This is a genomic window from Streptomyces panaciradicis (assembly GCF_023516615.1).
GTDB lineage: Bacteria > Actinomycetota > Actinomycetes > Streptomycetales > Streptomycetaceae > Streptomyces > Streptomyces panaciradicis.
Window position 1 is genome coordinate 1 of record NZ_JAMGBF010000001.1, and the last position, 55,726, is coordinate 55,726.

The window sequence follows — 55,726 nt, forward strand, 5'->3', positions numbered from 1 at the left end:
GCCCGAGCCCGCACACCCCGGCGCGCCGCCCGAGGACGCCCCCGCCCCCGGCCCCTCCCGCCGTCTCTTCGTCTCCCGGGTCGTGGCCGGTGCCGCCGCCACGGCCGCCGTGGGCACCGTCGGCTACGGCACCTACGGGGTGCTGCGCGGGCCGCGCGTCAAGCGGGTCACCGTCCCGCTGGCCAAGCTGCCGCGCGCGGCGCACGGCTACCGCATCGCCGTCGTCAGCGACATCCACCTGGGGCCGGTGCTGGGCCGGGACTTCGCGCAGAAGGTCGTCGACACGATCAACTCCACGCAGCCCGACATCGTCGCGGTCGTCGGCGACCTCGTCGACGGCAGCGTCAAGAACCTGGGACCGGCCGCGGCCCCGCTGCGGCAACTGCGGGCGCCCTCCTACTTCGTCACCGGCAACCACGAGTACTTCTCGGGCGCCGAGCAGTGGGTCGAGGAGGTGCGGCGGCTCGGGCTGCACCCTCTGGAGAACGCCCGCACCGAGCTGCCGTACTTCGACCTGGCCGGTGTCAACGACATCGCGGGCGAGAGCGAGGGACAGGGCCCCGACTTCGGCAGGGCGCTCGGCGACCGGGACACCGCCCGCGCCTGCGTGCTCCTCGCCCACCAGCCCGTCCAGATCCACGAGGCCGTCAGGCACCACGTCGACCTCCAGCTGTCCGGCCACACCCACGGCGGCCAGCTCTGGCCCGGCAACCTCCTCGCGGCGGCCGCGAACCCCACCGTCGCGGGCCTGGAACGCTACGGCGACACCCAGCTCTACGTCAGCCGGGGAGCCGGCGCCTGGGGCCCGCCCACGCGCGTGGGCGCTCCGTCGGACATCACCGTGATCGAACTGGCCGCCACGCGCGCGTGAGCGCGCTCTCCGTGCCGGGCACGCCCGCGCCCCCCGTCCGCCGAAGCCCCTGTGCGGGCGCTGTGAAATACGGCCGAAACCCCTGGTAGTAACGTCTTTCCCAACTCCCCTGACGGCTCTTCCCGGAGCTCGAACCCGTGTGATTAGGTGAGCCCCGCCACTAGGGGGTGGCATATGTGTTTTTGGGGGGCCTTCGGGCCTTGGGGAGGGCCAACCGATGCGTTCGGTTCGCATGCGGGTACTCGCGACGCTGCTCGTTCTGGCGGGCGTGGGGATCGGCGGCTGGCAGCTGCTGCCGTCGCAGGACGACAACGGAAAGACGATCACGGTCGGCACGACGGACTCCGTCACGTCGCTCGACCCGGCGGGCGCCTACGACGCCGGGTCCTGGGCGTTGTTCAGCAACGTCTTCCAGTCGCTGCTGACCTTCGAGGCGGGCGGCGCCGCACCCGTCCCGGACGCGGCCCGGAGCTGCGCCTTCGTCGGCAGCGACCTGAAGACGTACCGCTGCACGCTGCGCAGGGGACTCACCTTCCCCAGCGGGCGCGCGATGACCGCCGAGGACGTCAAGTACTCCTTCGACCGCGTCAGGGCGATCAAGTCGGACGTCGGCCCGGCGTCCCTCCTGAGCACCCTCAGGTCGGTCGACGCGAGCGGCTCGACCGTCACCTTCCGGCTGTCCTCGCCCGACGCCACGTTCCCGTTCAAGGTGGCCACCGGAGCCGGCGCGATCGTCGACCGGGAGAAGTACCCGGCGAAGAGCCTGCGCACCGACGGCGGTGTCGACGGAACCGGCCCGTACAAGCTGACGGCGTACACGAAGGGCAAGAGGGCGGTCCTGTCGCCCAACAGCTCCTACAAGGGCGCCATCGGCAGGACCGGCCGCCCCGTCGAACTGCGCTACTACACCGACGCGGACGCCCTGAACACCGCGTGGAAGGCGAAGCAGGTCGACGTGGCCAGCCGTCAGCTGCCGCCCCAGGTGCTGTCCGGACTGTCGGCCAGCGACCCCCATCAGCGCCTCTCGGAGTCCGACAGCTCCGAGACCCGCAACCTCTACCTCAACACCCGCGCCGCCTCGCCCCTGCACGACGTCCGGGTCCGCCGGGCGATGGCCTGGCTGATCAACCGCGAGCAGCTCGCCGCCACCGTCTACAAGGGGACCGTCGACCCGCTGTACTCGCTCATCCCGACCGGCCTGACCGGCCACACCACGTCGTTCTTCGACGCCTACCCCACGCAGAACGCCCAGCGGGCCAGGGCCCTGCTCACCGAGGCCGGCGTGACGCTGCCGGTCCGCTTCACCTACGGCTACGGGAAGAACAGCGGCTCCGCGACGGCGGAGGCCGAGGACCTCAAGCGGCAGCTGGAGGCCGGCGGCCTGTTCAAGGTGACCCTCAAGGGCTACGAGTGGACCGCCTTCCAGAAGCAGTGGGCCACCGGCAAGCTCGACGCCTACGCCGTCGGATGGGTCGCCGACTACCCCGACGCGGACACCTTCGGCGCCACGCTCGTCGGCACCGGCGCCACCATGAACACCGGCTACAGCAGCAACGCCGTCGACCACCTCATCCGGACCAGCCAGCAGTACGCCGACCGCGGCGACGCCACCTCCGACCTGCGCGCGCTCCAGCAGGACATCGCCCACGACGTGCCGGTGATCCCGCTGTGGCAGGGCAAGGAGTACGTCCTGAGCAGCGAGGACGTCGGCGGCAGCCAGTACCTGGACGACGGCACCGGCGTCTACCGGCTGTGGAGCCTGAACTGGATCTGACCCGATGCCGCCCCGCGGACATCCACGGGGCCGACACCGGGTACTCACCCCACGCGGAACCATGTGACGGAGGTGTGCGTGGGGTGAGGAGCGGACGTGTCGAGACGCAACTCCTTCCGGCTGCCCCGGCATCCGGCCTCCGTCGGTCTCGCCCGGCGCCGGGTGCGGGACCACCTGACCGACTGGGGGCACGGGCCGGACGACCGGGCCCTGACGGACACCGTCCTGCCGGTGTCCGAACTGGCGACCAACGTGGTGCGCCACGGCCCGCTCCAGGAGCGGGAGTTCGAGGTCGCGGTGACCGCGCTCGCCGACGGCTCGTGCCTCATCGAGGTCTCCGACGAGGGGCAGGAGGAGCCCCGTTCACGCCTGGTGGGGGAGTCGGAGGAGTCCGGCCGCGGACTGCGCCTGGTGGAGAACCTCGCGGCGGCCTGGGGCGTGTGGAGCCGCGGCCACCACGGCAAGACCGTATGGGCGCTCGTCCTCGCGGCCGCCTGAACGCCGTACGACGTGGTCCTGCGGCTACGTCGGCGCGGCGGTGGCCCGCGCCGGCAGCGTGACCGTGACCGCGAGGCCCTCCCCGGGCGCCGTGCGCACCGCCACCTCACCGCCGTGGGCCTGAACGACCCCCTGCACGATGGCCAGCCCCAGGCCGCTGCCCGCGCCCCCGCCGGCCCGGAAGAACCGGTCGAAGACCCGCGCCGCGTCCTCGGCGCACAGCCCCGGACCCTCGTCCGCGACACACAGCCGTACGACGCCGTCCTCCCGCTCCACCCCCAGCCGCACCGGCACCTCGGCCGGTGTGTGCGTGCGGACGTTGCCCACCAGGTTGCCCAGCACCTGCCGGAGCCCCGACTCGTCGGCGCGCACCAGCAGGGAGCCGCCGGCGGTCACCTCGACCGGCCGGTCCGGCTGCTGCGCGCGCAGGTCCTGGGCGGCGTCCCGGACCAGACGGCTGACGTCGACGTTGCGGAAGCGCAGTTCGGGCTGCTGGTCCAGGCGGGCCAGCGTGAGCAGTTCGTCCACCAGGCGCCCCATGCGGTCGGTCTCGGCCAGCACCCGCTCCCAGGCCCGCTTGCGCTCGTCCGGATCGCTGAGCATCCCCTTGTCGTACAGCTGCAGATAGCCGCGTATCGCCGACAGCGGGGTGCGCAGTTCGTGCGAGGCGTCGGCGACGAAACGGCGCAGCTGGGCCGCGCTGTCCTCCCGGGTGCGGTACGCCGACTCCACCTGGTGCAGCATGGAGTTCAGGGCCAGGCGCAGCTGCTCGACCTCCTGGGTGGGGTGGTGGCTGGAGGGCACACGCCGGGTCAGGTCGCCCTCGGCGATGGCCGACGACGTCTCCACCATGTCCTCCAGCGGCCGCATCCGCCGCCGCACGCTGAACAGCGTCAGACAGGCCAGCAGGGCGAGCAGCAGCGTGCCGATGGTCAGATCGAGCTTGAGGGCCTTCAGCATGCCCCGGTGCAGGGCGTCGGTGGAGCTGGCCAGCAGGATGTAGGTGCCGTCGGGCAGCCGGGTGGCCGTGACGCGGTACAGCGCGCCGTGCACGCTGACGTCCTGCGGCCGGGTGTGCCGCATCAGGGCGTGCGGGTCGCCGACCGCCCGGCTCAGACCGCGCTGCGCCTCGGTGGGCTTGAAGCCTAGGAGGCTGGCGACGTGGCCGTCGGCGTCGACGGCGGCGTAGATCGTGTCCGGGGCCGCGCGCTCGTCGGTCTGCTGCGGGGCGAGCCGGTCGTGGACGAAGCCCAGCACGCTCAGCGAGTCGATCTGCCGCAGGGTCAGCTGCGAACCGCCCAGCGAGTCACGGGTCTTGGTCAGCTCGGTGTCGACCTGGTCGAGCAGGTAGTACCGCATGCCCATCAGGCTGACGGCGGTCGCCGCGACGATGCCGAGGGCGAGCAGCGCGACGGTGGTCAGCGTGAGCTTGGCGCGCAGCGAGTGCAGGCCGCGCTCGCAGTTCAGCCAGCGGCACCTCATGCCAGCCCGTATCCCACGCCACGCCGCGTGGTGATCACCGGCGGCCCCAGGGCGTCCAGTTTGCGGCGCAGATAGCTGATGTAGGTCTCCACCACGGTCGACTCGGGCGGAGTGTGCTCGTACTGCCAGACGTGCCGCAGCAGTTGCTCCTTGGGCACGATCCGGCCGCCGTTGCGCACCAGGAAGCGCAGCAGCGCGTACTCGGTGGGCGTGAGTTCGACGCTGCGGCCCGCGCGGTGGACGCTGTACGTCGTCTCGTCCAGCTCCAGGTCGCCGTAGCGCAGCGGGGGCCGCTGCGGGAGCACGTCGGCCGGCCGGGTGCGGCGCAGCACCGCCGTGATGCGGGCGACGACCTCGTCGATGTTGAACGGCTTGGTGATGTAGTCGTCGCCGAAGCCGAGGGCGCCGACGATCTCGGCCGGTGAGTCGCGCGCGGTGAGGAAGACCAGGGCCAGGTCCGGCTGCCGGTCGCGCAGTTCGCGGCCCAGCGCGCGCCCGTCGCCGTCCGGGAGCATGACGTCGAGCAGCGCCGCGTCCGGCCGGGTGCGCTCGGCGAGCGCGAGGGCCTCGCGGACGGTGCCCGCGACCATCACCTCGAAGCGGTGGTAGCGCAGGGCGATGGCGAGGACGTCCGCGATGCTCGGCTCGTCCTCCACCACCAGCACGGTGCCTGGAGCCGTCGTCATGCCCCCAGTATCGGGCGGGCCACTGACAGCCGGGCCCGAACCGACTTTGGAGTTCCTTGAGAGTCATGGCCGATTCCCCCCACGCGCGCGTGGGGGTCCCGATCCTGTTGCCCAGGACCTGGGGGACCGACCGACGACCGGATGACGACGAAGGAGCTTTGATCGTGGCGGCATTGGCACGGTGGTGCTACCGGCACCGGCTGGTGGTCCTGTTGCTGTGGGTGGGGGCGCTGTTCGGGCTGGGCTTCTCGGCCTCGACGGCGGGGACGAACTACGCGAACGTCTTCTCCCTCCCGGACACGGACTCCAAGAGCGCGTACGACCTGATGGAGAAGGCCTTCCCGAACACCTCGGGCGACACCGACACCGTGGTGTGGAAGGTCGACCGGGGCTCGGTCACGGACAAGGCGGTCCAGGACCGCGTCCGGCCCGCCCTCGACAAGATCGCGGGGATGCCCGGCGTCGGCGCGGTCACCAGCCCCTACGCCGGCCCCCGGGGCGCGGCCCAGATCAGCCGCGACGGCACCATCGCCTACGCGCAGCTGACCTTCGCCAAGCGGGCGAACGAGGTGCCCAAGGACCTCGTGCAGAACGTCCTCGACACCGCGCAGGCGGCGCGGACGGGCGGTCTGCACGTGGAGCTGGGCGGCCAGGCCATCCAGCGCGTCCAGGAGCCGCCCCAGGGCCTGTCGGAGATGGTCGGCATCGTCGCGGCGGCCGTCGTGCTGTTCCTGGCCTTCGGCTCGCTGTTCGCGATGCTGCTGCCCATCGCCATCGCCGTCTTCGGCGTCGGCATGGGCCTGTTCTCCACCCAGCTGCTCAGCCACAGCACCGACATCCCCGACATCGCCCCGCTGCTGGCCTCCCTGATCGGCCTCGGCGTCGGCATCGACTACGCGCTGTTCATCGTCACCCGGCACCGGCGCGGCATCCTGCGCGGCATGGACCCCGAGGAGTCGGCTGTCACCGCCCTCAACACCTCCGGACGTGCCGTGCTGTTCGCGGGCGGCACCGTCTGCATCGCGCTCGCCGGCATGCTCGTCACCCGGCTGCGCTTCCTGGACGGCGTGGTCATCGGCACCTCGCTGACGGTCGTGCTGAGCGTGCTGGCCGCCACGACCCTCCTGCCGGCCCTGCTCGGCTTCCTCGGCCCGCGCGTCCTCAGCCGCCGCCAGCGCCGCCGCCTCGCCGCCGAGGGGCCCGAGACGGAGCACGCGAGCGGTATCGCCGCCCGCTGGTCGGCGAACGTCCAGAAGCGGCCCCGCAGGATCGCCGCGCTCGCCCTGGTCGTCATGGCCGTCCTCGCCGTCCCCGTCCTCTCGCTCCGCCTGGGCGCCACCGACCAGGGCAACGACCAGGCGTCGACGACCACCAGGAAGGCCTACGACCTGCTGGCCGAGGGCTTCGGCCCCGGCTTCAACGGGCCGCTGCAGGTGGTCACCGTCGGCGGCGACGCGACCACGCTGGTCAAGGACATCCGGGCGACCCCCGGCGTGGCGCAGGCGGCCGCGCTGCCGCCCGCGAAGGGCGTGACCGTGATCCAGGTCGTGCCGACGACGTCCCCGCAGTCCAAGCAGACCGACGACCTCATCGACACCCTGCGCGACCAGGTGATCCCGCGGGCCGGGGCCGAGGCCCACGTGGGCGGTGTGACGGCCGTCTCGAAGGACTTCGCGGCCGTGACCGGCGACCGACTGCCGCTGTTCATCGCGACCATCATCGGCCTGGGCTTCCTGCTCCTGCTGGTCGCCTTCCGCTCCCTGGTCGTGCCGCTGACGGCGGCCCTGATGAACCTGATCGCCGCGGCGGCCTCCTTCGGCGTCCTGGTCGCGATCTTCCAGTGGGGCTGGGGCCTGGACCTGCTGAACCTCGGCAAGGAGGGCCCGATCAACGCCTTCCTGCCGGTCATCATGCTGTCCCTGCTCTTCGGCCTGTCCATGGACTACCAGGTGTTCCTGGTGAGCCGGATGCACGAGGAGTGGGTGCACACCAGGGACAACGCGCGCGCGGTGCGCGTGGGCCTGGCGGAGACCAGCCGCGTCATCAACTCCGCCGCCCTGATCATGGTCTGCGTGTTCCTCGCCTTCGTCCTGAGCGGCGACTCGGGCGCGGCGATGGCGGGCGTGGGCCTGGCGGCGGCGGTCGCCCTCGACGCCTTCGTCCTGCGGACGGCGCTGGTGCCGGCCGCGATGCACCTGCTGGGCAACTCCAACTGGTGGCTGCCGGCCTGGCTGGACAAGCGGCTGCCGCATCTGGCGGTCGAGCCGAAGGACGAGGCGGAGGCGGTGGGCCCGGACGGGCCGGCCTCGGCGGTCCACGGCTTCGTCCGCACCGCCGACGGCGAGCCGGTGGACGGCGCCTCCGTGACGCTGCTGTCGAAGGGCGGCCGCCAGCTGGACCGGGTGCGGTCGCTCGCGGACGGCTCCTACATCCTGTCCGTGCCGGGCCCGGCGACCTACCTGCTGACGGTCACGGCCGAGCCGTACGGCACGCGGGCGCGGCAGGTCGTGGTCGAGGGCGGGCCGCTGGTGTACGACGTGGAGCTCGCCGAGGGCGAGGTGGACGCGGTCAACTGACCGCGCTAGGAACCGGACTTGCCGGGGGTGGGCAGCACCTTGGTCATCCCCGGCAGGAAGTCCGTGAACAGCTCGTGCACCTCCCGCACCAGCGGGCGCAGCACCCGGAAGCGGGCCAGCGACACGCCCCGGGCCGTCAGCCGGGCCCCCCGTTCGGCGAGCCGGTAGCTGCGCTGCCGGCCCTCGGTCCGGTCGAAGATCCAGTACAGGACGAGTCCCATCTGGGACAGCCACATCAACTCGGGCAGGACGTCCCGCAGTTCCTCGGGGACCTTCGTCTTCGTCGCCCCCGCGAGCACCTCCCGGTGGACGGAGATCGCCTCCTCGCGCGCGTGCTCCGACTCCGGGGAGAACGGGCTGAGCGGGCTGTCCGGGTCGGCGGCGTTCTTGAAGAACTGGACGGCGAACTCGTGGTACGGCGTCGCGATGTCCAGCCACAGCTTCAGCACGCCCGCGAGCCGCGCCTCCAGTTCGGTCTCCCGGTCCAGGACCTCCCGGATCGCCAGCCGGTGCTCGGCGGCGAGGCGGTCGTAGAAGCCCTGGATCAGGTGTTCCTTGCCGGCGAAGTAGTAGTACGCGTTGCCCACGGAGACGCCGGCCTCCTGGGCGATCGCCCGCATCGTCGTCTTGTCGTAGCCGCGCTCCTGGAAGAGCCGCATGGCCGTCTCCAGGATCAGCGCGCGGGTCTGCTCGGACTTGGTGGTCGGTGCGGTGCCCTCGTCGGGGCTGTCGTTCTTCGCAGGCACGGACGAGAGCCTACGGGGTGGGGCAGGTGCCGTCGCCGCAGCCCGGGACGGTGTGGGTCCAGCCGTGCGCCGGGTCGTAGGACCAGCCGTCCATGCGCCCGTACGCCTGCCCGCCCCACCGCTCGGGGCTCTGCCCCCGCTGCGAGCCCCGCCACTTCGCCGCCGCCAGCGCCGCCCCCTTGGCGAACGGCGCGCCCGCCGGGGTGCTGAGCCGGTGCGCGAGCGGCCGGTGCTCGCGCAGCGCCCACAGGGTGACGATCCAGGCGGCGGCGCCCCGGTAGACCTGACCGGCGTCGCCCACGACGGTGATGTCGTCGAGGGTGGCCCGGTGGTCCAGGGTGGGAAAGCGCCGCCGGGCCCTGTCCGAGTTCGCGGGCACGAGCTCCAGCGGCACGAGCTGCGGCTGCCGGTTCAGCCAGTCCCGCAGGTACGTGCACAGCGAGCAGTCGGCGTCGTACAGGACGGTCAGCCGGCGGACCGGGACCCGGCCCGCCGAGGTGCCGCTCACGCCCCGGCCTGGGGGGCGACCCAGTCCTGCGGGCCGACCGGCGGCATCTGCTCGCGCTCCATGACCCCGCGCCGCCGGATCTTGTTGAGGACGTAGACGTTGCCCAGGTGCATCACGCCGAGCACCAGCAGCACCACGCCGAGCTTGGTCGACAGGGCCTCGAAGATCCCCCGGGTGTCCTCGATGGTCTGGTCGCTGCTGAGGTAGAGGGCGACGAAGCCGAGGTTGACGAGGTAGAAGCCGACCACCAGGAGGTGGTTCACGGCGTCGGCGAGCTGCTCGTTGCCGTGCAGCACGTCGGCGAGGAAGATCCGCCCGTTGCGGCTGAGCGTGCGGGCCACCCAGATGGTGAGCGCGACGCTGACCAGCAGGTAGATGACGTAGGCGATGACCGTACGGTCCATGCCCCACCCCTTCTTGAACGCGTTCAAAACGCTGACAGAGGTGAACTGTAGACCTCTTTTTGAACGTGTTCAACAGGGATGTCGGGGTGGCTTTCCGATCAGGTCCTGCGGCCCAGCTCCGGCCGCTTCGTGTAGTCCGCGAAGCCGATGACGTTCCCCCACGGATCGGCGATCTCCACCGTCCAGCCCGTGGCCACCGAGGACGGCTCGTCCAGGGGCGCGATGCCCGCCCCGGCGAGGGCGCGTGCCGCCGCCCGCGCGTCCGGCACCTCGATCCACAGCCGCGGGGACGCCCACGGCGGCGGCCGGTGCCCCAGCCCCTCCTCCTGGCGCAGCAGGATCCCGGGCGTCTCGCCCCCGACCTTCAGCAGCGCGATCCCGGCCTCGTCGAACCGGAACCCCACCGCGAACCCCGCGCGCTCGTAGAAGTCGACCGCGCCGCCGAGGTCGCCGACCGGCAGCAGGACGTTGTCGAACCCGAGCAGTTCGTAGGACTCGTCATCTGACATAACGTCACAATAGGTGCCGATCCGCCCGGAACCCGTGATTGTCAGTGGCGGCCCGTACCGTCGTCGGCATGGCAATCGTGACGTTCGTCGACGAGACGACCGCGGGGGAGCGGGGAGCCGGCCGGCGGCTTGAGGTCGCCGAGGAGCGGCTCACCGTGCGTGAGCTGATCCGGCGCCGGGTCTTCCAGGAGGTCGCCGAGTACAACACGCGCACGCCCGGCGTGTTCCAGGGGCTGGTGCAGCCCGAGGACACCGAGCGGGTGCTGAACGGGTACGCGCTGCGCACCCCGCGGCGAATAGACCCCGAAGCGCAGACCGAGCTGGCGCTGAGGGCCTTCGCCGCGAACGGCTTCCTGGTGCTGGTCGGCGACCGCCAGGTCACCGAGCCGGACGAGGAGATCGAGCTCGCGCCCGGCACCGAGGTCACGTTTCTCAAGCTGGTACCGCTGGTGGGGGGATGACGGTGGGGGAGATCCAGAGGTACAAGGACCTGGTCGGGCAGCGGGCCGCCGACGGCGAGCTGGGGGAGCTGGCCGTCGACCTGCTCAGGGCCGCGGCCGCCAACAACGGCGCGTGGAACGGCCTGTGGGCCGGCGTCCTGGACCGGCTGCGCGCCCTGCCCGAGGAGACGCGCGCGCTGCTCGCCGACGAACTCGTGGCGCTGTACCACTCGGTGAGCGAGGGCTCGAACGCCCGCGGACACGCCCTGACGCTCGTCGGCATCCTCGGGCGCGGCCTGCCCGGCGACCGGCTCTCCGTCGAGCGGCTGAAGGCGCTGGACGAGCTCGGCCGGCAGCACGGCCACTGGTACGGCTCGCACTCCGCGGTCCTCGCCGAGGCCGAACTGTCCTGCGGCCGGCGCCTCGCCCCCGCCGTCGTCGCCTTCTACCGCCGCGCCGCCCTCGACTCCTACCTCGACAGCGACGACCCGGTGGCCGTGCTCGCGAAGAAGCTCACCGCGCCCGCCCTCAACGTCGGCGAGCCGTGGGCCGAGCAGGCGATGAGCGACGCCGGCAGCCCCGACTGGCAGGACCTGCTCGCCCACCTGGCCACGGCCACCGCGGCCAAGCCCAGCCCCAAGTGGGACCGGCGGGCCCGCGCCCTGATCGAGGCCGTCGGCGCCGAGCACGTCCGGGCCACCGCCCTGCCCTGGCTCGCCCTCGTCGGCCGCCCCAGGACCTTCCCCCTGCGGGAGGGCTACCCGACGGACCCCGTCAACCAGACCTACGACCCCTACAACGCCAACGCCCTGCGGGGGCTCGCCTGGATGCTCTCCCTCCTCCCGCCGCACCCCGGCACCGCCCGCGCCCTGGGCGCCCTCGTCGAGACCTCGCTGAAGAAGGTCCCCGGCGTCGGCCCGCGCAACCCGAAGGTCGCCAACGCCGGTGTCCTCGCCCTCTCCCGCCTGGACGGCGAGGCCGCCCTCGCCGAACTGGCCCGGCTGGCGACCCGGGTGACGTACAAGGCCACGGCCAAGCTCGTCGACGCCGCACTGCAGAAGCGGGCCGCCGACCTGGGGCTCGGCCGCGAGGAGATCGAGGAACTCGCCGTCCCCGCCTACGGGCTGACCGAGGTCGGGCGCGCGGAGCGCCGGTTCGGGGAGGCCACGGCCGTCCTCCAGGTCGAGGGCACCCGGTGCCTGCTCGGCTGGCGCAACGCCGCCGGCAGGACGGTCAAGGCGGTCCCCGCGGCCGTCCGACGCGACCACCCCGACGAGCTCAAGGAGCTCAAGGCCGCCGTCAAGGACATCGACAAGATGCTCTCCGCGCAGAGCGAGCGCCTGGACCGCCAGTTCCTCGCCCGGCGCACCTGGCCCTACGCCGCCTGGCGCGAGCGCTACCTGGACCATCCCCTGGTCGGCACCCTCGCCCGCCGCCTGCTGTGGACCGTCGACGGCAGGACCGCCGGCTACGCGGACGGCGCCCTGCGCACCCTCACCGACGAGCCGGTGGGCGACGGGGCGCAGGTCGCGCTCTGGCACCCCGTCGGGCACGAGCCCGCCGAGATCGTCGCCTGGCGGGACTGGCTGGAGCGGCACGGCATCACCCAGCCGTTCAAGCAGGCCCACCGCGAGGTCTACCTCCTCACCGACGCCGAGCGCGCGACCGGCACGTACTCCAACCGCTTCGCGGCGCACATCCTGCGCCAGCACCAGTTCCACTCGCTGGCCGCGGTCCGCGGCTGGCGCAACCGGCTGCGGCTGATGGTCGACGACGAGGCACCGCCGGCCACCCGCGAGCTGCCGCGGTGGGGACTGCGCGCCGAGTACTGGATCGAGGGCGACGGAGACGGCGGCGACGACATCACCGCCGGCTCCGGCAGCTTCCTGCGCCTGCGCACCGACCAGGTCCGCTTCTACCCGATCGACGCCCCGGAGAACTGGGCGCACTGCTGCGGCGGCGAGTACCGCATGTGGCCGCGCGCCGGCGCCGGCCCCGTCGACCCGCTGCCCCTCACCGACGTCCCGCCCCTCGTCCTGTCCGAAGTCCTGCGCGACGTCGACCTGTTCGTCGGAGTGTCCAGCGTCGGCAACGACCCCACCTGGCAGGACGGCGGCCCGGAGGGCCGGTTCCGCGCGTACTGGTCGGGCTACAGCTTCGGCGCGCTCAACCAGAGCGCCGAGACCCGCAGGGCGCTGCTCGAACGCCTCGTACCCCGCCTCGCCATAGCCGACCGCTGCACCGTCGAGGGCCGCTTCCTGCACGTGAAGGGCGAGCGCCACACGTACAAGATCCACCTCGGCTCGGGCAACATCCTCATGACCCCGAACGACCAGTACCTTTGCATCGTCCCGAAGTCCGCCCCGGCCACCCCGCAGACGGGCTACCTGCCCTACGAGGGCGACCGCATGCTGGGAGTGATCCTCAGCAAGGCCCTGATGCTGGCCGACGACCTGAACATCACGGACCCGACGATCCTGAGCCAGCTGTGAGGATCACATGCTGCTCAGTGAACGGGCGTAGTTGATCTGCCCCATGACCGCGGGGAACGTGTGCGGGCCCTGGGCCGGGATCATCGTCGAGTGGTGCCGGCCCGCGCTGGTCACGGTGACCTGGATGAAGCCGGTCGTCCTCTTCTCCTTCATCAGAAGGAAGAACAGACCGAGCAGACAGAAGATGAAGAAGATGATCGCGAGCACGATGGCGACCGTCGGGATCTTCTCCTCGGTGTGCGACATGTCGGTGGCGTTCCACACCGCGCCGCGCAGAGGCATGGTGCCGGCGGGCGTGATGATCTGATCGCCCATCACCGTGATGTCGCCGATGGCAACCAGCGGCGCGCCACCCGCCGGGGCCGGCGCACCCGGCTGCTGCGGGTGGCCGTAGGGCGGAGTGGGGGTTTGCGCGGGATAGCCGTACGCCGGTGTCGCGGGCTGCTGCGGATAGCCGTAACCGGGTGCGGAGTTGGGGTAGCCGTACCCCGGCGGGGGCGTCGTCGGGGGCTGCGCGGGCGGCTTGCCCGGTCCCCACTCGCCCGCTCCACCCTGATACGGATTCGGCTCGGTCATGCGCTCGTCCCCCGTCCCCCGGCCGTGCCCTGTCGGACGGCCCGGCCGGCGCACCATCTTGCCAGCAGCCCCACGCCGGCCGCCACTTGATCACCGAGTCCCCGGAGCGTTCCCTTCCGGAGGAGCGCCAACCAGCCAGAACGCCTCAGGGCCCTGTTTCCGAAATGGTGGAAACAGGGCCCTGAGGCGGGGACCGGAAGGTCAGAAGCGGCGGGTGATCAGGGCTCGCTTGACCTCCTGGATCGCCTTCGTGACCTCGATGCCGCGCGGGCAGGCGTCCGTGCAGTTGAAGGTCGTGCGGCAGCGCCACACGCCGTCGCGGTCGTTGAGGATCTCCAGGCGCTGCTCGCCCGCCTCGTCACGCGAGTCGAAGATGAAGCGGTGCGCGTTGACGATGGCGGCCGGACCGAAGTACTGGCCGTCGTTCCAGAAGACCGGGCAGGACGACGTGCACGCGGCGCACAGGATGCACTTGGTGGTGTCGTCGAAGCGCTCGCGGTCCTCGGCCGTCTGCAGCCGCTCGCGCGTGGGCTCGTTCGTGTCCTTCGTGATGAGGAAGGGCATGACGTCCCGGTACGCCTGGAAGAACGGCTCCATGTCGACCACGAGGTCCTTCAGCACCGTCAGGCCCTTGATGGGCTCGACCGTGATCGGCTTCTCGGGGTTGATGTCCTTGATCAGCGTCTTGCAGGCGAGACGGTTCTTGCCGTTGATGCGCATGGCGTCGGAACCGCAGATGCCGTGGGCGCAGGAGCGGCGGAAGGTCAGCGTGCCGTCCAGCTCCCACTTGATCTTGTGGAGGCCGTCGAGGACGCGCTCCTTCGGGTCGATCTCCAGCTGGAAGTCTTCCCAGACCGCCTCGGCCGAGACCTCGGAGTTGAAGCGGCGGATGCGGAAGGTGACCGTGATGTACGGGGAGTCGGCGAAACCGGGCTCGGGCGCTCCTGCCGCGTCCGCCTTCTCCAGAGTCGGGGTAGCCATCAGTACTTACGCTCCATCGGCTGGTAGCGGGTCTGGACGACCGGCTTGTAGTCGAGACGGATGGACTCGGTGCCGTCGTCGCCCACCTCGCGGTACGCCATGGTGTGGCGCATGAAGTTGACGTCGTCGCGGTTGGGGTAGTCCTCGCGGTAGTGACCGCCGCGGGACTCCTTGCGGGCCAGCGCGGAGACGGCCATGACCTCGGCCAGGTCGAGCAGGTTGCCCAGCTCGATCGCCTCCAGCAGGTCGGTGTTGAACCGCCGGCCCTTGTCCTGGATCGCGACGTTCTTGTAGCGCTCGCGCAGCTCGGCGATCTTCTCGACGGCCGTCTTGATCGTCTGCTCGGTGCGGAACACCATGACGTTGGCGTCCATGGTCTCCTGCAGCTCCCGGCGGAGCACGGACACCCGCTCGGTGCCGGTCGAGGAACGCAGCCGCTCGACCTGGTCGATCACCAGCTGCGCCGGGTTCTCGGGCAGCTCGACGAAGTCGGCCTTCTGGCTGTACTCCGCCGCGGCGATGCCGGCCCGGCGGCCGAAGACGTTGATGTCCAGCAGCGAGTTCGTGCCCAGGCGGTTGGCGCCGTGCACGGACACGCAGGCGACCTCGCCGGCCGCGTACAGACCCGGGACGACGGTGGTGTTGTCCGCCAGGACCTCACCCTCGACGTTCGTCGGGATGCCGCCCATCGCGTAGTGCGCGGTCGGCTGGATCGGGATCGGGTCCGTGTAGGGCTCGATGCCGAGGTAGGTGCGCGCGAACTCCGTGATGTCGGGCAGCTTGGCGTCCAGCTGCTCCGGCGGGAGGTGCGTGAGGTCGAGGTAGACGTGGTCGCCCTCGGGACCGCAGCCGCGGCCCTCGCGGATCTCCGTGTAGATGGAGCGCGAGACGACGTCACGGGACGCGAGGTCCTTCATGACCGGCGCGTACTTCTCCATGAAGCGCTCGCCGTCCTTGTTGCGCAGGATGCCGCCCTCACCGCGGGCGCCCTCCGTCAGCAGGATGCCCATGCGCCAGATGCCGGTCGGGTGGAACTGGAAGAACTCCATGTCCTCCAGCGGCAGCCCGCGCCGGTACACCGCGGCCTGGCCGTCACCGGTCAGCGTGTGCGCGTTGGACGTCACCTTGAAGAACTTGCCGCAGCCGCCGGACGCGTAGATCACGGCCTTCGCCTGGAAGACGTGGATCTCACCGGTCGCCAGCTCGTAGGCGACGACACCGGCCGAGCGCCTGACGCCGTCGACCTCAGTGATCAGCTGGTCCAGGACGTAGAACTCGTTGAAGAACTCCACGCCCTCCTTGACGCAGTTCTGGTACAGCGTCTGGAGGATCATGTGGCCGGTGCGGTCCGCGGCGTAGCAGGACCGGCGGACCGGGGCCTCGCCGTGGTTGCGGGAGTGCCCGCCGAAGCGGCGCTGGTCGATCGTGCCGTTCGGGGTGCGGTTGAACGGCAGGCCCATCTTCTCCAGGTCGAGGACGGAGTCGATGGCCTCCTTCGCCAGGATCTCGGCGGCGTCCTGGTCGACCAGGTAGTCACCGCCCTTGACCGTGTCGAAGGTGTGCCACTCCCAGTTGTCCTCCTCCACGTTCGCCAGCGCGGCGGCCATGCCGCCCTGCGCGGCGCCCGTGTGGGAGCGGGTGGGGTAGAGCTTGGTCAGCACGGCGGTGCGGCTGCGCTTCGTCGACTCGATGGCGGCGCGCATACCGGCGCCACCGGCGCCGACGATGACGGTGTCGTACTTGTGGATCTTCATGATTCTCGCAGCCCCGTGCCTAGCGGATGTTCGGGTCGAAGGTGAAGATCACCAGCGTGCCCAGCAGGATGGTGAACACCGTGGCGGTGTAGAGCAGGCCCTTCAGCCACAGCCGGGTGTTCGCGCGCTCCGCGTAGTCGTTGATGACGGTACGCAGGCCGTTCGCGCCGTGCAGCATCGCGAGCCAGAGCATCAGCAGGTCCCAGACCTGCCAGAACGGCGAGGCCCAGCGGCCGGCCACGAAGGCGAAGCCGATCTTCGACACACCGCCGTCCAGCACGAGCTGGATCAGCAGGTGGCCCAGGACCAGGACGACCAGCACGATGCCGGACAGGCGCATGAACAGCCAGCCGTACATCTCGAAGTTGCCCCGGGTGGACTTCGGGGACTTCTTGGTGCGCTTGCGCGGGGCCTCGATGAGGGGTGCCGGGTTGTCGACGTTGTAGAGGGACTCGCCCTCGACGGGGCCGACGCCGGAAGCGGTGGATTCGGTGGTGGCCATGGGTGTCAGCTCCCGAAGAGTTCACGAGCGGCGTGGCCGAGGACGGGGTAGATCGCCCCGATCATCAGCACGACCCAGACGCCCACGACGGACCAGAGCATCTGCTTCTGGTAGCGCGGGCCCTTCGACCAGAAGTCGACGGCGATGACGCGCAGGCCGTTGAGCGCGTGGAAGAGGATGGCGGCGACGAGGCCGTACTCCAGCGCGGCGACGATCGGGGTCTTGTACGTGGCCACGACCTTGTCGTAGGCCTCGGGAGACACACGGACGAGAGCGGTGTCCAGCACGTGAACGAACAGGAAGAAGAAGATGAGGACGCCGGTGACTCGGTGAGCCACCCAGGACCACATTCCTTCCCGGCCGCGGTACAGCGTTCCAGCCGGCACGGAAGTCCCTCCGGGAGCGGGGATTGGGGCCGCGCCGGCTTTGCCTGTCGGTCGGGCCCGGCCGGGTACGGTCCACCGGCCCCCAGCATCCTAACGACGGTTGCTTGCGGCGCTTACGCCGGGCCTACCGGTGTGATCAAAGTGGCACGCGGATGGGTGAGCGCAGGGGCTTGTTGGGGCGGGGTGTCCCGTTATCTGCCGGGTGCGGGCGCGTGGGGGCTGGTCGCGCCCGCGCGGTGGTAGCCGCACACAGTCACAGCCTCGCGCCCCTGAGCAGGGTGCCGAGCCGTTCCTTCGCGAGGCGGCGGAGTTCCTCTGCGGCCACCACCCGCTCGTCCTCCGGATCGTTCGCCAAACGTGACCGGATCGCTTCCAGGACGTGGTCCAGGGCCTCGCTCGGGGGAACGCCGTCCAGGCAGATCACGAACGCGTGTCCGAATTTCGACTCGTATGCGGCGTGGGCGGCGCCCATCGCCATGTGGGCGGCCGAGTACGCCCCGTCCGGCAGCGTCGGCAGCGCCTCCGCGGCCAGCGCCTCCGCCAGATCGCCCGGTGCCAGGTCGTACGCGGCCTCGTCCGACGCGGCCAGCAGGGACGCCAGGTCGGGATAGGGGCGGTGGGCCGAGACGCGGTCCGCCCAGCGGTGGCTGCGCAGGCAGTCCAGGAGGAGTTTGTGGACCTCCTCGACGGGGGCCGAGTTGAAGGCGCCGAGGACAGCGGGCAGTGTCGGTATGGCCGGTCGGCCAGGAAGGTGTGTGGGCGTCACGTGTGTTTCGACAGAGGAAGCTGTGAGGGATGTTGCGTCACGGTATCGAGGACGCTCGTGATGTGTCCGACGGATGCCCGAATTTCACCCTCAGGGGAGAGGTCCGGAACGCCTGGTGGACGCATACGGCCGTCCGAGGGTCTTAGGTTGGCGTGGTGAGTCAGCACAGGCGCCGGCGTCCGGCGAGGAATGTGAAGACGGGGATCGTGGTCGGTGCGGCCGTGGCCGTGACGGTCGGCGCGGGCGTGGGCCTGGGGCTGTGGGCCTCCGGGGGCGACGGCGGCGGGTCGGCGCAGGAGCAGGCGAGCTCCTCCAGCGGGACGTCGGACGGCACGGCGAGCGCCGGGCGCGGGGCCAGCCCGACGCCGAGCCCGACGCGGTCGTACCCCCTGTCGCAGGCGCCCCTCACCATTCCCGCCGTGCGTTCCCACACCGCCGCCCACGGGCCGGGCTGGCGTCCGGCACGCGGTGAGCGGGTGGTGATCGCCGACGCACGGCTCGCCGACGAGGGCCGTCTCATCGCCTCCGAGCTGGGGCTGACGTACGCCGGTGCGAAGAAGGACGTGAAGGCCGGGGACCTGCGGCTGGCGGTGAACGGCGGCGCGGGCGCGAACCCGGAGTCGTACACCATGACCGTGCGCGGCGGGACGGTGAGCATCAGCGGGCCCACGGACGCGGGGGTCTTCTACGGCACCCGGACGCTGAAGCAGGAGGTGCACGGCGGGGGCACGGCGCCCGAGGGGGTCGTGAAGGACCAGCCGGCCAAGCCTGTGCGCGGGTTCATGCTCGACATAGCCCGCAAGAACTTCACCGCCGGATGGATCGAGGACCGGGTCCGGGAGCTGGGCGACCTGAAGTTCAACGAGCTCGGGCTGCACTTCTCCGACGACCAGGGCTTCCGTATCGCGTCCGACACCCACCCCGAGGTCGTCTCGCAGCAGCATCTGACCAAGGCCGAGGTCAAGCGGATCGTCGCGCTCGCGCAGAGCCGGCACATCACCGTCGTCCCCGAGATCGACTCGCCCGGCCATCTGGGTGCCGTCATCGCCGCCCACCCCGACCTGCAGCTGCGCAACGTGAGCGGGGTCGCGACGCGCGGGGCCGTCGACATCTCCAAGCCGGCCGCCGCCAAGATCGTCGACGACCTGCTGAACGAGTACGCCGGCCTCTTCCCGGGCGGGCAGTGGAACCTGGGCGGCGACGAGTACCAGGCGCTGGTGGTGGCGAACCCGCAGGCCTCCTATCCGCAGCTGGCCGCGGCGGCGCGGCAGAAGTACGGGTCCGGCGGGACCGTCTCCGACCTGACGACCGGGTGGCTCAACGACCGCGCCGCCACCGTGCGGGCCCACGGCAGGACCATGCGGGCCTGGAACGACGGCTTCCTCGCCGCCAGCTCGGTGCAGCCCGCCAAGGACCTGCGGGTCGGGTACTGGACCGGCAAGGAGTACGGCGCGCGGCAGCCGGTGGCCTATCTGGCCGCGGGGCGCAAGCTCGTCAACTACAACGACGAGTTCCTCTACTACGTCCTCGGGCAGCCCAACAACTTCGTCTACCCGACCGGGCAGCGGATCTACGAGCAGTGGACGCCGCTGGTCGTCCGGGGCACGGTGTCCGTGCCGGCCCGGTACGACGCGCAGATCCTCGGCGGCAGCTTCGCCGTGTGGTGCGACCTGTCGGGCTCGCAGACCGAAGGCCAGGTCGCGGCCGGGATCCGGATGCCGCTGCGGGCCACCGTGCAGAAGCTGTGGGACCCGCGCCGGCCCGCGCTGTCCTGGGCGCAGTTCAAGGCGCTCGCCGGCCGGCTGGGCTGATCGCCGGCCCACGGCGGCCTTTTTGTCCCATACGGCTGCGAACGGCCGTACGACTGTGGTGTATTCGGCGCGAGCCGAAGCCGAGATGTCGTGGGGGCGGGACATGGGCTACTGGGGGTACTACGTCGTGGGGCGCGGCGAGCGGCCGCTCGCCGGGTTCGACGCGCTGGCCGGCGTCCGGCAGCGCATGGAGCTGCGGGCCGAGGCGCCCGGCGGCTGGCAGGTCTGGGAGTGCCCGGGCGGGGACGTCGAGGTGGGGAACATGAACGTCCTCGCCGCGCAGACCGGCGCCCCCGCCCTGTTCGGGTACGTCATGAACAGCGACTGCGTGGTCGTCGAGGCGGCCGCGCCCGAGAGCGGGGCGTGGACGACGTGTCTGGCCCGGTCCGCCATGGCCGGATACCTCGGCGGGCAGGAGGGGCTCACGCTGGAGGACTACTTCCTGGACCCGCGTGACGCTGCGGAGCGGGCCGTCGCCTGGGCCGCGGAGGCGGGCCGCGACGCCGACGCCGCGGCGCTGGCCGAGGTGCTCACCGCCGACCCCGAGCCCTTGGCCGAAAATCTCTTCTTCCGCTTGCTCGACCGGCTCGGCGTGGTGCCGCTGTGACACTCCCGAGCCGTCGCACGCAGTAAGGGGAAGTGCGGGCTCCGTTAAGGAAGGGGCCCGGTGAAGCCGTGCGAGACCTGCAGGGGGCCCGCAGAGGGAGGCGTGGATGAGCCTGGTGGAGTTGATCGCTCAGGCGGACGAGCGCGGACTGGCCGCCAGTGGGTTGGCTTGTTTGGACCGGTGCGTGCCGCTGCTGGGCGGCGACGACGAGGTGCTGCGCCCGCTGTGGGCGAGCCTTTCGGACGCCGGGGACGCCGCCGACTGGGGTGAGCTGCTGGAACAGGTGCGCGGCAAGCTCGCGGGGGCCGAGGAGTACGCCGGCTCCCCGGAGGACGAGGCGGCGCTGCTGGCCCGCCGGATGCTGGCCGCCGCGCCGGTCGACCCGTCGGCCGCGGAGGTGCGGGTGTGGGCCGACGCGTGTTCCGTCGCCGCGCTGCAGATACACCGGCTGCTCGATTCGATGGAGGACGAGCAGGACTCCGTCGACGCCCGGCGTGAAGGGCGTACCGAGGGCATGTCGCCGCTGGTCGCCGCCGAGCTGCGGCGGCAGGTGACCGTGCTCGAGGTCCTCGCCGGGCACGGCGCGGCCGGGCTGCGGCGGGCGCTGGAGGTGTCCGTCGAGGGGCGGCGGGTGCTGCGGGCGGTCGTGTCGCGGCGGGCGCGCCAGCGGTAGCGCCGGGTCAGCGCAGCAGGCACTTCACCACCGCGTCGCCGTACGCCGCGGTCCGGCTGTAGAACGCCGTCAGGTCGCGGTGCGTCGCGGCGAAGACCGTGTGGAGTTCGTCCTCCAGGTCGCCGTCGAGGTGCTCCGGCAGGAGTTCCTCGCGGGCGGGCTGCCACAGCTCCTCGAAGTCGGCCGAGGCCAGGAACGCGGCGACCCGGCCCACCTGGGCGGCCGTCAGCATGAGGAACGGGGGGTTGTCGGGGACGGGGTGGTTCACCGGTCTGCCGCCCAGGACCACCGGGGCGCCGGCGTAGAGGAGGTCGTGGTCCAGATAGCTCCTGTCCAGCACCTCCTCCCGGTGCCGGCCGATGCGTTCGCGTACGGCGTTCCAGTCGTTCTCGAACAGCCGTCGCATCCAGTTCGCGCTGTTGCGCAGTGCCGGGGGCGGCACCGCACGCAGATGGAAGTACATGCTCATCAGTCAGTGGAGCGCACGCGGCCGCCCAGACGTCACTCCCGGACAAACCTCCCAGGTGGGGGAGGTGTGTGGCCGTTGTGCGGCGGAGCTGCGGCGGTCCTGCGCCGGTCTCGCGGGGTCCTGCGATGCGCAGTGACGCAGGACACGTCCTGCCCGCTCCTGTGTATGTGACTACCTTCCAGGAGACCAGGCCGAACGCGGCGACGAAGCCCGTCCGGTGGGCGGCGGACGCCGTGGCGGCGATGCGGGAGGGGGCGCGGCTGCGCCTCGACTACTCGGCACAGAGCCTGTGGCGCGTCGACCGGATGATTGAGGAGATACGCCGGGAGGGCCCGCCGTACGCCGCCGTGGAGAAGGCGCTGCGCGGCTTCGGGGCCTACGCCGGCGAGGTCGTCGTCCGGGAGGCCGGCGCCGAGTGGTGGGCGAGCGGCGGCGATCACTGGATCCGGACCCCGGACGGCCGGTTCTGGGACCCCATCGACGAGGCGCGGCGCTGCTTCCACGGCGACGGGTCACTGCGGTTGCTGTGCCGGGAGGCGACGGCGGCAAAATCGCCGCAATAAGAGACGCGAGCGTTCCCAAAGCGGTGTGGCGCGGAGCACGATGGGGGACATGGCTGACAACCGCCGTTGGTGGGCGCTGGTCGTCATCGCGCTCGCCCAGTTGATGGTCGTCCTCGACATGACCATCGTGAACATCGCGCTGCCGTCCGCCCAGGCCGACCTCGGCATGTCGGACGGCAACCGGCAATGGGTCATCACCGCCTACACCCTGGCCTTCGGCGGGCTGCTGCTGCTCGGCGGCCGCGTCGCCGACCTGGTCGGCCGCCGCACCACCTTCGTGGTCGGGCTGCTCGGCTTCGCGGCCGCCTCCGCGCTCGGCGGGGCCGCCGCCGGCCAGGGGATGCTGTTCGGGGCCCGGGCGCTGCAGGGCGTGTTCGCCGCGCTGCTCGCGCCGTCCGCCCTGTCGCTGCTGGCGACGACCTTCACCGACCCCAAGGACCGGGGCAAGGCCTTCGGCATCTTCGGCGCGATCATCGGCGCCGGTGCCGCGGTCGGACTGCTCGCGGGCGGCTTCCTCACCCAGTACCTGAACTGGCGCTGGTGCCTGTACGTCAACATCCCCATCGCCCTGGTCGCCTTCTTCGGCGCGCTGGCCCTGCTGGCCCCGGGCGAACGCCACCCCGACGCCCGGCTGGACGTGCCCGGCGCGCTGCTCGGCTCGGCCGGGATGCTCTCGCTCGTCTACGGCTTCTCCGAGGCGGAGTCCAGGAGCTGGGGCGACGCTCTGGTCGTCGCGCTGCTCGCGGCCGGGGTCGTGCTACTCGCCGTGTTCGGGTGGTGGCAGACACGGGCCCGGGTGCCCCTGCTGCCGATGTCGGTGGTGCGCGACCGGCAGCGGATCGGCGCCTTCCTGACCGTGCTGCTCACCACGATCGGCATGTTCGGCGTCTTCCTGTTCCTGACGTACTACATGCAGGGCGTCCTCGGGTACTCGCCGGTCAAGACCGGTCTCGCCTACCTGCCCATCACCGTCGGCATGATCACCGGCTCCACCCAGGTCGCGGCCCGGCTGCTGAACCGGGTCCCGCCGCGCACGCTGATGGTCCCGGGGCTGCTGCTGGCGGCCGGCGCGCTGGCGATCATCGCGCAGGTGGGCACCGAGCCGGCGTACGCCTCGCACGTGCTGCCCGCGATGCTGATGCTCGGCCTCGGCATGGGCACGGCCATGATGACGTCCGTGTCGCTGGCCACCGGCAGTGTCGCCCCGCGCGACTCCGGCGCCGCCTCGGCGACCTTCAACACCGCCCAGCAGGTGGGCGGTTCGATCGGTACGGCGCTGCTGAACACGATCGCCGCGAGCGTGACCGCCCGCTATCTCACGGCGCACGCGGGGCCGGGGGCGAACCGGCGGGCGCTGCAGGCGGAGGCGACCGTGCACGGCTTCAACGTCGCCACCTGGTGGGCCATGGCAGCGCTGCTGCTGGCCGCGCTGATCGCCGGAGTCGTCGTGAACGCGGAGCGGGCGCCCACCCTGCAGAGTGCGCAGGAGCGGACGCCCGAACCGGTGGACACGGCTACTTGACGTAGACCAGGCCGTCCGTCGTGACCGTCGGGCGGCCGCTGGTGCCGACCACCACGATCTTCACGGTGTGCTGGGCGCTCGACGACCAGGTCTTCGTCCAGATCGCCTGGCGGTACAGGGTGGTCGACGACTTCAGGTCGACCGTGCTGACCTTCACGCCGTCGACGTACACGTACGCCTGCCCGGAGCTCGACGCCCGGGAGACCACCCAGGACGCCGAGCGGCCGGTGAACGTCCAGCTCAGGCTCGCGCCCTTGGAACCGCTGGAGTACGACTTGCCGCCCAGGTAGCTGGTCGAGGAACGGGCCGTCCAGCTGCCGGACTTGGTGGCCGAGGTCTCCTGGAGGATCACCGGAGTGTAGGAGGGAGAGGAGGTGCGGGTGTTGCCCGCGTAGTCGTACGCCTTCATCGACCAGGTGGACGCGGTGCCGGACTTGGCGGTGCGGCTGGAGCCGGTCGTGGTCGGCCCGAAGGTGGCCGTCGTCGGGGAGAGCAGGCTCACCGACTTCAGGGCCTGGCCGTCGGTGGCCTTCCAGCCGAGGGTGACCGGGACGGCGGTGGTGTTCACCGTGCCGGTGCGCAGGGAGATCTTCGGCGTGGTGGTGAAGGACGGCGCGGTGGTGTCGGTGGCGAAGTTCAGCGCGCCGGTCGTCACCGTCTTCCCGGACTGGTGCACGGCCCGTACGGCGACGGTGTGGGTGCCGGAGGCGAGGGTGGCGGCCGCCGAGCCGGCCGTGCCGGAGGCGGTGGCGGCGACCTTGCCGTCCACCAGCAGCTCGAACCGCGAGATCAGCGAACCGGGCGTGGCCGTCGACCACTTCACGGTGATCGCGCCCTTGGTGTAGTACGTCGAGCCCGACAGGCCCGCGCCGGAGACCGAGGTGACCTTCAGGCCCTGCACCGGTCCCGCCGCCCAGGCGCGGACGGTCGGCAGCTGGGCGTACAGGGAGCTGCCGGGGCACTGGGTGTTGTATCCGTCGCGGTGACCGGAGACCCGGTTGAAGGTGTACGAGGTGCCCGCGGTGAAGCCGGCACCGGAGTAGTTCGTCTGGGTCGCGCCCGCCTTCAGCTGCACGGTCGTCGCCGGGTCGGCGTGGTACTGGCCGAGCTTCCAGGCCGCGACACGGGCGATCGAGGCCAGGGCCGCGTTCGAGGCGCCGGTGGTCGTGTAGTCACCGAGGACGGCGATGCCGGCCGCCTCGCGGTTCCAGCCGTAGGTGTGCGCGCCGAGCACCGGCAGGTCCACGCCGCCCTTGCGCCCCTCGAAGACCGTGCCGCACTTGTCGACCAGGAAGTTGTAGCCGATGTCGTTCCAGCCGTTGGTCTGCGTGTGATACGCGTAGATGCCGCGCACGATGGCCGCCGAGTCGGCGCACGAGTAGTCGTTCGTGCCGTCGGTGTGGTGCACGAACACGGCCTTCACGTCGGCGTTGTACTCCGACGGCTGCGGGCTGAGCGACTCGTCGGCGCCCCAGCCGGCCCGCGAGACGATCGGCGGCTCGGGCACGGTCGACGGGGGAGCGGTGGGCGTCGTGGCCGACGGACTGGCGGAGACCGAGGCGGAGGCGGAGTCGCTCGGGGACGCGGAATCGGTCGGTGAGGCACTGTCGGTCGGTGAGGCGGTGTCCGTCGGCGACGCGGTGTCCGTCGGTGACGTGCTGTCGGTCGGGCTCGCCTCCGCCACGTACGCGGCCGGCTCGGCCCGCTGCTCGGCGGCCGTCGCCACCCCCGGGTCGACCAGGCTGACCCGCAGGTCCCTGGGCAGGGCCGGGCTCGCGGTGCCGTCCTTGCGGACGACCCGGACCTGCACGCCGTCGGACGGACCGACCCACAGCGGCTCGGAGGCGCCGCGCGCGGCGGCCCGCGCCCGCGGGTCCTCCAGCGGGTCCACGTCCGCCTCCAGGTCCCGCCAGCCGGTCCACTCGCCGGTCTCCACGCTGTGCGTGCGCACCTGGGCCGCCCCGCGCAGCCGCGCGCCCGCGCCCTGCCAGGAGACGCCGAGCATCGAGAACGGCTTCGTGCCGGTCCGCGGCAGCTCGCGCCCGCCGTCCGCGCCGCCGCGCAGCGCGAGGTCGTAGACCCGCACCGGCCGCTTGGCCTGTCCGATCCCGCCGCCGGAGGACGGGCTGGCGACGGCGTACGTCACCACGCCCGCCCCGCCCAGCACCACGGCCCCGAGCGTCAGCCAGGCCCGTCGCCGCATGCTCAGCGGTCTGTAGGCACGCGCATTACGAGGACTCAACTACCCCACCCCTAGAGAAGGTTCACGGCTGTCGCGCCTGCCACCGCAGACGGACACTGACCCAGCGCGGGGCTCTGGCCAAACATCACCCAGTGAAAAGGTTGTACGTGCCCGCGATTTTTTTGTGTGGCGATCGACACCCCCGAACCGCGTGATGTTCCCGGCGCCCCGGCCGCTGGATGAGCCGGGAGCGTCGATCTGGAGGGGGAACCGGCTCATGGCGGAAGACCGCGCGGGCGAACCGCGCGCCGAGGAGATGCGGGCCCGAGCGGCCGCCTTCGTCGCCCACGTCACCGCGCGCAACCGGCTGCCGCTGGACTACTCCGAGCGCAGCCTGCGGGTCGTCGACTTCATGGTCGACGGCCTGCGCAAGGGCGGCGCCGACCCGGACCGGGCCCGGGGCACGCTGGTCGCCCTCGGCGCCTACGCCGGCGAGGTGCTCGTCCGGCGCGCCGGCGCGGTCTGGGTGAACTGCGACGCCTCCCAGCGGACCTGCTTCGGCCAGCCGGTGGCGGTGCGCATGCCGGACGGGCGGGTCTGGAACCCGCTCGGCAAGGTCCGCAACCGCTTCGAGACGGGCGCCCCCGAGGAATCGCTCCAGCTCTTCTACCTGAGACTGCACGGCCGTGCGCGGCGGGTCGCCGCCTGACCGCCGAGCCCGCGCCCGGGTCCGACACGCCCGGGACGACCGATCTGCTGTGACACTTCTGTGACGCGTGGCGCTGAGGACCGTGAAGGCGTGCGCACGGACGGAGGTGGCGCACGGCCGGGCCCGCAAGGGACCCCTTCGCACTCGTACGAACGAGGACAGTTGTTGGGCCAGGGACGGGAACCCCGCCGCGTACAGGCGTACGACGCGGAGCTGGGCGCGGCCGTCGCGCGGGCCCAGGAAGGCGACGAGGCCGCGTTCGCGGTCGCGTACCGGATCGTGCAGCCCGGACTGCTCGGCTACCTCCGCGGGATCGTCGGCGACGACGCCGAGGACGTGGCCTCCGACGCCTGGCTGGAGATCGCCCGGGACCTCGGCAGGTTCCAGGGCGACGGCCAGGGCTTCCGCGGCTGGACGGCGACCATCGCCCGGCACCGGGCCCTGGACCACCTGCGCCGGCAGAAGGTGCGGCCCCGGTCCTCGGCGCTGGAACAGGACGTGCTGGAGCTGCCCGGCCGCCACACCACCCACGACCAGGCCCTGGAGGCGCTCTCCACCGAGCACGCCCTGGAGCTGGTCCGCAGCCTGCCCCGGGACCAGGCGGAGGCCGTGCTGCTGCGCGTCGTCGTCGGCCTCGACGGGCCCGCCGCGGCCCGCGTGCTCGGCAAGCGGCCGGGCGCCGTGCGCACCGCCGCGCACCGGGGCCTGAAGCGCCTGGCCACCCGGCTGGGCGGCACGGGTGTGACGAATGACGACCCCCGGACGCTGGGTGAGTCGAAATGAACGGCGGCAGAGGCGGACACGTCAACAACGGCGTGGGCGCCGGCACGGGCCGGGACACGGAGGGCGGCGCGGCCGCCGAGGGCAGCGGGACGGACCACGACCGCCGGCTGCCGGACAGCAGCGGGGCGTCGGACACGGATGGATACGGACATGGGTGAACGGCAGGGCGACGGCAGTGGGCACGGCCGTCGGCGCGTGCACCCGGGCGAGGCGGTACCGGGCTCCGAGGAGTGGGCCGGCGGCCCGCGGCTGGAGTCGCTGCTCGTCGGCGCCATACGCTCCGGCGCCCTGGACACCGAGGCGGAGCAGCGCGCCGTGGCCGCGTTCCGGGCCGCCCGCGACGCCGGCGCGCACCAGGCGCGGACCCGGCGCCGGGACGACTGGCGGCCCGGCGCCCAGCGGCGCACCCGCCGCTCCCTGAAGGCCACCCTCGCCCTGTTCCTGGGCGGCCTCACCCTCAGCGGCGCCGCCTACGCGGCGATCGGCACCGTCGGCTCCTCCCACGCCCACCACGACGACCGGCGCCAGGGCGTGCCCGCCGCCGGCACGGACGCGCCCGCGGCCACCCCGGCCGACGGCTCCGCCACGCCCGGCGCGGCCGGCGCCTCGCACCACCCCGAGACGGCGAAGGACATCGACGCCCACTGCCGGGCCTACGAGAACGCGGCCGGCAACGGCAAGGCACTGGCCTCGACCGCCTGGCAGCGGCTGATCGCGGACGCGGGCGGCGAGCCGAACGTCGGCGCGTACTGCGCCGAGCGGCTGCGGCCGGACACCGGCAAGGCCGACCGGACCAGGACGCCGAAGACCCCGCAGAAGACGGCCGCGGGCAACGCGCAGAACTCCGGAAACGCCGGGGGCTCGGGCAACGCCGGCAGCTCCGGGGGCGCGGGGGACGCGGCGGGCGACGGCAACGCCGCGAAGAAGAAGTAGCCTCATCGGCCCGGAGTCCGGGCCCCGCCCGGCTCGTCGGCGCCGGTCCCGGCACCGAAGCAACGGCCGGGGCCGCCACCCCCCACAGGAGAGGCCCCGGCCGTCGCGCGGTCGGGCCGCGCGGCCCGTACTCCCTACAGCGCCATGAGTGCGGTTTCTGTCACACCCCGCGTGCGTTCCGCCGCATCACAAGGTGGTTGCACCTTGTACGGACATGGACGAGCAGCGGTTTCAGGTCGTAACGTGCCTTTCGCGCCGGACGCGGATGTCGGACGACCGCCCGTCGGCGGCGGCCCGGACGCCGTGACCGACGGCCGACCCTTCGACTGAGGAACAAACGGGTGCTGGGGGACGACGCGGAGCTGACCGCCGCGGTGCTTGCGGCACAGGACGGGGACGAGACCGCGTTCCGGACTGTGTACCGAACCGTGCACCCACGCCTGCTCGGGTACGTCCGCACCCTCGTCGGCGACCCGGACGCGGAGGACGTCGCCTCCGAGGCCTGGCTGCAGATCGCCCGTGACCTGGACCGGTTCACCGGGGACGCGGACCGCTTCCGCGGCTGGGCGGCCCGAATAGCCCGCAACCGCGCGCTGGACCACATACGGATGCGCGGCCGCCGTCCCGCCATCGGCGGCGACGAGACGGAGCTGACCGGCAAGCCCGCCGAGTCCGACACCGCGGGCGAGGCCATGGAGGCCCTGTCCACCGGCCGGACCCTCTCCCTGATCGCCCGGCTGCCGCAGGATCAGGCCGAGGCCGTCGTGCTGCGCGTGGTCGTCGGGCTCGACGCCAAGACCGCGGCCGAGACGCTCGGCAAGCGCCCGGGGGCCGTGCGCACGGCGGCGCACCGCGGACTGAAACGACTGGCAGAGCTGCTCGGGCAGGATCCGGAATCGGCCGGCGGCCTCGACGGAATGCCACCCCAGCGAGAACCGCGCGGCCGCGCGGTGACGTCCGCGAGTGTGACGCATATGCGCGCGCGGACGCAGAAGGACTTGTGATGGCCGACGAGCAGTACACGTGGCTGGACCGTGCGACAGCGGAGGCTCTGCTGCGCGGCGAGTCACCGGAAACTGTCGACGCCGCCGCCCGTGACCAGGCCGAACGGCTTGCGAAGACCCTTGAGGCGCTCACCGCCGAACCCCCGCCGACCAGCGCGGAACTCCCCGGCGAGGCCGCCGCGCTGGCCGCGTTCCGGGCGGCGCGCGAGGAAGCGCCCGCCGCGCGGTCCGGCGCAGGCCACCGCGCCGGCGCCCATGTCTCCGACGCCGGGCTCGTCCGCATCGGCGGACGCGTCCCGGACGGCCGGCGTGCCCGCCGGGGCCGGTCCGCCCGCTTCGCCCTGACGGCCGTCCTGGCCTCCGGCATGGTCGGCGGAGTCGCGTACGCGGTGACAAGCGGAATCGTGCCGACGCCGTTCGGCGGCGCTCCCCGTCCGGCCGCCTCGGTCACGGCCCCCGCGTCCCCGAGCCCCCTCGTCTCGCCGTCACCGCACGGGCTGCCGGGCAGGCCCTCGCCGGACGGCCCGACCGGCGGCACCGGGCCGGCCACCCCCGGGAAGACGCCCGGTGACCGGCCGTCGGCCACGCCCGGCGCCGGGGACGGCGCCTGGTGGCGCCAGCAGGCCCCGTCGGCCTGCCGCGACGCGCTGCGCGGCAAGGACCTGAGCGGTGAGCGCAGGCAGGCCCTGGAGAACGCGGCCGGCGGCTACACGCCCGACCGTGTCCTGAAGTACTGCAGGAACGTCCTGGCCGGCACCCCGGGTGCGGCCGGCGACGGCAAGGGCCAAGGCGACGGCAAGGACGACGGCGGCGACCACGGCAAGGGCAACGGGAACGGCAAGGGCGGCTCGGGCAAGGGCAACGGCAAGGGGAAGGGCGGCGGCCGGGGCAACGAGAACGGCGGCGGCCAGGGCGGTGACGACGACGCTCACATAGCCCCCGGCGGCAAGGGCCACGGCGGCGGCCGGAAGGGCGGCGGCACCTCAGCCCGCCCCGCGCTGCCCGGCCGTCCGCTCACGACGCAGGAGCCGTCACCGGAGCCGACGTACACCGCCCTGAACCCGTAGGACCGGCTCTGAGCTGCTGTTTCGCACGTCGAAGATTTTTCTTCCGCCGGCCAGTAACGTTTTCGGGCCCCTCGTCGCAGTACTGAGTGAGCCGACTGGTCATCGGCCGTCGCACAGAGCCGGGGTTCCCCCCGTACCCACGGCTCGTGCAACTCGGCGCGGGCGGGACACGTTCCCCCGGTCCCGCCCGCGCCCCGCACATCTCCCGCTCACCGGTGCACGACGACCTTGTCGCCGTCCCGCACCTGCGCGTACAGGCTCGCGATCGCCGCCTCGTCCCGGACGTTGACACAGCCGTGCGAGCCGCCCGCGTAACCGCGGGCCGCGAAGTCGTACGAGAAGTGCACCGCCTGGCCGCCGCTGAAGAACATCGCGTAGGGCATCGGCGAGTCGTACAGCGTCGAGAAGTGGTGGCGCGACTTCCAGTACACGTGGAAGACGCCCTCGCGGGTGGGCGTGCCGACGGCGCCGAAGCGGACCGACATCTCCGACACCGTGCGCCCGTCGATCATCCAGCGCAGGGTGCGGGTCGTCTTGTCGATGCACAGCACCCGTCCGGTCAGGCAGCGCGGGTCGGGCGGCCCGGCGGGCTGGCCGCCCATCAGGTACAGCTCCCATGTGCCCGGCTCGTGCGTCATCTTCTTCAGCCGCTGCCAGGTGACGATGTCGGTCTCGCCGGTTCTCGGCAGCCCGCGCTTGCCCTGGAAGCCCTTGACCGCGGCCTCGGTGAGATCGTCGTACTGCCCGGTCGGCCCGTCGAAGAGCCAGTCGGCCTGCCGCAGCCGGGCCTGCAGCTCGCGGACGCCGCTCCCCGAGTCGCCGCGGGCCCACAGGACACCGGCCCCGGCCCGGGACGGAGCCGCCGCGGTCGGCCTGTCGTCGCTCTTCACCGAGGGGGCGGTACTGCCGGGCAGTTCGATGTGCACCGGCGAGTGCACCTTGCCGTCCTTGCCCTGCACGGTGCAGCCGACGGCCACCAGGGCCGCGAGCGCCGCCACCGCGGCCGCCGATCTCCCCATGCCCGTAGTACGCAACACGACCCCCGCCCGTCTCACCGTCGAGCCCGTATGTCACCTGAGATGCTGCCCGCGGGTGACGGGTCGCGAACGGCGCGGCATTGTTGTGACCGGGACCGCACGAAGGCTGTGAGTAAGGTCCCAGGGAACCCCCCTCCACCGGTCGCACGCGCCCCGCTACAGTCCGCAGGAGGGTCGGTCCGGTACTGGCGAGTAACAGCGGGAGGCATCACACCATGGCGCGCGAGTCGGAGTCCGGACTGCCCATCGAGCCGGTCTACGGGCCTCAGAGCCTTCAGGGCTGGGACCCCGCCGAGAAGCTGGGGGAGCCCGGCGGCTACCCGTTCACGCGCGGCGTGTATCCCTCGATGTACACCGGCCGCCCCTGGACCATGCGCCAGTACGCGGGCTTCGGCACGGCGACGGAGTCCAACGCCCGCTACAAGCAGCTGATCGCCAACGGCACGATGGGTCTGTCGGTCGCCTTCGACCTGCCGACCCAGATGGGCCACGACTCCGACGCGCCGATCGCGCACGGCGAGGTCGGCAAGGTGGGCGTGGCGATCGACTCGGTCGACGACATGCGGGTGCTGTTCGGCGGGATCCCGCTGGACAAGGTCTCGACGTCGATGACGATCAACGCGCCCGCATCGCTGCTGCTGCTCCTGTACCAACTGGTCGCGGAGGAGCAGGGCGTGCCGGCCGACAAGCTGACCGGCACGATCCAGAACGACGTGCTCAAGGAGTACATCGCGCGCGGCACGTACATCTTCCCGCCGAAGCCCTCGCTGCGGCTGATCGCCGACATCTTCAAGTACTGCAAGGCCGAGATCCCCAAGTGGAACACGATCTCGATCTCCGGCTACCACATGGCGGAGGCGGGGGCGTCCCCCGCGCAGGAGATCGCCTTCACACTCGCGGACGGCATCGAGTACGTCCGTACGGCGGTCGCGGCCGGCATGGACGTCGACGACTTCGCCCCGCGTCTGTCCTTCTTCTTCGTCGCGCGGACGACCGTCCTCGAAGAGGTCGCCAAGTTCCGTGCGGCCCGGCGCATCTGGGCCCGGGTCATGCGCGAGGAGTTCGGCGCGAAGAACCCCAAGTCGCTGATGCTGCGCTTCCACACGCAGACGGCCGGGGTGCAGCTGACGGCCCAGCAGCCGGAGGTCAACCTGGTCCGCGTCGCGGTGCAGGGCCTGGCCGCCGTGCTCGGCGGCACGCAGTCGCTGCACACCAACTCCTTCGACGAGGCGATCGCCCTGCCGACGGACAAGTCCGCCCGCCTGGCGCTGCGCACCCAGCAGGTCCTGGCGTACGAGACGGACGTGACCGCGACGGTCGACCCCTTCGCCGGGTCCTACGTCATCGAGAAGATGACCGACGACGTCGAGGCGGCGGCCGTCGAGCTGATGCAGAAGGTCGAGGACCTCGGCGGCGCGGTCTCCGCCATCGAGCACGGCTTCCAGAAGTCCGAGATCGAGCGCAGCGCCTACCGCATCGCCCAGGAGACCGACTCCGGCGAGCGGGTGGTCGTCGGCGTCAACCGCTTCCAGCTCGACGAGGAGGAGCCGTACGAGCCCCTCCGCGTCGACCCGGCGATCGAGGCGCAGCAGGCCGAACGGCTGGCGAAGCTGCGCGCCGAGCGCGACCAGCAGGCGGTGGACAGCGCGCTCGCGGCCCTGAAGAAGGCCGCCGAGGGCGAGGACAACGTCCTGTACCCGATGAAGGACGCCCTCAAGGCCCGCGCCACCGTCGGCGAGGTCTGCAACGCGCTGCGCGAGGTGTGGGGGACGTACGTCCCCAGCGACGCGTTCTGAGTGTCGGACCCGCGTGCGACACTCCTTCTCATGTTCGGTGTCATCGACCTCCCCACCTACCTGGCCGGTCTCGTCCTGATCGTCCTGCTGCCCGGTCCCAACTCGCTGTACGTGCTGTCCGTCGCCGCCCGGCGCGGGGTGCGCGCCGGGTACACCGCCGCGGCGGGCGTGTGGTGCGGCGACACCGTGCTGATGACCCTGTCCGCCGCCGGCGTGGCCTCGCTGCTGCAGGCCAACGCCCTGCTGTTCGGCATCGTGAAGTACGCCGGCGCCGGCTATCTGACGTGGCTGGCGGTCGGCATGATGAGGGCCGCGTGGGGGATGTGGCGCACGCGCAGGTCGCCCGTCGCGCAAGCCGAGGAGCCGGCCGGCACCGACGAGCGGCCCTACCGCCGCGCCCTGGTCGTCAGCCTCTTCAACCCCAAGGCGATCCTGTTCTTCGTCGCCTTCTTCGTGCAGTTCGTCGACCCCGGGTACGCCTATCCGGCGCTGTCCTTCGTCGTCCTCGGCGCCTTCGCGCAGCTCGCCAGCTTCCTGTACCTCACCGCGCTGATATTCGGCGGCACGCGGCTCGCCGCCGCCTTCCGCCGCCGCAAGCGCCTGTCGGCGACGGCCACCTCGGCCGCGGGGATGCTGTTCCTCGGCTTCGCGGTGAAGCTGTCGCTGGCGAGCGCGTGACGCCGTACGACGGCTGCTCCTGGCCCGCGGCCACCCGTACGACTTCCGGCACCTCCGGCGCCGCCATCCCCACCGCGACCAGCGTCCAGTGACCGCAGCGGGGTCCCGGCCGGGCGCGTGTCCAGCGCAAGGCTCGACTCCCGGTAGCCCAGGCCCAGTTGGACTGTCGCGGCGCCGCGCCGCACCTCGCCCCGGTGGACGCCGGCGGTGAGCCCCAGCATGTCCGCCGCGATCGGGCGCCGTTCCTCCTCGTAGGTGTCGAGCAGGGCGGCCGGGGCGCTCCCGGTGAGCACCGCGCCCGGCTTCCAGCCGAGGTTGCAGGCGTCCTGGACGCGCGACCGGCCACGATGGCGTCGCACCCGAACGACGACCCATCGTGGCCTCACCCCGAAGCGCGGGAGCCTCAGCGACCCACGGCCTTCTTCAGTGCCCGTGCCCGCCGCACCACCCGCCGCGCCGTGGAGTTGCGGGGGATGAAGGCGAGGCGCTCCGGAATCCCGCCCGGCAGACCGAGCGAGGTGAGCCGCCGCCGCCGGAAGTACCGCTTCGTCCGCGGGGTGAGGTGCTTCGAGAGGTACCGTTCCGCCCGCGGCCGCAGGCTCGGGTAGATCTGCGACTGCATGGTGTAGCTGAGCGCGTCGAGCAGGCCGTCCAGGCTGCCGGCGTCGACCGGCGCCTCGCCCTTGCGGCCCTCCAGGTCCGGAATCAGCGCGTCGGCCAGCACGACCGGGACCCGGTTGCTGTTCTGGAACGGCGTGAGGCGGTCCAGCAGCATCTCGGTGCCCACGCGGGCGACCGTCAGACCGTAGAACGCGGACGCCGTGAACAGCGCCGTGGAGAAGCAGCCGACGACCAGGGCGGGCGGGACCTTCTCGAACAGCACCTCGGCGAGGACGGGCACGTCGAGGACGGTGAGGTCGACGCCAAGCTGCGCGGCCTCGGCCTCCAGGGCGCGGCTGTAGCGGGCCGGCGCGGTGGGGTGCGGCTTGAAGACGATCGCCCGGTGCCCGCGCTCGACCGCCCCGCGCATCATCCGCACGTGCAGGTCCTCCTCCTCCTCGGGGGAGAGGATGCCCAGCGCGGACAGGTACTGGCCCAGCAGCAGCGCCGATTCGGCGGGCAGCACCGGCAGGTCCGTGACGGACGCGGTGAGTTCGCCCAGCACCTTCAGGAACGCCTCGGTCGGCACGACCTCCGCGGGCACGTCGAACTCGGTCAGCAGCCGCGGGGTGAGGCCCGGCACCAGGTCCAGGTGGAGCAGCCTGCGCACCCGCGTGCCGACCAGCGGGTCGATCTTGTTGCGGGTGGGGCCGTAGCTCATCAGACCGTCGGCGTACACGTGCACCGGGGCGTCGGTGAACAGCTGGGCCACCGTCAGCGCCGGGGCGACCTGGATGGACTCCACCACCAGCTCCACCCGGTCGTCGCCGAGGCCCCACAGCAGCCGCAGATAGCGCTCGAAGAGCGGGACGTCGTCCGCGCGGGGCACCCAGGCGCCGGGGTGGAAGGGGCTGATGGCCTCGTTCCAGGACAGCACCTCGTCGAAGTGCGCGCGCAGCGGCTCGAAGCCCGGCATCTCGTCGACCGGCGTCGTCGTCTCCGGGGTCGCGGAGTTGTTGAAGACCAGCAGCAGGCTGCGGTCCTCGTCGTCGAAGCAGTCGGAGTCGATCGCGGCGGCCAGGGTGGCGGCGCCGTAGAGCGTCGAGACGCAGTAGATACGAGTGGTACGGGGCATCAGGCAGCCGCCTTCGCTGTCGTGATCCGGCGCCGCAGCCGCCGCAACTTGGAGGAGCGGTGCATGTCCATCGTCTCGAGCACGTCGCCGAGCATGTCCTGCGGCAGGCGCTGGATGGCGGCCGCGCTCCTCGCCCGCAGCTGCCGGTACACCGACGGCTCCCACTTCTCCTCGTCCGAGACGTGGTGGGCGATGATCGCGCAGTAGGTGCGCACGGCCTTCGGCAGCAGCCGGTCGGCGTCCGGGTCCTGCCGCGTCTCCTCGATGACCTGGTCGAAGGCGCGGATGAAGTCCAGCTGGCGGACGTCGCCGATCTGGGTCAGCGAGGAGGCGACCCCGCGCCGGTAGAACACGCCGAGCAGGCTCACCACGGCGAACGACTCGGCCTCGCGGTGCAGTTTCCAGATCCAGGGCCGGTCCTCGGCGGTGCGCAGCCCGTCCGTGAAGTGCAGCAGGCCCTTGTCGAGCAGCCGGCGGTGGTAGGCGCCCGCCCAGGCGAAGGCGTAGTCCACCGACGTGGAGCGGTCGGCCGGCAGGATCGCCTCGCGCGGGTCGAACACCTCCCAGCGGCGTCCGATCGGGACCCGGCTGATCGACCGTGCGCGGGCGGTCGCCTGCACATGGTCGGTGCGCACGAAGTCGCAGCCCAACCCCTCTATCGCGGACACCAGTCGGCTGAAGTAGCCGGGCGCCAGCCAGTCGTCGCCGTCCAGGAACGTGAGGTACTCGCCCTGGGCGGCGTCCAGTCCGGTGTTGCGGGCGGTGGCAAGACCTCCGTTCTTCTCATGGCGGATATAACGCACCTGCGCGACCTCGGAAAGCTCCTCGGCCGCCCGCTCGAGAATGGCCGGAGTTTCGTCCTTCGAATGGTCGTCGACCAGTACGAACTCGAAATCCGGCCGGGCGTTCAAACGCAGGCTTCTCAGGGTGTCGGGGGCGTATTGCTGCACGTTGTAGAACGGCACGATCACGGAAAGCTTGGGCACGTCCGGAAGCCTAGGAGTCGGCCCGACAGGTCAACTTTCCGGTGTCTTTACACTGGGTGAACTCAATGTGTCGGAACGGTGCACCGCCTGTACTTCCGGCGAATCCGCGGGCCAGTTCGGCTCTCGGCGGGGTGTTGTTAACTTTTTGGCCAGATGCGGTTGGCGCATACCTAGGAATTGCTTCCTAGCGTCTTCGACGTGCCATCAAGTACCTCGAAGCCCACGCGAATCGCCGTGCTCGCGGACTCCGACACCCGCTGGAAATGGGGTGCGTTGACCGCGGCCCGTATCGCTCCGGGCCCGTCCATGGAAGCCGCCGAGCGCGAGGACGCGCAAGTCGGCTTCGAGCTGAGCGGTTTCCTGCTGCGCGGACGGGCCACCCCGACCGCGCGCCAGCTGGCGGAGGTCGGCGTCACGGCCGACTCCCTCCGGGAGGTCACGTCCGTCGAGTTCCTGCGCGCCATGGCGGAGGAGGAGTACGACGTCCTCGTCCTCGCCCTCGTGGGCGGCGGTGTGCAGGCGATGCTGCACGGCCTCAAGCACGCCTGGGAAGGCCGCACTTCGCGTCCCGTGGTCGTCACCGGGTATGTCGGCGTCGTCTACGAGAAGCTCGCCGACGGCCTGCTGCTGCGGCACGGCGCGGACCTCGTCCTCGCCAACTCCCGCCAGGACGCGGAGCGTTTCCGGGCCGTGTACGAGGGGGTCGGCGCCGACGCCTCGTCGGTGACCGAGGTGGCACTGCCGTTCCTGGGCGGCGAGACCTACACCGGCGAACACGACCCGTACACCGTGGTGTTCGCGGTCCAGCCGTCCGTCCCGGACAACCGCAGGGACCGCGTCCACCTCCTCGACCGGCTGATCCGGCACGCCCGGCTGCACCCCGAGCGCGAGGTGCTGCTCAAGCTGCGCTCCCGGCCGGGCGAACACACCACGCACATCGAGGAACTGCCGTACCAGAAGCTGGTCCAGCGGCTCGACCCGCCGGCCAACTTCCGCCTGGTGTACGGCAACATGGGCGAGGTCCTGGACCGCACCGACCTGCTGGTCACCATCAGCTCGACGGCCGCCCTGGAGTCCCTGCACCGGCGCATCCCGACGGTCGTCCTGACCGACCTCGGCATCCGCGAGGTCCTCGGCAACCACCACTTCGTCGGCTCCGGCTGCCTCGCCTCCTGGGACCAGCTCGACGCCGGGCACCGGCCGGTGCCGGACGAGGAGTGGGTGGCCCGCCAGGGCGTCGCCGCGGACGGCACGTACGCCACCGCCTTCGACGCGGCGCGCGAACGCATCGCCGAACTCCTGGCGAAGCCGGGCGGGTTGGGGCCCCTCGCCCCCTACTACACGCCGGTGACCGCCCCCGGATACCTGCCCGGCATCCTCGCCCGCCACCACCTCGGCCCCGACGGCGCTCCGCTGCCCGGGGCTCCCGCCCACGACAAGGAGCCGGGGCCTGTCCGGCAGATCGTGCGGCGGGCCGCGCGGGGGGCCTACCGGCACGGGGTGCAGCGGGTGGCGCCCGTCATCCGGCGGATGGGGGAGCTGTGAGCGGCGACTCCGGTGGTTTTGAGAGTGCGGCTCCGTCGGGGTTGATCGCGCAGTTCCCCGCGCCCCTACAGGGCGGCTTGGCCGCCCATCAGACCTCAGCGAACTCTGCACAAGGAGTGCGACCCATGTCCGACTCGCCGGCCGACACCGGGGCCACCGTGCGCCGCGTGCTCGCCGTCATCCCCGCGCGCGGCGGCTCCAAGGGTGTGCCCGCGAAGAACCTCGCCCCCGTCGGCGGTGTGCCGCTGGTGTCGCGGGCGGTGCGCGAGTGCCGGGCGACCCGTCTGGTGACCGACGTCGTCGTCTCCACCGACGACCACGCCATCGCCGCCGCGGCCCGCGAGGCCGGCGCCGAGGTCGTGCTGCGCCCCGCGGCCATCGCCGGGGACACCGCCACCTCCGAGGCCGCCGTCCTGCACGCCATGGACGCCCACGAGGCCCTGCACGGAGCGGCCGTCGACGTGGTGCTGCTCGTGCAGTGCACCAGCCCGTTCCTCGCCCGCGAGGACATCGACGGGGTGGCCGGCGCGGTCGCGGAGAACGGCGCGGACACCGCCGTCACCGTCGCCCCCTTCCACGGGTTCATCTGGCGCGACGCCGAGGACGAGATCGCCCCCGGCACCGTCACCGAGGCCGACGCGGCCACCGGCGGCGGCTTCGGCGTCAACCACGACAAGTCCTACCGCCCGCGCCGCCAGGACCGCCCCCAGGACCTGCTGGAGACCGGCGCCGCCTACGCCATGCACGCGGCCGGCTTCCGCAAGCACCAGCACCGCTTCTTCGGCCGCACCGAGCTGGTCCGCACCGACCCCGCCCGCGTGCTGGAGATCGACGACCCGCACGACCTCGCCCGCGCCCGCGCGCTGGCCCCCCTCTTCGACGCGGACCGCCCCGGTTCGCTGCCGACCGCCGACGACATCGACGCGGTCGTACTGGACTTCGACGGCACCCAGACCGACGACCGGGTGCTGATCGACGCCGATGGAAAGGAGTTCGTCTCCGTGCACCGCGGGGACGGGCTCGGCATCGCCGCGCTGCGCAAGAGCGGCCTGAACATGCTGATCCTCTCCACGGAGCAGAACCCGGTCGTCGCCGCCCGGGCCCGGAAGCTCAAGATCCCGGTCCTGCACGGCATCGACCGGAAGGACCTCGCACTCAAGCAGTGGTGCGAGGAGCAGGGCATCGCGCCCGAGCGCGTGCTCTACGTCGGCAACGACGTCAACGACCTCCCGTGCTTCGCCCTCGTGGGCTGGCCCGTGGCGGTCGCGAGCGCCCACGACGTGGTACGCGGCGCCGCCCGTGCGGTCACCACCGTCCCCGGTGGCGACGGCGCGATCCGAGAGATCGCCAGCTGGATCCTCGGCCCCTCTCTCGACTCCCTCGACAGTTAAGGAAAGTTCACTGCCATGAGCACCTACTCCCGCCTGCGCCAGTTCGGTTCCCGCGAGGTCGGCCCCGGCCGCCCGGTCTACATCTGCGGCGAGATCGGCATCAACCACAACGGCGAGCTGGAGAACGCCTTCAAGCTGATCGACGTGGCCGCCGCCGCCGGCTGCGACGCCGTGAAGTTCCAGAAGCGCACCCCCGAGATCTGCACCCCGCGCGACCAGTGGGACATCGAGCGCGACACCCCCTGGGGCCGGATGACCTACATCGACTACCGCCACCGCGTGGAGTTCGGCGAGGACGAGTACCGCCAGATCGACGAGTACTGCAAGGAGAAGGGGATCGACTGGTTCGCCTCCCCGTGGGACACCGAGGCCGTCGCCTTCCTGGAGAAGTTCGACGTCCCCGCCCACAAGGTGGCCTCCGCCTCCCTGACCGACGACGAGCTGCTGCGCGCCCTGCGCTCCACCGGCCGCTCCGTCATCCTGTCCACCGGCATGTCGACGCCGAAGCAGATCCGCCACGCCGTCGAGGTCCTCGGCAGCGACAACATCCTGATGTGCCACGCCACTTCGACGTACCCGGCGAAGGCCGACGAGCTCAACCTCCGCGTCATCAACACGCTGGAGAAGGAGTTCCCGAACGTCCCGATCGGCTACTCCGGCCACGAGACCGGCCTGCAGACCACGCTGGCCGCGGTCGCCCTCGGCGCCGTCTTCGTCGAGCGCCACATCACCCTCGACCGCGCGATGTGGGGCTCCGACCAGGCCGCCTCCGTCGAGCCGCAGGGCCTGGAGCGCCTGGTCCGCGACATCCGCGTCATCGAGGCCTCCCTCGGCGACGGCGTCAAGAAGGTCTACGACTCCGAGCTCGGCCCGATGAAGAAGCTGCGCCGCGTCGCCGGCGTGGTCGCCGAGGCGGAGATCGCCGCGGCGGCGGGCGAGCCGGTCGCCGTCTGAGTTCCGAGCACACCGAGTCCGGGCGCCCCGAACGGGAGCGCTCGGACTCGCAGCGTCCGCGCGCGCCCCGCGCCCGCGCCCTCTGACGTCCAGCGCCTCATCAGCGCCCTACGACGGGACGGTCGTCGTCGATGAGCCCCCGCGCCGGGAAGACCGGCCCCCACACCCTCGCGTTCGTCGAGAGTCCGGTACAGCTCCTGAACGTGCTGGAGTGGGCGCACGCCCACGCGCCCGACGCGGAGCTCGCCCTCGTCGTCCTGGCCCCGACCGACCCGATGACCCGCGGCCAGCTGCGCCGCATGGCCGAACTCGCCCGCGAGGAGGGCCACACCGTCCGCTGGGAGGAGGCCCGGGGTGGCCCCGCGGCGCCCTTCCAGACCGTCGGCGGCCTGACCGGCCTGCTGCGCCGTGCCCGACGGGTCGTCCTGGGCGACCCCTTCTCCCGTTACGTACAGCTCCTGCTGACCATCACCCGGGCCCGTCATCTGGTCGTCGTCGACGACGGCACGGCGACCATGGAGTTCGTCGCCCAGCTGGCCCGCGGCGAGCGGCTCGTGCGCTGGCACCGCAAGGGCGGCCGCCCCGGCGCCCGGGACCTGGTCTTCGCGCCGGTCTCCGCCCGGGCCCGGCGCCGCCTCACCCCCACCGCCGGGCGCCAGGTGGAGATCTTCTCCTCCATGCCGGTGGACGAGACCCCGGCGGGCGTCACCGTCCACGCCAACGACTTCGCCTGGACCCGCTTCCGCTTCGGCCCGCCGCGGATCACCAGGGGCGCCGACATGGTGGGCACCTCGCTGGTGGAGACCGGCGTCGTCGACGCCGAGCGCTACCTGGACGCCGTCCGCACCCTGGCCAAGGCCCACGGCGCCACCCGCTACTTCGCCCACCGCCGCGAGAGCACCGAGAAGCTGCACCGGCTCGCGGTCGAGACGGGCCTGGAGATAGTCCGGCCCGACCTGCCGCTGGAGCTGATCGCCCGGCGTGGCCCGATCGGCCGTACGATCCTCAGTTTTCCCTCGACCGTCGTCCACACCCTGCCCCTGGCCCTGGCCGGCACCGAGGTCCGCGTCGCCGTCTGCGACATCGACCCCGCCTGGCTGACCGACCACGCCTCCCCCCGAGCCCAGGGCTTCCTCTCAGGAGTGACCGGCACAGCCCGAGACGTAACCCGCCTGCAAACGGTGACAGCCCTCGGCTGACCCTCCGGCCCGGGAGGCTGACCGTGCTACCCGGCCGGCAGGCCGTCAGTCCGCGCTCAGTCGGCCTTCCGTGCCAGCAGGTACGCCCGTGGTCGCTTCTCCTCCTCCAGTGGCTCGCGCAGCACCCGCGCTTCCACCCGCAGTCCGGCCTTGACCAGCAGGTCCGCCACGCCGGCCGGTGCCCGGAAGTGGTAGTCGAGCGATATCTCCCGGCCGAATCGCTCCGTCAGCCGCATCCGGTCGTCCTCGTCGCCGCTCTGGAAGCCGAGCAGGACGTGCCCGCCGGGCACCAGGACGCGGTGGAACTCGGCGAAGGCCGTCGGCAGGTGCTCGTCCGGCACGTGGATGATCGAGTAGAGGGCGAGCACCCCGCCCAGGGTCGCGTCCGGCAGGTCCAGCGAGGTCATCGACCCGACGTGGAAGCGCAGCCCGGGATGCGCCTCGCGGGCCAGCGCCACCATCCGGGGCGAGAGGTCCACCCCGAACACCGCGAGGCCGAGCGCGTGCAGTCGCGCGGTGACATGCCCCGGGCCGCTGCCGACGTCGGCGACGGGCGCCGCGCCGTTCGCCCGCACCAGCTCCGCGAAGGACGTCACCAGCGCTCTGTCCAGCGGCTTGTCGCCCAGCCAGTCGGCGAACCGCTCGGTGTAAGGGCGGGCGATCGCGTCGTACGACGTCTGCGTGGCGTGCAGGAAATCCGGGGTACCCGTCATCTCGGAAGTCACGGGGCGGACCCTACCCGGGCCCGTGGGACCGCCGGGTGAAACCGCCGGAAGGCTCCGGCGACACCCCCTGGAACTCCATCGCCCCACCAGCGGCCCCGGGCAGGCTGCCGGTGGGGCGGCGGCCGTGCCGCACGGTCCGAAAGATGAAACAGAACCACCGGCGCGGGGCGGGGCGTGGTATCCGTAGAGAAAAGACAGGTCTACCCATCTCCACTCCCACCCATGCGTCGAGCGGCCGATTTTTCTTCGCCTGACGGGCTGAAGTTTTGTAGATCGAGGGCGGTCGGCCCCCTCGGCGTCCTACCCTGCAGAGGGTGAAGCAACTGATGTCACCGGAGTCCGAAAACGATCTGCCCGGCGAAGCCCTGCCCGGCACGCTCCCCGAGGCGCTGCGTGCCGAACTCGTCGCCTTCCGCCGCGACCTGCACATGCACCCGGAGCTCGGCAACCAGGAGTTCCGCACCACCGCGGCGATCAAGGAGCGGCTGGAGCGGGCGGGCCTGAAGCCCCGGGTGCTCGCCGGGGGGACCGGGCTGGTCTGTGACATCGGGGAGTGGGACGGCGGCCGGCCCATGCTCGCCCTGCGCGCCGACATCGACGCGCTGCCCATCCCGGACACCAAGAGCGAGTGCGCCTACCGCTCCACCGTGCCCGACCGGGCGCACGCCTGCGGGCACGACGTGCACACCACCGTGGTGCTGGGCGCCGGCCTCGTCATGGCGGACCTGCACCGCCGGGGCCGGCTGCCGCGGCCGGTGCGCCTGCTGTTCCAGCCGGCCGAGGAGGTGCTGCCCGGCGGCGCCGCCGACGCCATCGAGTACGGCGTCCTGGACGGGGTGGGCCGGATCCTCGCCGTGCACTGCGACCCCCGGGTCGACGCCGGGCGGATCGGCCTGCGGGAGGGCGCCATCACCTCCGCCTGCGACCGCCTCGAGGTCGCGCTCGACGGCCCCGGCGGCCACACCGCCCGCCCCCACCTGACCACCGACCTGGTCACCGCCGCCGCCCGCGTCGCCACCGACGTGCCCGCACTGGTCGGCCGCCGCGTGGACAGCCGCAGCGGCCTGGCCGTGACCTGGGGCCGTATCGAGTCCGGGCACGCCCCGAACGTCATCCCGCAGCACGCCGAGCTCTCCGGCACCGTGCGCTGCCTCGACCTGGACACCTGGCGGCAGGCCCCGGACCTCGTCGTCGCGGCCATCGACGAGGTCGCCAACCTGCACGGCGCCAAGTCGGAGATCAACTACGTCCGCGGCGTCCCGCCGGTCGTCAACGACCCGGACGTCACCGAGCTGCTGCGCGACGCGCAGACCGCCCGCCGCGGCGCCCTGTCCGTGGAGGGCACCGAGCAGAGCCTGGGCGGCGAGGACTTCTCCTGGTACCTGGAGCACGTCCCCGGCGCCATGGCCCGCCTCGGCGTCCGCCCGCCCGGCGAGCGCACGGTGCGTGACCTGCACCAGGGCGACTTCGACGTCGACGAGTCGGCGATCACGGTGGGCGTCGAGCTGTTCACCGCGGCGGCCCTGCTCGACGCGGCCCAGTGAGCTGAACTTCCCCGAACGGCCCTCCTCGGAGGGCCGTTCGGCCTTCCGACGCAACACGGTTGTAAGCCAATCGTGCGCACATCGAAACCGGGGCGTGTGAGGCCCGCAGACCCCGAGTTCAGGCGCTGTTTGCCTCGAATCGATAACGGCTTAGGAAGGGGTGTTTTTCTGACATCTACGCGCGTTACGATGCCGCGAAGCCGACGCCGCAGGGGCGTCCGGGCCCGAGCACTGGCATGGTGCTCACATCAAGCGCCGACGAGGCGCTCAGGTCAGGTGAAGGAGCCTTCCCGTGCGCCGGGTAGCAAAGCTTTCCGCTGCGTGTATCGCGACCGCAGCTCTCGCACTGACTGCCACTGCCTGTGGCAGCACCTCCTCCGACAACAGCAGCTCGCCCTCGTCCTCCGGCGGCAGCGGCAAGGGCATCAAGATCGGCCTCGCGTACGACGTCGGCGGCCGTGGTGACCGTTCCTTCAACGACTCCGCCGCGCGCGGTGCCGACAAGGCCGAGAAGGAGTTCGGCGGTTCCATCAAGGAGCTGACCGCGAAGACCTCCGACACCGAGGCCGACCGTGAGCAGCGGCTGACCGACCTGGCGGACGCGGGCTACAACCCGATCGTCGCCGTCGGCTTCTCCTACGCCACCTCGGTGGACAAGGTCGCCGCGAAGTACCCGAAGGTCAGCTTCGGTCTGATCGACTCGGTCGCGACCGCCAAGAACGTCGACAGCATCACCTTCACCGAGGAGCAGGGTTCCTACCTCGCCGGTGTCGCCGCGGCGCTGAAGACCAAGAAGAACCACGTGGGCTTCATCGGCGGCGTCGACACCCCGCTGATCAAGAAGTTCGCCGCGGGTTACGTCCAGGGCGTCAAGGACACCAACGCCAAGGCGAAGGTCGACGTCCAGTACCTGACCCACGGTTCGGACCTGTCCGGCTTCTCCAGCCCCGACAAGGGCAAGGAGGCCGCGTCCGGCATGCTCGACAACGGCGCCGACGTGATCTACACCGCGGCCGGCTCCTCCGGCAACGGCGCGATCGAGGCCGTCCACGGCGTCAAGGGCGCCTGGGCCATCGGCGTGGACTCCGACCAGTACAACATCCCGGGTCTGGCCGCGTACAAGACGTCGATCCTGACCTCCATGGTCAAGAACGTCGACGTCGGCGTGTACGACTTCATCAAGTCCGTGCACGACGGCAAGCCCCTGACGGGCAACCAGATCTACTCGCTCGCCAAGGGCGGTGTCGGCCTGGCCACCAGCGGTGGCTACATCGACGACATCAAGTCCCAGCTGGACGCTGCCAAGAAGAAGATCGTCGACGGCACCGTCAAGGTCAAGACCAGCTGACCCGACGGTTCCCGCCTGACCCCCGGCTCGGCGAAGGGGCCCTTGTCAACCCCCTCGCCGAGCCATAACAATGTGTCAACTCTACGCGTGTAGCTCGGAGTTGCCGCGCTAGCGTCGCCGACGCCTGCCCCCTCCTACGCAGCCCCTTTCCCCGAGGAGAGTGCGCCATCAACGCGTCCAGCCCTCCCGCTGCCGTCGAACTGCGCGGCATCACCAAGCGATTCCCCGGCGTCGTCGCCAACAAGGACATCGACATCACCGTCCGCACCGGAACCGTCCACGCCCTGTGCGGTGAGAACGGCGCCGGGAAGTCCACCCTGATGAAGATCCTCTACGGCATGCAGCAGGCCGACGAGGGCACCATCACCGTGAACGGCGAGACGGTCGTCTTCCACAACCCCGCCGACGCCATCGCCCGCGGCATCGGCATGGTCCACCAGCACTTCATGCTCGCCGACAACCTCACCGTCCTGGAGAACGTGGTCCTCGGCGCGGAGAAGCTGTACGGCATCGGCGCCAAGGCCCGCGCGAAGATCAAGGAGATCTCGGACGCGTACGGCCTGAACGTCCGCCCGGACGTGCTGCTGGAGGAGCTCGGCGTCGCCGACCGCCAGCGCGTGGAGATCCTCAAGGTCCTCTACCGCGGCGCGAAGACCCTCATCCTCGACGAGCCCACCGCCGTCCTGGTCCCGCAGGAGGTCGAAGCCCTCTTCGACAACCTGCGCGAGCTCAAGGCCGAGGGCCTCACCGTCATCTTCATCTCCCACAAGCTGGGCGAAGTCCTGTCCGTGGCCGACGAGATCACCGTCATCCGCCGCGGCACCACCGTCGGCACGGTGCAGCCGGAAGGCACCACCACCAAGCAGCTCGCCGAGCTGATGGTCGGCAGCGAACTGCCCACCCCGGAGACCGAGGAGTCCACGGTCACCGACCTCGCGCTGCTCGAGGTCGACGGCCTGCGCCTGGCCCAGACCGACCTCGACGGCGTCGAGCGCATCATCCTCGACGACATCTCCTTCACCATCCACAAGGGCGAGGTCCTCGGCATCGCCGGCGTGGAGGGCAACGGCCAGTCCGAGCTGGTCGAGGCCATCATGGGCATCCGCGCGCTGAACGCGGGCACCATCGCCCTCGACGGCACCGACATCTCCCACGTGCCCACCCGCCACCGCCGCGAGGCCGGCGTCGGCTACATCCCCGAGGACCGCCACCGCCACGGCCTGCTCCTCGAGGCCCCGCTGTGGGAGAACCGCATCCTCGGCCACGTCACCGAGCGGCCCAACTCCCGCGGCCAGCTCCTCGACATCAAGGCCGCCCGCAGCGACACCGAGCGCATCATCGAGGCGTACGACGTCCGCACCCCCGGCATCGACGTCACCGCCGCCTCCCTCTCCGGCGGCAACCAGCAGAAGCTGATCGTCGGCCGCGAGATGAGCCACGCGCCCAAGCTGCTGATCGCCGCCCACCCCACCCGGGGCGTGGACGTCGGCGCGCAGGCCGCGATCTGGGACCACATCCGCGAGGCCCGCCGCGAGGGCCTGGCCGTGCTGCTGATCTCCGCCGACCTGGACGAGCTCATCGGCCTGTCCGACACCCTGCGGGTGATGTACCGCGGCCGGCTGGTCGCCGACGCCGACCCCGCCACCATCACCCCCGAGGAGCTGGGCTCCGCCATGACGGGTGCGGCCACCGGCCACCTGGAGCACACAGAGGACGACGCCCGATGAAGAAGCTGACCCAACGCATCGACAAGGAGCGGCTGCTCCTCGGCATCGCGGCCCCGCTGCTGGCGATCGTCGCCGCGATCGTCGTCACCACCCTGGTGATCCTCGCCACCGGCAAGAACCCCGGCGCCGCCTTCAGCGACATGCTGACCTACGGCACCGCCAGCGACAGCCAGGTCTACATCCTCAACAAGGCGACGACGTACTACCTGGCGGGTGTCGCGGTGGCCATCGGCTTCCGGATGAACCTGTTCAACATCGGTGTCGACGGCCAGTACCGCATCGCCGCGTTCTTCGCCGCCGTCCTCGGCGGCGCGCTGACCACGCCCGGCTGGCTCTCGATCATCCTGATCATCCTGTGCGCCATGGCCACCGGCGCCGTCTGGGCGGGCATCGCCGGCGTGCTGAAGGTGACCCGCGGCGTCAGCGAGGTCATCTCGACGATCATGCTCAACGCGATCGCCACCGCGATCATCGCCTACCTGCTGCAGCCCGGGAAGCTCGCCGAACTGCAGAGCGGCGGCACGGTCGTCTCCACCAAGCCGCTGGCGAAGGACGCCTACTTCTTCCAGATCGACACCGGCGCGGCCGGCGAGCTGTGGGGCTTCATCTTCATCGCCGTGGCCGTCGGCGTCGCGTACTGGTTCGTGCTCGGCCGCACCCGCTTCGGCTTCGACCTGCGCACCGTCGGCCAGTCCGAGAGCGCGGCCGCCGCGAGCGGTGTGTCCGTCAAGAAGATGATCGCCACCAGCATGCTCATCTCCGGCGCCATCGCCGGCCTGATCGGCATGCCGACCCTGCTCAACGACAGCCACCAGTTCAGCAACGACTTCCCGACGGGCATCGGCTTCACCGGTATCGCCATCGCCCTGCTCGGCCGCAACAACCCGATCGGCATCGCGCTCGGCGCCCTGCTGTGGGGCTTCCTGGAGCGCACCACCAACCACCTGGAGTTCCAGGGCTACGACAAGGAAATCCTCGGCGTCATCCAGGGCGTCATCGTCCTGTGCGTCGTCATCGCCTACGAGGTCGTACGGCGTTACGGCCTCAAGCGCCAGCAGCAGCGGGTCGGCGCCGAGCTCGCCGCGCAGGCCGCCGCCCCGACCCAGAAGCAGGAGGTGGCGTGATGACTGCCACGATGACCGACACGCCGCCGCCCGCGGCCCCCAAGGCCGACAGCGCGGGCACCCGCTCGGGCCGCCCGCTCGGCCAGATCCTCATGATCGTCGCGGGCGCGCTGCTCCTCGTGGCCGCGGTCCGCGCCATCACCGGCGCCAACCAGCTCACCTCCGACGGCCAGGTCAGCGCCGCGCTCAGCCTCGCCGTGCCGATCGGCCTCGCCGGTCTCGCGGGCCTGTGGTCCGAGCGCTCCGGCGTGGTCAACATCGGCCTCGAGGGCATGATGATCCTCGGCACCTTCGGCGCCGGCTGGATCGGCTGGCAGTCCAACCCCTGGCTCGGCCTGCTGTGCGGCATCGGCTTCGGCGTCCTGGGCGGACTGCTGCACGCCGTCGCCACCGTCACCTTCGGCGTGGACCACATCGTCTCCGGTGTCGCGATCAACCTGCTCGCGCTGGGCACCACCCAGTACCTCGCCAAGCTGTTCTTCACCGACGGCAAGGCGGCCGACGCGGGCGGCAACCCCAAGCAGTCCCCGCCGGTGGACTCGCTGCCCAACTTCGACATCCCGGGCCTGTCCGACGCCCTGAGCTCCGTCGAGAACCACCACTGGTTCCTGATCTCCGACCTCGCGGGCATCCTCGGCGGTCTGGTCACCAACCTGTCGGTGATCACCATCCTGGCCTTCGTGCTGTTCGTCGCCAGCTGGTGGCTGCTGTGGCGCACCCCGTTCGGGCTGCGTCTGCGCTCCTGCGGCGAGAACCCGATCGCGGCGGAGTCCCTCGGCGTCAACGTCTACAAGTACAAGTACGTGGCCGTCGCCGTCTCCGGCGGTCTGGCAGGCCTCGGCGGCGCGTTCCTCGCCCTGGTCACCTCGCACATCTACCTGGAGGGCCAGACCGGCGGCCGCGGTTACATCGGTCTCGCCGCCATGATCTTCGGCAACTGGCGGCCCGGCGGCCTCGCCATGGGTGCCGGCCTGTTCGGCTACTCCGACGCGCTCCAGCTGCGCAACGGCGGCCAGACCGTGCACGCCCTGCTGCTCCTGCTGGTCGTGCTGCTCGTGGCGATGGCCGGCTGGAAGCTGTACAAGAGGAACCACTGGCAGGGCGGGATCAGCCTCATGGTGGGCGCGCTCGTCCTGCTGTGGTACCTGGTCACCGACGAGGTCCCGAGCGACTTCGTGGGCGCCACCCCGTACGTCGTCACCCTCCTCGTGCTGTCGCTGTCCGCGCAGCGCCTGAGGATGCCCAAGGCCGACGGCATGCGCTACCGCAAGGGCCAGGGCAAGTGACCCGGCCGGCCGACGTCGACTGGGAGGCGCTGCGCGAGCTGGCCCGCGAGGCCATGACCCAGGCGTACGCCCCCTACTCGGGCTACCCGGTCGGCGTCGCCGCCCTGGTCGACGACGGCCGCACGGTCTCCGGCTGCAACGTGGAGAACGCCAGCTACGGTCTGGGACTGTGCGCCGAGTGCGGGCTGGTCTCGCAGCTGCAGCGCACCGGCGGCGGCCGGCTGACGCACTTCACGTGCGTGGACGGCCGGGGCGAGATCCTGGTCCCGTGCGGCCGCTGCCGCCAGCTGCTGTACGAATTCGGGGGCCCCGACCTGCTCCTCGAGACCCCGGCGGGAATCCTCCCGCTCTCCGAGATGCTGCCCCAGGCCTTCGGCCCGGACCATCTCACCAAGTAACTCCCGTACGGCCCCTTCGAGTCGACTCTCGAAGGGGCCGCACACTTCCTGAACCACGGAAGGACCGCACGCCATGGCCATGGACGCCATCTCCGTCATCCGCACCAAGCGGGACCGCGGTGAGCTCAGCGACGAGCAGATCGACTGGGTCATCGACGCGTACACCCGCGGGGAGGTCGCCGACGAGCAGATGTCCGCGCTCGCCATGGCCATCCTCCTCAACGGCATGAACCGCCGCGAGATCGCCCGCTGGACCGCCGCGATGATCGCCTCCGGCGAGCGCATGGACTTCTCGTCCCTGTCCCGCCCGACGGCCGACAAGCACTCCACGGGCGGCGTCGGCGACAAGATCACGCTGCCGCTGGCCCCCCTGGTCGCCGCGTGCGGCGCCGCCGTGCCGCAGCTGTCGGGCCGGGGCCTCGGCCACACCGGCGGCACCCTGGACAAGCTGGAGTCGATCCCGGGCTGGCGCGCGCTGCTGTCCAACGAGGAGATGCTGCACGTCCTCGACACCACCGGCGCGGTGATCTGCGCGGCGGGCGACGGCCTGGCCCCCGCGGACAAGAAGCTCTACGCCCTGCGGGACGTCACCGGCACGGTCGAGGCGATCCCGCTGATCGCCTCCTCGATCATGTCGAAGAAGATCGCGGAGGGCACCGGCTCCCTGGTCCTGGACGTGAAGGTCGGCACCGGCGCCTTCATGAAGACCATCGAGGACGCGCGCGAGCTGGCGTCCACCATGGTGGGCCTCGGCACCGACCACGGCGTGAAGACGGTCGCCCTCCTCACCGACATGTCCACCCCGCTCGGCCTGACCGCGGGCAACGCGCTGGAGGTCCGCGAGTCGGTCGAGGTCCTGGCGGGCGGCGGCCCGGCGGACGTCGTGGAACTGACGATCGCCCTGGCCCGCGAGATGCTGGACGCGGCCGGCGTCCGCGACGCCGACCCGGCGAAGGCCCTGGCCGACGGCTCCGCGATGGACGTCTGGCGCCGGATGATCGCGGCCCAGGGCGGCGACCCGGACGCGGCGCTGCCCACGTCCAAGGAGCAGCACGTGATCAAGGCCCCGTCGACCGGCGTCCTCACCCGCCTCGACGCCTACGACATCGGCGTCGCCGCCTGGCGCCTGGGCGCGGGCCGGGCCCGCAAGGAGGACCCGGTGCAGGCGGGCGCGGGCATCGAGATGCACGCCAAGCCCGGCGACACGATCACTGAGGGCCAGCCCCTCCTCACCCTCCACACCGACACCCCCGAACGCTTCGAGTACGCCCTGCAGGCGGTCGAGGGTTCCTACGACATCGGGGCACCGGGCACGGCCTTCCCGGCGTCACCGGTGGTGCTGGAACGTATCGCCTGACCAGGGGTTTCCTCATTCGGGTGAACGGGACCGGTGGACCCCCACCGGTCCCGTTCGGCATGCTGGGATCGGTGACGACCGATTGGAGACCGCCATGAGCGCACTCGCCGCCGAGTCCGGCTCCCCTGGGGGCACGGACTGGGACGAGCTCGTCCGTGTCCGGGAGGAGACGGACGCTCCCGAGGGCAGCAAGGTGGAGATCATCGAAGGGATCGTCACCGTGTCGCCTCCGCCTTCCGAAGAGCACAACGACACCGCTGAGCTGCTTCACGAGCTCCTGTACGGCGCACGGCCTCCTGGCAGCGACTGGGGGATCTATCAGACCCTCGGCCTCGCATGCCCCGAGACGGGAGGCCTGTTCATGCCGGACCTGTGTGTGGTGCCGAGGGCCGCTCTGCGCCGCGGCACGCGCGTGCACGCGGGGGAGGCCGAACTCGTCGTGGAGGTCACCTCCAAGAGCAACGCGAACCACGACCGCATCAAGAAGGCGCACGGCTACGCCGTCGCCGGCGTGCCCCTCTACCTCCTGCTGGACGCCTGGCAGTCGGGGCGTCCCACGGCGACGCTCTACGGAGAACCGCAGAGCGGCACCTACCGAGTGCTCGCTTCGGTGGAATACGGCGAGGAGCTGACGCTGCCCGCACCGTTCAAGCTGGTCCTGGACACCGGCATCTTCCCGTTGAAGTGACGGCGTCACCCCAGCAGCGTCGCCACCGCCACCAGCACCGGCACCGACAGCGCCGTGGACAGCAGGATCGAGTCCCGGGCCAAGCCCTCCGCCACCCGGTACCGGCTCGCGTACGTGTACAGGTTCTGGGCGGCCGGGAGGGCCGACGTCACCACCACGTCGAGGAGTTGATGGCCCCGGAGGCCGAAGACGCCGGTCGCCAGCGCCCAGGCCACCGTCGGCTGGCCCACCGACTTGAGGGCCACGGACAGGAACACCGCCCCCCGGTCGGCGCCCCGCCCCGGCATCGTGCTGCCGCACAGGGAGATGCCGAAGGCCAGCAGGACCGCCGGGACCGACATGTTGCCGATCAGGGTCAGCGGGTCCATGACGGGGGCCGGGACCCGTACCCCGAGCGCCGACACCGCCACCCCGGCCAGCGAGCCCACCGCGATCGGATTGCGCAGCGGCGTCAGCAGCCGCAGCCACAGCGGGCCCTTCTCGCCCTTGCCGGACAGGTCGAGGATCGTCAGGGCGACCGGGGTGACCCCGATGAGCTGGAAGAGCAGGACCGGCGCGACCAGTGAGGCGTCGCCCAGGACGTACACCGCGATCGGGATGCCGAGGTTGCCGGAGTTGACGTAACTGGAGCACAGGGCGCCGATCGTGGTGCGGCCCACGCCCCAGTCCCGCGCGGCGCCCACCGCGACGAACACGCCCGCCGCCGCTGCCGTGCTCATGGCCGTCACCAGCAGCCGGCTGGAGAAGATCACCGAGAGGTCGGCGCGGGCGAGGGTGGTGAACAGCAGCGCCGGGGACGCCACATGGAACGCCAGCTTCGTCAGGACCTCGCGGCCGTGCTCCCCGAGGAGGCCGCCGCGTCCGATGACGTATCCGACGCCGATGACGACCGCGATCACCGCGAAGCCCGTCAACACGCCCTGCACGGCGGCTCCTTCACGAGGCCCTCGGCGGGACGCGGGCCGTCGGTTCTCCGGGGCGGTGCTGATCGGTGCGGCATACACCCAACCCTCTGGGGCGACGGGGCGGCGGGTCAATGTGATCCTGAACGGCGGACACGCCTCGTAGGCGGCCCGCCGCGATGAGTTCCGCCCGCCCGCCCGGTCTACCGCTCGTGAACGCCATCAAGCCTGCTCTGCTGGTGCTGCCCGGCCCCGTCACCCGTGACGAGGCGGCGGGGCTGTGCGACGACGTGCGGGCGCTGCTGGCGTCCACGAACGCCGGCGTCGTCGTGGTCGACGTCGCCGGGATCGGGCCGCCGGGCCTCGGCGCCGTCGACCTGCTGGCGCGGCTGCAGCTCGCCGCCCGGCGGGCCGGGGGACGGATCCGGCTGCGCGACCCGGCGCCCTCCCTACGCGCCCTGCTCGCTCTGGTCGGGCTCGGCCTCGAGATGGAGGGGCAGGTCGAAGAGCGGGAACCACCGCTTGGTGTCGAGGAAGAAGTGGAACCCGGTGAGCCGGCCCTCTGAGATCTCCAGCACCTGCACCGCCCACGGCGCGTAGCCGCCGGTCTCCGGGTCCGGCTTGTACTGGGCGAATCCCGGCAGGCCGTTGACCCGCACCGGCAGAAGCCGGGAACCCTCGCAGGCGGAGCCCAGGGTCGTCATGAAGCCGGTGATGTCGTCGTGGCCCGTCAGCCACAGGTCGAACGGCGGCATCGTCATGACGGCGTCCTCGTGCAGCAGGGCCGTCAGAGCCGTCATGTCGTACCCCTCGAAGGCGGCGACATAGCGCTCCAGCAGCTTCTGCTGCTCCTCGTCCAGCGGGTCGGACACGGCCGCCCCGGCCGCCTTGTCGGCCTTCTCGCGCTCGGCCAGCGTGGCCCGGGCCCGCTGCAACGCGCTGTTGACCGACGCCACCGACGTCTCCAGCAGCTCGGCGACCTCGCTCGCCCTCCAGGCCAGCACCTCGCGCAGGATGAGCACCGCGCGCTGCTTGGCCGGCAGCTGCTGCAGGGCCGCCATGAAGGCGAGCCGCACCGACTCCTTGGCGACGGCCGCCTCCGCCGGGTCGTCCGTCGTGGGCAGCACGCGGTTGTCCGGCATCGGCTCGAGCCAGGTGTTGTCGGGGCGGGGGGAGAGGGCGGCCTGGGCGAGCGGGGTGGACTCGCCGAGGTCCATCGGCCTGGCGCGCTTGTTGCCGGCGGTCAGCATGTCCAGGCAGACGTTCGTCGCGATGCGGTACAGCCACGAGCGCAGGCTGGAGCGGCCCTCGAACTTCTCGTAGCTGCGCCAGGCGCGGACCATCGTGTCCTGCACCGCGTCCTCGGCCTCGAAGGAGGAGCCGAGCATGCGGTAGCAGTACCCGGTCAGTTCGACGCGGTGCTTCTCCAGCCTGACGTCCAGATCCGCGGTCGTCGTCGCCGTACCGTCGCTCATGTCCACCCACCCCTGTGGCATTTCTGTCGCGCGTCTTCGCACCCAGCACGTCCGAAGCTAGCGCAGGGCACTGACAATGGCGCCCGGAGCGGCCGAAGGCGCAGGTCGGCGCGGTGTCGCGGGTTCAGGCCGGGGTGCCGACGGCGGGGCTCAGTGCGCCGTGACCGGCCGCCGCGTCGCGACCCGTGCCGCGCGCGATCCGAGCACCGTGATCGTCACGACGCCCAGCACCGCCAGCAGTCCGACGGCCACCGTCCCGGCCCAGCCGCCGGAGTGGAAGGCCGTCGCGCCGACCGTGCTGCCCGCGCTGGAGCCGATGTAGTACGCCGACTGGTAGAGGGCCGAGGCCTGCGCCCGGCCGGTCGTGGCCGTCTTGCTGACCGCCGACGAGGCCACCGCGTGGCCCGCGAAGAACCCGGCCGTGATCAGCACCAGACCCAGCAGGACCGGCACCAGGGAGCCGGCCAGCGTCAGCAGCAGGCCGCCCGCCGTCGTACCGCCCGCGAGGTACAGCGCCCCGCGGCGGCCCAGGCGGCCCACCAGCCGGCCGGCCGTGGACGCGGACACCGTGCCCACCAGGTAGACGAGGAAGATCGAGCCGACGATGCCCTGGGGGAGGGAGAAGGGCGCCTCGGTCAGGCGGTAGCCGATCACCGTGTACACCCCGCCGAACACCGTCATGAACAGCGCGCCGATCGCGTACAGCCGGCGCAGCAGCGGGTCGGCCAGGTGGTCACGGACCGTCCGGGCCAGGACCCGCGGCCGCAGCGAACCGGCCGCGAAGTGCCGCGGCTCGGGCAGCAGCAGCCGGAACGCCACCGCGCAGGCCACCGCGATCACCCCGATGACACCGACGGCCACCCGCCAGCCCCACACCTGCGCGACCCATCCGGTGATGACCCGGCCGCTCATCCCGCCGACGCTGTTGCCCGCCACGAACAGCCCGATCGCCGTGACCAGCGCCTTGGGCCGGACCTCCTCGGCGAGATAGGCCGTCGCCGACGCCGGCAGACCGGCCAGCGCGGCGCCCTGCAGGGCCCGCAGCACCACCAGCACGCCCAGCGAGGGCGCGAACGGCACCAGCAGTCCCACCGACACCGCCACCGCCAGCGAGGCGGTCATCACCGTCCGGCGGCCGAACCGCTCCGACAGCGCGCTCATCGGCAGCACGAACAGCGCCAGCCCGCCGGTGGCCGCCGCGACCGTCCAGCTCGCCTCGCTCGCCGCCACCCCGAACTCGCCGGAGATCAGCGGCAGCAGGGCCTGCGTGGAGTACAGCAGCGCGAAGGTCGCGACGCCCGCGAGGAAGAGCGCGAAGCTCATCCGGCGATACCCCGGGCCGCCCGGGGCCATACGGGAGTCGGTTTCGGAGGCGGAAACGGTCGTGACGGCGCCCATGACGCTGGACGCCCCGGTACTGGCGGGAGACATGCCTCGAAGCTACGTACGCCCCCGCTCATCCGTCCAATGCATGGAATCGCCATAATCGTTCCCATGGTGCATGACCCGAGCTCACAGCCCCGCCTGTCACCGACCAGTGACACAGAAGACATGACG

General features: G+C 71.7%; 54 protein-coding genes and 1 pseudogene (1 of these 55 cut by a window edge). 33 read left to right on the plus strand and 22 right to left on the minus strand.

Going from position 1 to position 55,726, the window contains the following annotated elements; translation table 11 throughout:
- The 3 genes from M8J74_RS00005 to M8J74_RS00015 all read left to right on the plus strand — a co-directional run.
- Positions 1-871, plus strand: an 871-nt coding sequence (locus M8J74_RS00005; protein ID WP_249834408.1) for a metallophosphoesterase, incomplete at its 5' end; no start/stop codon positions are given.
- Between the two features lie 217 nt (positions 872-1,088).
- On the plus strand, positions 1,089-2,645 hold the full coding sequence (locus M8J74_RS00010; RefSeq protein ID WP_249834409.1) for an ABC transporter substrate-binding protein: 1,557 nt from the start codon (positions 1,089-1,091) through the stop codon (positions 2,643-2,645).
- Between the two features lie 96 nt (positions 2,646-2,741).
- On the plus strand, positions 2,742-3,143 hold the full coding sequence (locus tag M8J74_RS00015; RefSeq protein WP_249834410.1) for an ATP-binding protein: 402 nt from the start codon (positions 2,742-2,744) through the stop codon (positions 3,141-3,143).
- Positions 3,144-3,167: 24 nt separating this feature from the next.
- Here the strand turns inward: M8J74_RS00015 and M8J74_RS00020 are convergent, their stop codons facing one another.
- Complete coding sequence (locus M8J74_RS00020; protein ID WP_249834411.1) at positions 3,168-4,625, minus strand: sensor histidine kinase; 1,458 nt, start codon at positions 4,623-4,625, stop codon at positions 3,168-3,170.
- Complete coding sequence (locus tag M8J74_RS00025) at positions 4,622-5,311, minus strand: response regulator transcription factor (protein ID WP_249834412.1); 690 nt, start codon at positions 5,309-5,311, stop codon at positions 4,622-4,624. The genes M8J74_RS00020 and M8J74_RS00025 overlap by 4 nt, the downstream gene beginning before the upstream one ends.
- A 173-nt stretch (positions 5,312-5,484) precedes the next feature.
- Between M8J74_RS00025 and M8J74_RS00030 the strand changes: the two genes are divergently transcribed.
- Positions 5,485-7,887 (plus strand): MMPL family transporter, encoded by a 2,403-nt coding sequence (locus tag M8J74_RS00030; RefSeq protein ID WP_249834608.1) that lies wholly within the window; start codon positions 5,485-5,487, stop codon positions 7,885-7,887.
- A gap of 5 nt (positions 7,888-7,892) precedes the next feature.
- On the opposite strand, the gene M8J74_RS00035 is transcribed toward M8J74_RS00030, so the two are convergent.
- The 4 genes from M8J74_RS00035 to M8J74_RS00050 form a co-directional block, all read right to left on the minus strand.
- Positions 7,893-8,633, minus strand: a complete 741-nt coding sequence (locus M8J74_RS00035; RefSeq protein WP_249834413.1) for a TetR family transcriptional regulator — start codon at positions 8,631-8,633, stop codon at positions 7,893-7,895.
- Between the two features lie 10 nt (positions 8,634-8,643).
- Entirely contained in the window at positions 8,644-9,141 is a 498-nt protein-coding gene (locus tag M8J74_RS00040; protein WP_249834414.1) for a thiol-disulfide oxidoreductase DCC family protein, read from the minus strand.
- On the minus strand, positions 9,138-9,545 hold the full coding sequence (locus M8J74_RS00045) for a hypothetical protein (protein WP_058928225.1): 408 nt from the start codon (positions 9,543-9,545) through the stop codon (positions 9,138-9,140). Before M8J74_RS00045 ends, M8J74_RS00040 begins: the two co-directional genes overlap by 4 nt.
- 98 nt (positions 9,546-9,643) lie before the next feature.
- The gene (locus M8J74_RS00050) at positions 9,644-10,054 is read right to left on the minus strand and encodes a VOC family protein (RefSeq protein WP_249834415.1); all 411 of its coding nucleotides are present in this window, start codon (positions 10,052-10,054) and stop codon (positions 9,644-9,646) included.
- 68 nt (positions 10,055-10,122) lie between these two features.
- On the opposite strand from M8J74_RS00050, the gene M8J74_RS00055 reads away from it, so the two are divergent.
- Together M8J74_RS00055 and M8J74_RS00060 are read left to right on the plus strand one after the other, a co-directional pair.
- Positions 10,123-10,515, plus strand: coding sequence for a hypothetical protein (locus M8J74_RS00055; protein ID WP_249834416.1), 393 nt, complete (start codon positions 10,123-10,125; stop codon positions 10,513-10,515).
- Positions 10,512-12,986 (plus strand): DUF4132 domain-containing protein, encoded by a 2,475-nt coding sequence (locus M8J74_RS00060; RefSeq protein WP_249834417.1) that lies wholly within the window; start codon positions 10,512-10,514, stop codon positions 12,984-12,986. Before M8J74_RS00055 ends, M8J74_RS00060 begins: the two co-directional genes overlap by 4 nt.
- Before the next feature lie 3 nt (positions 12,987-12,989).
- Here the strand turns inward: M8J74_RS00060 and M8J74_RS00065 are convergent, their stop codons facing one another.
- The 6 genes from M8J74_RS00065 to M8J74_RS00090 form a co-directional block, all read right to left on the minus strand.
- Positions 12,990-13,562, minus strand: a complete 573-nt coding sequence (locus M8J74_RS00065; RefSeq protein ID WP_249834418.1) for a hypothetical protein — start codon at positions 13,560-13,562, stop codon at positions 12,990-12,992.
- A 201-nt stretch (positions 13,563-13,763) separates the two neighbouring features.
- Entirely contained in the window at positions 13,764-14,543 is a 780-nt protein-coding gene (locus tag M8J74_RS00070) for a succinate dehydrogenase iron-sulfur subunit (protein ID WP_058923628.1), read from the minus strand.
- Positions 14,543-16,297 carry a succinate dehydrogenase flavoprotein subunit gene (gene sdhA, locus M8J74_RS00075; RefSeq protein WP_249834419.1) on the minus strand — a complete coding sequence of 585 codons (1,755 nt, stop codon included), beginning with the start codon at positions 16,295-16,297 and terminating at the stop codon, positions 14,543-14,545. The genes M8J74_RS00070 and sdhA overlap by 1 nt, the downstream gene beginning before the upstream one ends.
- Before the next feature lie 19 nt (positions 16,298-16,316).
- Complete coding sequence (locus M8J74_RS00080) at positions 16,317-16,799, minus strand: succinate dehydrogenase hydrophobic membrane anchor subunit (RefSeq protein WP_058923626.1); 483 nt, start codon at positions 16,797-16,799, stop codon at positions 16,317-16,319.
- Between the two features lie 5 nt (positions 16,800-16,804).
- Positions 16,805-17,185, minus strand: coding sequence for a succinate dehydrogenase, cytochrome b556 subunit (gene sdhC / locus M8J74_RS00085; protein ID WP_079078007.1), 381 nt, complete (start codon positions 17,183-17,185; stop codon positions 16,805-16,807).
- Positions 17,186-17,438: 253 nt separating this feature from the next.
- Positions 17,439-17,951 (minus strand): 2-oxo-4-hydroxy-4-carboxy-5-ureidoimidazoline decarboxylase, encoded by a 513-nt coding sequence (locus tag M8J74_RS00090; RefSeq protein ID WP_249834420.1) that lies wholly within the window; start codon positions 17,949-17,951, stop codon positions 17,439-17,441.
- 191 nt (positions 17,952-18,142) lie between these two features.
- Here M8J74_RS00090 and M8J74_RS00095 point away from each other — a divergent pair, with 191 nt between their 5' ends.
- The 3 genes from M8J74_RS00095 to M8J74_RS00105 all read left to right on the plus strand — a co-directional run bounded on the left by M8J74_RS00095 (position 18,143) and on the right by M8J74_RS00105 (position 21,042).
- Entirely contained in the window at positions 18,143-19,762 is a 1,620-nt protein-coding gene (locus M8J74_RS00095; RefSeq protein WP_249834421.1) for a beta-N-acetylhexosaminidase, read from the plus strand.
- Positions 19,763-19,865: 103 nt separating this feature from the next.
- Entirely contained in the window at positions 19,866-20,369 is a 504-nt protein-coding gene (locus M8J74_RS00100; RefSeq protein WP_249834422.1) for a hypothetical protein, read from the plus strand.
- A gap of 106 nt (positions 20,370-20,475) precedes the next feature.
- Positions 20,476-21,042, plus strand: coding sequence for a hypothetical protein (locus M8J74_RS00105; RefSeq protein ID WP_249834423.1), 567 nt, complete (start codon positions 20,476-20,478; stop codon positions 21,040-21,042).
- Positions 21,043-21,049: 7 nt separating this feature from the next.
- On the opposite strand, the gene M8J74_RS00110 is transcribed toward M8J74_RS00105, so the two are convergent.
- Positions 21,050-21,511: a DUF1877 family protein gene (locus M8J74_RS00110; protein ID WP_249834424.1), complete on the minus strand. Its 462-nt coding sequence runs from the start codon at positions 21,509-21,511 to the stop codon at positions 21,050-21,052.
- A 167-nt stretch (positions 21,512-21,678) separates the two neighbouring features.
- Between M8J74_RS00110 and M8J74_RS00115 the strand changes: the two genes are divergently transcribed.
- Together M8J74_RS00115 and M8J74_RS00120 are read left to right on the plus strand one after the other, a co-directional pair.
- The gene (locus M8J74_RS00115; RefSeq protein ID WP_058928221.1) at positions 21,679-22,074 is read left to right on the plus strand and encodes a hypothetical protein; all 396 of its coding nucleotides are present in this window, start codon (positions 21,679-21,681) and stop codon (positions 22,072-22,074) included.
- Positions 22,075-22,123: 49 nt separating this feature from the next.
- Positions 22,124-23,596, plus strand: a complete 1,473-nt coding sequence (locus M8J74_RS00120) for an MFS transporter (protein ID WP_249834425.1) — start codon at positions 22,124-22,126, stop codon at positions 23,594-23,596.
- Here the strand turns inward: M8J74_RS00120 and M8J74_RS00125 are convergent.
- Complete coding sequence (locus tag M8J74_RS00125; protein WP_249834426.1) at positions 23,589-25,799, minus strand: peptidoglycan recognition protein family protein; 2,211 nt, start codon at positions 25,797-25,799, stop codon at positions 23,589-23,591. The two genes, M8J74_RS00120 and M8J74_RS00125, sit on opposite strands and share 8 nt — an antisense overlap.
- A 256-nt stretch (positions 25,800-26,055) precedes the next feature.
- Between M8J74_RS00125 and M8J74_RS00130 the strand changes: the two genes are divergently transcribed.
- From M8J74_RS00130 to M8J74_RS00155, 6 genes are all read left to right on the plus strand, one after another.
- Positions 26,056-26,487, plus strand: coding sequence for a hypothetical protein (locus tag M8J74_RS00130; protein ID WP_249834427.1), 432 nt, complete (start codon positions 26,056-26,058; stop codon positions 26,485-26,487).
- A gap of 165 nt (positions 26,488-26,652) precedes the next feature.
- On the plus strand, positions 26,653-27,270 hold the full coding sequence (locus M8J74_RS00135) for an RNA polymerase sigma factor (protein WP_249834428.1): 618 nt from the start codon (positions 26,653-26,655) through the stop codon (positions 27,268-27,270).
- A complete protein-coding gene (locus M8J74_RS00140) occupies positions 27,267-27,428 on the plus strand; it encodes a hypothetical protein (RefSeq protein ID WP_249834429.1) in 162 nt (53 codons plus the stop codon). Before M8J74_RS00135 ends, M8J74_RS00140 begins: the two co-directional genes overlap by 4 nt.
- The gene (locus M8J74_RS00145) at positions 27,421-28,203 is read left to right on the plus strand and encodes a hypothetical protein (protein ID WP_249834430.1); all 783 of its coding nucleotides are present in this window, start codon (positions 27,421-27,423) and stop codon (positions 28,201-28,203) included. The genes M8J74_RS00140 and M8J74_RS00145 overlap by 8 nt, the downstream gene beginning before the upstream one ends.
- Before the next feature lie 341 nt (positions 28,204-28,544).
- A complete protein-coding gene (locus tag M8J74_RS00150) occupies positions 28,545-29,207 on the plus strand; it encodes an RNA polymerase sigma factor (protein WP_058923617.1) in 663 nt (220 codons plus the stop codon).
- Complete coding sequence (locus M8J74_RS00155; protein ID WP_249834431.1) at positions 29,207-30,274, plus strand: hypothetical protein; 1,068 nt, start codon at positions 29,207-29,209, stop codon at positions 30,272-30,274. The genes M8J74_RS00150 and M8J74_RS00155 overlap by 1 nt, the downstream gene beginning before the upstream one ends.
- Positions 30,275-30,483: 209 nt before the next feature.
- On the opposite strand, the gene M8J74_RS00160 is transcribed toward M8J74_RS00155, so the two are convergent.
- Entirely contained in the window at positions 30,484-31,293 is an 810-nt protein-coding gene (locus tag M8J74_RS00160) for a L,D-transpeptidase family protein (RefSeq protein WP_249834432.1), read from the minus strand.
- A gap of 233 nt (positions 31,294-31,526) precedes the next feature.
- Between M8J74_RS00160 and M8J74_RS00165 the strand changes: the two genes are divergently transcribed.
- Positions 31,527-33,107 carry an acyl-CoA mutase large subunit family protein gene (locus M8J74_RS00165; protein ID WP_249834433.1) on the plus strand — a complete coding sequence of 527 codons (1,581 nt, stop codon included), beginning with the start codon at positions 31,527-31,529 and terminating at the stop codon, positions 33,105-33,107.
- Between the two features lie 30 nt (positions 33,108-33,137).
- Positions 33,138-33,785, plus strand: a complete 648-nt coding sequence (gene leuE, locus M8J74_RS00170; RefSeq protein ID WP_249834434.1) for a leucine efflux protein LeuE — start codon at positions 33,138-33,140, stop codon at positions 33,783-33,785.
- A 269-nt stretch (positions 33,786-34,054) separates the two neighbouring features.
- Here the strand turns inward: leuE and M8J74_RS44945 are convergent.
- From M8J74_RS44945 to M8J74_RS00180, 3 genes and pseudogenes are all read right to left on the minus strand, one after another.
- A pseudogene (locus tag M8J74_RS44945) lies at positions 34,055-34,171 on the minus strand (hypothetical protein); the annotation flags it as partial.
- 17 nt (positions 34,172-34,188) lie between these two features.
- A complete protein-coding gene (locus M8J74_RS00175; protein ID WP_249834435.1) occupies positions 34,189-35,520 on the minus strand; it encodes an alpha-2,8-polysialyltransferase family protein in 1,332 nt (443 codons plus the stop codon).
- The gene (locus M8J74_RS00180; RefSeq protein ID WP_058923610.1) at positions 35,520-36,506 is read right to left on the minus strand and encodes a glycosyltransferase family 2 protein; all 987 of its coding nucleotides are present in this window, start codon (positions 36,504-36,506) and stop codon (positions 35,520-35,522) included. Before M8J74_RS00180 ends, M8J74_RS00175 begins: the two co-directional genes overlap by 1 nt.
- Positions 36,507-36,704: 198 nt before the next feature.
- On the opposite strand from M8J74_RS00180, the gene M8J74_RS00185 reads away from it, so the two are divergent.
- The 4 genes from M8J74_RS00185 to M8J74_RS00200 all read left to right on the plus strand — a co-directional run bounded on the left by M8J74_RS00185 (position 36,705) and on the right by M8J74_RS00200 (position 41,595).
- Entirely contained in the window at positions 36,705-38,051 is a 1,347-nt protein-coding gene (locus tag M8J74_RS00185; protein ID WP_249834436.1) for a DUF6716 putative glycosyltransferase, read from the plus strand.
- Between the two features lie 125 nt (positions 38,052-38,176).
- Positions 38,177-39,442 carry an N-acylneuraminate cytidylyltransferase gene (locus M8J74_RS00190; protein ID WP_249834437.1) on the plus strand — a complete coding sequence of 422 codons (1,266 nt, stop codon included), beginning with the start codon at positions 38,177-38,179 and terminating at the stop codon, positions 39,440-39,442.
- 15 nt (positions 39,443-39,457) lie between these two features.
- Positions 39,458-40,396: an N-acetylneuraminate synthase family protein gene (locus M8J74_RS00195; RefSeq protein ID WP_058923608.1), complete on the plus strand. Its 939-nt coding sequence runs from the start codon at positions 39,458-39,460 to the stop codon at positions 40,394-40,396.
- A 131-nt stretch (positions 40,397-40,527) separates the two neighbouring features.
- Positions 40,528-41,595 carry a hypothetical protein gene (locus M8J74_RS00200; protein ID WP_249834438.1) on the plus strand — a complete coding sequence of 356 codons (1,068 nt, stop codon included), beginning with the start codon at positions 40,528-40,530 and terminating at the stop codon, positions 41,593-41,595.
- A 56-nt stretch (positions 41,596-41,651) separates the two neighbouring features.
- On the opposite strand, the gene M8J74_RS00205 is transcribed toward M8J74_RS00200, so the two are convergent.
- The gene (locus M8J74_RS00205) at positions 41,652-42,308 is read right to left on the minus strand and encodes a class I SAM-dependent methyltransferase (protein ID WP_249834609.1); all 657 of its coding nucleotides are present in this window, start codon (positions 42,306-42,308) and stop codon (positions 41,652-41,654) included.
- 338 nt (positions 42,309-42,646) lie between these two features.
- Here M8J74_RS00205 and M8J74_RS00210 point away from each other — a divergent pair, with 338 nt between their 5' ends.
- The 8 genes from M8J74_RS00210 (at position 42,647) to M8J74_RS00245 (ending at position 51,792) form a co-directional block, all read left to right on the plus strand.
- Positions 42,647-43,864 (plus strand): M20 family metallopeptidase, encoded by a 1,218-nt coding sequence (locus M8J74_RS00210; protein WP_249834610.1) that lies wholly within the window; start codon positions 42,647-42,649, stop codon positions 43,862-43,864.
- A 292-nt stretch (positions 43,865-44,156) separates the two neighbouring features.
- Positions 44,157-45,212 (plus strand): BMP family lipoprotein, encoded by a 1,056-nt coding sequence (locus M8J74_RS00215; RefSeq protein WP_249834439.1) that lies wholly within the window; start codon positions 44,157-44,159, stop codon positions 45,210-45,212.
- Between the two features lie 200 nt (positions 45,213-45,412).
- Entirely contained in the window at positions 45,413-46,939 is a 1,527-nt protein-coding gene (locus M8J74_RS00220; RefSeq protein ID WP_249834611.1) for an ABC transporter ATP-binding protein, read from the plus strand.
- Positions 46,936-48,063: an ABC transporter permease gene (locus M8J74_RS00225; protein WP_249834440.1), complete on the plus strand. Its 1,128-nt coding sequence runs from the start codon at positions 46,936-46,938 to the stop codon at positions 48,061-48,063. The genes M8J74_RS00220 and M8J74_RS00225 overlap by 4 nt, the downstream gene beginning before the upstream one ends.
- Positions 48,063-49,349, plus strand: a complete 1,287-nt coding sequence (locus M8J74_RS00230) for an ABC transporter permease (protein ID WP_249834441.1) — start codon at positions 48,063-48,065, stop codon at positions 49,347-49,349. The genes M8J74_RS00225 and M8J74_RS00230 overlap by 1 nt, the downstream gene beginning before the upstream one ends.
- Positions 49,346-49,747 carry a cytidine deaminase gene (locus tag M8J74_RS00235; protein WP_079078003.1) on the plus strand — a complete coding sequence of 134 codons (402 nt, stop codon included), beginning with the start codon at positions 49,346-49,348 and terminating at the stop codon, positions 49,745-49,747. The genes M8J74_RS00230 and M8J74_RS00235 overlap by 4 nt, the downstream gene beginning before the upstream one ends.
- A 79-nt stretch (positions 49,748-49,826) precedes the next feature.
- Positions 49,827-51,104 carry a thymidine phosphorylase gene (locus M8J74_RS00240; protein WP_249834612.1) on the plus strand — a complete coding sequence of 426 codons (1,278 nt, stop codon included), beginning with the start codon at positions 49,827-49,829 and terminating at the stop codon, positions 51,102-51,104.
- A gap of 94 nt (positions 51,105-51,198) precedes the next feature.
- Positions 51,199-51,792, plus strand: coding sequence for a Uma2 family endonuclease (locus M8J74_RS00245; RefSeq protein WP_249834442.1), 594 nt, complete (start codon positions 51,199-51,201; stop codon positions 51,790-51,792).
- Positions 51,793-51,797: 5 nt separating this feature from the next.
- Here the strand turns inward: M8J74_RS00245 and M8J74_RS00250 are convergent, their stop codons facing one another.
- On the minus strand, positions 51,798-52,718 hold the full coding sequence (locus M8J74_RS00250; protein ID WP_249834443.1) for an AEC family transporter: 921 nt from the start codon (positions 52,716-52,718) through the stop codon (positions 51,798-51,800).
- 155 nt (positions 52,719-52,873) lie between these two features.
- Here M8J74_RS00250 and M8J74_RS00255 point away from each other — a divergent pair, with 155 nt between their 5' ends.
- Entirely contained in the window at positions 52,874-53,260 is a 387-nt protein-coding gene (locus M8J74_RS00255) for an STAS domain-containing protein (RefSeq protein ID WP_249834444.1), read from the plus strand.
- Here the strand turns inward: M8J74_RS00255 and M8J74_RS00260 are convergent.
- Both M8J74_RS00260 and M8J74_RS00265 read right to left on the minus strand, forming a co-directional pair.
- Entirely contained in the window at positions 53,144-54,169 is a 1,026-nt protein-coding gene (locus tag M8J74_RS00260) for a sigma-70 family RNA polymerase sigma factor (protein ID WP_249834445.1), read from the minus strand. The genes M8J74_RS00255 and M8J74_RS00260 overlap by 117 nt on opposite strands.
- Positions 54,170-54,319: 150 nt before the next feature.
- Positions 54,320-55,600, minus strand: a complete 1,281-nt coding sequence (locus M8J74_RS00265) for an MFS transporter (protein ID WP_249834446.1) — start codon at positions 55,598-55,600, stop codon at positions 54,320-54,322.
- A 63-nt stretch (positions 55,601-55,663) separates the two neighbouring features.
- On the opposite strand from M8J74_RS00265, the gene M8J74_RS00270 reads away from it, so the two are divergent.
- On the plus strand, positions 55,664-55,726 hold the 5' portion of the coding sequence (locus M8J74_RS00270) for a LysR family transcriptional regulator (protein ID WP_249834447.1). It continues 888 nt past the right edge of the window; the window shows 63 of its 951 coding nt (coding positions 1-63); the start codon lies at positions 55,664-55,666; its stop codon lies off the right edge, out of view.

What these genes read in the sequence shown, in the direction of transcription:
- M8J74_RS00010 (WP_249834409.1), top strand. Translation starts at nt 1,089, where the DNA reads ATGCGTTCGGTTCGCATGCGGGTACTCGCGACGCTGCTCGTTCTGGCG.
- M8J74_RS00020 (WP_249834411.1), bottom strand. Translation starts at nt 4,625, where the DNA reads ATGAGGTGCCGCTGGCTGAACTGCGAGCGCGGCCTGCACTCGCTGCGC.
- M8J74_RS00025 (WP_249834412.1), bottom strand. Translation starts at nt 5,311, where the DNA reads ATGACGACGGCTCCAGGCACCGTGCTGGTGGTGGAGGACGAGCCGAGC.
- M8J74_RS00045 (WP_058928225.1), bottom strand. Translation starts at nt 9,545, where the DNA reads ATGGACCGTACGGTCATCGCCTACGTCATCTACCTGCTGGTCAGCGTC.
- M8J74_RS00050 (WP_249834415.1), bottom strand. Translation starts at nt 10,054, where the DNA reads ATGTCAGATGACGAGTCCTACGAACTGCTCGGGTTCGACAACGTCCTG.
- M8J74_RS00055 (WP_249834416.1), top strand. Translation starts at nt 10,123, where the DNA reads ATGGCAATCGTGACGTTCGTCGACGAGACGACCGCGGGGGAGCGGGGA.
- M8J74_RS00060 (WP_249834417.1), top strand. Translation starts at nt 10,512, where the DNA reads ATGACGGTGGGGGAGATCCAGAGGTACAAGGACCTGGTCGGGCAGCGG.
- M8J74_RS00065 (WP_249834418.1), bottom strand. Translation starts at nt 13,562, where the DNA reads ATGACCGAGCCGAATCCGTATCAGGGTGGAGCGGGCGAGTGGGGACCG.
- M8J74_RS00070 (WP_058923628.1), bottom strand. Translation starts at nt 14,543, where the DNA reads ATGGCTACCCCGACTCTGGAGAAGGCGGACGCGGCAGGAGCGCCCGAG.
- sdhA (WP_249834419.1), bottom strand. Translation starts at nt 16,297, where the DNA reads ATGAAGATCCACAAGTACGACACCGTCATCGTCGGCGCCGGTGGCGCC.
- M8J74_RS00080 (WP_058923626.1), bottom strand. Translation starts at nt 16,799, where the DNA reads ATGGCCACCACCGAATCCACCGCTTCCGGCGTCGGCCCCGTCGAGGGC.
- M8J74_RS00100 (WP_249834422.1), top strand. Translation starts at nt 19,866, where the DNA reads ATGGGCTACTGGGGGTACTACGTCGTGGGGCGCGGCGAGCGGCCGCTC.
- M8J74_RS00105 (WP_249834423.1), top strand. Translation starts at nt 20,476, where the DNA reads ATGAGCCTGGTGGAGTTGATCGCTCAGGCGGACGAGCGCGGACTGGCC.
- M8J74_RS00110 (WP_249834424.1), bottom strand. Translation starts at nt 21,511, where the DNA reads ATGAGCATGTACTTCCATCTGCGTGCGGTGCCGCCCCCGGCACTGCGC.
- M8J74_RS00120 (WP_249834425.1), top strand. Translation starts at nt 22,124, where the DNA reads ATGGCTGACAACCGCCGTTGGTGGGCGCTGGTCGTCATCGCGCTCGCC.
- M8J74_RS00125 (WP_249834426.1), bottom strand. Translation starts at nt 25,799, where the DNA reads ATGCGGCGACGGGCCTGGCTGACGCTCGGGGCCGTGGTGCTGGGCGGG.
- M8J74_RS00130 (WP_249834427.1), top strand. Translation starts at nt 26,056, where the DNA reads ATGGCGGAAGACCGCGCGGGCGAACCGCGCGCCGAGGAGATGCGGGCC.
- M8J74_RS00140 (WP_249834429.1), top strand. Translation starts at nt 27,267, where the DNA reads ATGAACGGCGGCAGAGGCGGACACGTCAACAACGGCGTGGGCGCCGGC.
- M8J74_RS00145 (WP_249834430.1), top strand. Translation starts at nt 27,421, where the DNA reads ATGGGTGAACGGCAGGGCGACGGCAGTGGGCACGGCCGTCGGCGCGTG.
- M8J74_RS00155 (WP_249834431.1), top strand. Translation starts at nt 29,207, where the DNA reads ATGGCCGACGAGCAGTACACGTGGCTGGACCGTGCGACAGCGGAGGCT.
- M8J74_RS00160 (WP_249834432.1), bottom strand. Translation starts at nt 31,293, where the DNA reads ATGGGGAGATCGGCGGCCGCGGTGGCGGCGCTCGCGGCCCTGGTGGCC.
- M8J74_RS00165 (WP_249834433.1), top strand. Translation starts at nt 31,527, where the DNA reads ATGGCGCGCGAGTCGGAGTCCGGACTGCCCATCGAGCCGGTCTACGGG.
- leuE (WP_249834434.1), top strand. Translation starts at nt 33,138, where the DNA reads ATGTTCGGTGTCATCGACCTCCCCACCTACCTGGCCGGTCTCGTCCTG.
- M8J74_RS00175 (WP_249834435.1), bottom strand. Translation starts at nt 35,520, where the DNA reads ATGCCCCGTACCACTCGTATCTACTGCGTCTCGACGCTCTACGGCGCC.
- M8J74_RS00190 (WP_249834437.1), top strand. Translation starts at nt 38,177, where the DNA reads ATGTCCGACTCGCCGGCCGACACCGGGGCCACCGTGCGCCGCGTGCTC.
- M8J74_RS00195 (WP_058923608.1), top strand. Translation starts at nt 39,458, where the DNA reads ATGAGCACCTACTCCCGCCTGCGCCAGTTCGGTTCCCGCGAGGTCGGC.
- M8J74_RS00200 (WP_249834438.1), top strand. Translation starts at nt 40,528, where the DNA reads ATGAGCCCCCGCGCCGGGAAGACCGGCCCCCACACCCTCGCGTTCGTC.
- M8J74_RS00205 (WP_249834609.1), bottom strand. Translation starts at nt 42,308, where the DNA reads ATGACGGGTACCCCGGATTTCCTGCACGCCACGCAGACGTCGTACGAC.
- M8J74_RS00210 (WP_249834610.1), top strand. Translation starts at nt 42,647, where the DNA reads ATGTCACCGGAGTCCGAAAACGATCTGCCCGGCGAAGCCCTGCCCGGC.
- M8J74_RS00225 (WP_249834440.1), top strand. Translation starts at nt 46,936, where the DNA reads ATGAAGAAGCTGACCCAACGCATCGACAAGGAGCGGCTGCTCCTCGGC.
- M8J74_RS00230 (WP_249834441.1), top strand. Translation starts at nt 48,063, where the DNA reads ATGACTGCCACGATGACCGACACGCCGCCGCCCGCGGCCCCCAAGGCC.
- M8J74_RS00240 (WP_249834612.1), top strand. Translation starts at nt 49,827, where the DNA reads ATGGACGCCATCTCCGTCATCCGCACCAAGCGGGACCGCGGTGAGCTC.
- M8J74_RS00245 (WP_249834442.1), top strand. Translation starts at nt 51,199, where the DNA reads ATGAGCGCACTCGCCGCCGAGTCCGGCTCCCCTGGGGGCACGGACTGG.
- M8J74_RS00255 (WP_249834444.1), top strand. Translation starts at nt 52,874, where the DNA reads ATGAGTTCCGCCCGCCCGCCCGGTCTACCGCTCGTGAACGCCATCAAG.
- M8J74_RS00260 (WP_249834445.1), bottom strand. Translation starts at nt 54,169, where the DNA reads ATGAGCGACGGTACGGCGACGACGACCGCGGATCTGGACGTCAGGCTG.
- M8J74_RS00265 (WP_249834446.1), bottom strand. Translation starts at nt 55,600, where the DNA reads ATGTCTCCCGCCAGTACCGGGGCGTCCAGCGTCATGGGCGCCGTCACG.